The organism is Janibacter indicus (assembly GCF_900176385.1).
Classification (GTDB): Bacteria; Actinomycetota; Actinomycetes; order Actinomycetales; family Dermatophilaceae; genus Janibacter; species Janibacter indicus.
The window spans coordinates 1-57,671 of the sequence record NZ_FWXN01000005.1; the positions used below are offsets into that span (position 1 = coordinate 1).

General features: G+C 71.4%; 47 protein-coding genes, 1 pseudogene and 1 riboswitch (1 of these 49 running past the window's edge). Of the genes and pseudogenes, 12 read left to right on the forward strand and 36 right to left on the reverse strand.

The features are described 5' to 3' along the window. The first annotated feature begins 159 nt into the window (after nucleotides 1-159). Nucleotides 160-2,871, forward strand: coding sequence for an excinuclease ABC subunit UvrA (locus B9B60_RS06705; protein WP_084450426.1), 2,712 nt, complete (start codon nucleotides 160-162; stop codon nucleotides 2,869-2,871). A gap of 152 nt (nucleotides 2,872-3,023) precedes the next feature. Further along, a complete protein-coding gene (locus B9B60_RS06710; protein ID WP_084450427.1) occupies nucleotides 3,024-4,565 on the forward strand; it encodes a helix-turn-helix domain-containing protein in 1,542 nt (513 codons plus the stop codon). Nucleotides 4,566-4,685: 120 nt separating this feature from the next. On the opposite strand, the gene B9B60_RS06715 is transcribed toward B9B60_RS06710, so the two are convergent. From B9B60_RS06715 to B9B60_RS06745, 7 genes are all read right to left on the reverse strand, one after another. Continuing rightward, a complete protein-coding gene (locus B9B60_RS06715; protein WP_200811174.1) occupies nucleotides 4,686-5,177 on the reverse strand; it encodes a GntP family permease in 492 nt (163 codons plus the stop codon). 77 nt (nucleotides 5,178-5,254) lie between these two features. Further along, complete coding sequence (locus B9B60_RS06720) at nucleotides 5,255-7,318, reverse strand: acyltransferase family protein (protein ID WP_084450428.1); 2,064 nt, start codon at nucleotides 7,316-7,318, stop codon at nucleotides 5,255-5,257. A 121-nt stretch (nucleotides 7,319-7,439) separates the two neighbouring features. Then, nucleotides 7,440-9,302 (reverse strand): 1-deoxy-D-xylulose-5-phosphate synthase, encoded by a 1,863-nt coding sequence (gene dxs / locus B9B60_RS06725; protein WP_084450429.1) that lies wholly within the window; start codon nucleotides 9,300-9,302, stop codon nucleotides 7,440-7,442. Between the two features lie 102 nt (nucleotides 9,303-9,404). Continuing rightward, nucleotides 9,405-9,848, reverse strand: a complete 444-nt coding sequence (locus B9B60_RS06730) for a hypothetical protein (protein ID WP_084450430.1) — start codon at nucleotides 9,846-9,848, stop codon at nucleotides 9,405-9,407. A 138-nt stretch (nucleotides 9,849-9,986) separates the two neighbouring features. Beyond that, nucleotides 9,987-12,788: an aconitate hydratase gene (locus B9B60_RS06735; protein WP_084450431.1), complete on the reverse strand. Its 2,802-nt coding sequence runs from the start codon at nucleotides 12,786-12,788 to the stop codon at nucleotides 9,987-9,989. Between the two features lie 114 nt (nucleotides 12,789-12,902). Beyond that, nucleotides 12,903-14,210 carry a class I SAM-dependent RNA methyltransferase gene (locus tag B9B60_RS06740; protein ID WP_084450432.1) on the reverse strand — a complete coding sequence of 436 codons (1,308 nt, stop codon included), beginning with the start codon at nucleotides 14,208-14,210 and terminating at the stop codon, nucleotides 12,903-12,905. Beyond that, entirely contained in the window at nucleotides 14,207-16,168 is a 1,962-nt protein-coding gene (locus B9B60_RS06745) for an APC family permease (protein WP_143445496.1), read from the reverse strand. Before B9B60_RS06745 ends, B9B60_RS06740 begins: the two co-directional genes overlap by 4 nt. Before the next feature lie 88 nt (nucleotides 16,169-16,256). Between B9B60_RS06745 and B9B60_RS06750 the strand changes: the two genes are divergently transcribed. Then, on the forward strand, nucleotides 16,257-16,922 hold the full coding sequence (locus B9B60_RS06750; protein WP_084450434.1) for a potassium channel family protein: 666 nt from the start codon (nucleotides 16,257-16,259) through the stop codon (nucleotides 16,920-16,922). A 3-nt stretch (nucleotides 16,923-16,925) separates the two neighbouring features. Next, complete coding sequence (locus tag B9B60_RS06755; protein ID WP_084450435.1) at nucleotides 16,926-17,609, forward strand: potassium channel family protein; 684 nt, start codon at nucleotides 16,926-16,928, stop codon at nucleotides 17,607-17,609. 22 nt (nucleotides 17,610-17,631) lie between these two features. Here B9B60_RS06755 and B9B60_RS06760 read toward each other — a convergent pair whose 3' ends face one another. From B9B60_RS06760 to B9B60_RS06790, 7 genes are all read right to left on the reverse strand, one after another. Then, nucleotides 17,632-18,345: a DUF3159 domain-containing protein gene (locus B9B60_RS06760; protein ID WP_084450436.1), complete on the reverse strand. Its 714-nt coding sequence runs from the start codon at nucleotides 18,343-18,345 to the stop codon at nucleotides 17,632-17,634. After that, nucleotides 18,335-18,703: an OB-fold nucleic acid binding domain-containing protein gene (locus B9B60_RS06765; protein ID WP_084450437.1), complete on the reverse strand. Its 369-nt coding sequence runs from the start codon at nucleotides 18,701-18,703 to the stop codon at nucleotides 18,335-18,337. Before B9B60_RS06765 ends, B9B60_RS06760 begins: the two co-directional genes overlap by 11 nt. Next, entirely contained in the window at nucleotides 18,703-19,440 is a 738-nt protein-coding gene (locus B9B60_RS06770; RefSeq protein WP_084450438.1) for a DUF3710 domain-containing protein, read from the reverse strand. Before B9B60_RS06770 ends, B9B60_RS06765 begins: the two co-directional genes overlap by 1 nt. After that, the gene (gene dut / locus B9B60_RS06775) at nucleotides 19,440-19,922 is read right to left on the reverse strand and encodes a dUTP diphosphatase (protein WP_084450439.1); all 483 of its coding nucleotides are present in this window, start codon (nucleotides 19,920-19,922) and stop codon (nucleotides 19,440-19,442) included. The genes B9B60_RS06770 and dut overlap by 1 nt, the downstream gene beginning before the upstream one ends. Nucleotides 19,923-19,925: 3 nt before the next feature. Next, the gene (locus tag B9B60_RS06780; RefSeq protein WP_068317285.1) at nucleotides 19,926-20,225 is read right to left on the reverse strand and encodes a DUF4193 domain-containing protein; all 300 of its coding nucleotides are present in this window, start codon (nucleotides 20,223-20,225) and stop codon (nucleotides 19,926-19,928) included. Nucleotides 20,226-20,355: 130 nt separating this feature from the next. Further along, the gene (locus B9B60_RS06785) at nucleotides 20,356-21,231 is read right to left on the reverse strand and encodes an inositol monophosphatase family protein (RefSeq protein ID WP_234993779.1); all 876 of its coding nucleotides are present in this window, start codon (nucleotides 21,229-21,231) and stop codon (nucleotides 20,356-20,358) included. 1 nt (nucleotide 21,232) lies between these two features. Beyond that, entirely contained in the window at nucleotides 21,233-22,342 is a 1,110-nt protein-coding gene (locus B9B60_RS06790; protein WP_084450440.1) for a ferrochelatase, read from the reverse strand. Between the two features lie 91 nt (nucleotides 22,343-22,433). Between B9B60_RS06790 and sepH the strand changes: the two genes are divergently transcribed. Then, complete coding sequence (sepH, locus tag B9B60_RS06795; protein ID WP_159451166.1) at nucleotides 22,434-23,705, forward strand: septation protein SepH; 1,272 nt, start codon at nucleotides 22,434-22,436, stop codon at nucleotides 23,703-23,705. A 12-nt stretch (nucleotides 23,706-23,717) separates the two neighbouring features. On the opposite strand, the gene B9B60_RS06800 is transcribed toward sepH, so the two are convergent. From B9B60_RS06800 to B9B60_RS06815, 4 genes are read right to left on the reverse strand one after another with little or no spacing between them, the layout of a single operon-like run. Further along, nucleotides 23,718-24,398: a thymidine kinase gene (locus B9B60_RS06800; RefSeq protein ID WP_084450442.1), complete on the reverse strand. Its 681-nt coding sequence runs from the start codon at nucleotides 24,396-24,398 to the stop codon at nucleotides 23,718-23,720. A 1-nt stretch (nucleotide 24,399) separates the two neighbouring features. Further along, a complete protein-coding gene (locus B9B60_RS06805; RefSeq protein WP_084450443.1) occupies nucleotides 24,400-25,560 on the reverse strand; it encodes an alkaline phosphatase family protein in 1,161 nt (386 codons plus the stop codon). An 8-nt stretch (nucleotides 25,561-25,568) separates the two neighbouring features. Next, nucleotides 25,569-26,174: a DUF5998 family protein gene (locus B9B60_RS06810; RefSeq protein ID WP_084450444.1), complete on the reverse strand. Its 606-nt coding sequence runs from the start codon at nucleotides 26,172-26,174 to the stop codon at nucleotides 25,569-25,571. 12 nt (nucleotides 26,175-26,186) lie between these two features. After that, nucleotides 26,187-28,871, reverse strand: coding sequence for a bifunctional acetate--CoA ligase family protein/GNAT family N-acetyltransferase (locus B9B60_RS06815; protein WP_084450445.1), 2,685 nt, complete (start codon nucleotides 28,869-28,871; stop codon nucleotides 26,187-26,189). Nucleotides 28,872-29,002: 131 nt separating this feature from the next. On the opposite strand from B9B60_RS06815, the gene B9B60_RS06820 reads away from it, so the two are divergent. Next, complete coding sequence (locus B9B60_RS06820; protein WP_084450446.1) at nucleotides 29,003-31,438, forward strand: DNA gyrase/topoisomerase IV subunit A; 2,436 nt, start codon at nucleotides 29,003-29,005, stop codon at nucleotides 31,436-31,438. A 180-nt stretch (nucleotides 31,439-31,618) separates the two neighbouring features. On the opposite strand, the gene B9B60_RS06825 is transcribed toward B9B60_RS06820, so the two are convergent. Both B9B60_RS06825 and B9B60_RS06830 read right to left on the reverse strand, forming a co-directional pair. Continuing rightward, on the reverse strand, nucleotides 31,619-33,061 hold the full coding sequence (locus tag B9B60_RS06825; protein WP_084450447.1) for an APC family permease: 1,443 nt from the start codon (nucleotides 33,059-33,061) through the stop codon (nucleotides 31,619-31,621). 140 nt (nucleotides 33,062-33,201) lie between these two features. Next, nucleotides 33,202-35,337: a DNA gyrase/topoisomerase IV subunit B gene (locus tag B9B60_RS06830; protein ID WP_084450448.1), complete on the reverse strand. Its 2,136-nt coding sequence runs from the start codon at nucleotides 35,335-35,337 to the stop codon at nucleotides 33,202-33,204. Between the two features lie 207 nt (nucleotides 35,338-35,544). On the opposite strand from B9B60_RS06830, the gene B9B60_RS06835 reads away from it, so the two are divergent. Then, nucleotides 35,545-35,769, forward strand: a complete 225-nt coding sequence (locus B9B60_RS06835; protein WP_223277818.1) for a DUF7455 domain-containing protein — start codon at nucleotides 35,545-35,547, stop codon at nucleotides 35,767-35,769. A 13-nt stretch (nucleotides 35,770-35,782) separates the two neighbouring features. Beyond that, nucleotides 35,783-36,298: a DUF456 domain-containing protein gene (locus B9B60_RS06840; RefSeq protein WP_084450450.1), complete on the forward strand. Its 516-nt coding sequence runs from the start codon at nucleotides 35,783-35,785 to the stop codon at nucleotides 36,296-36,298. A 33-nt stretch (nucleotides 36,299-36,331) separates the two neighbouring features. Here B9B60_RS06840 and B9B60_RS06845 read toward each other — a convergent pair whose 3' ends face one another. The 7 genes from B9B60_RS06845 to B9B60_RS06875 all read right to left on the reverse strand — a co-directional run bounded on the left by B9B60_RS06845 (nucleotide 36,332) and on the right by B9B60_RS06875 (nucleotide 44,237). Beyond that, nucleotides 36,332-36,778: a DUF3040 domain-containing protein gene (locus tag B9B60_RS06845; protein WP_084450451.1), complete on the reverse strand. Its 447-nt coding sequence runs from the start codon at nucleotides 36,776-36,778 to the stop codon at nucleotides 36,332-36,334. Between the two features lie 96 nt (nucleotides 36,779-36,874). Further along, a complete protein-coding gene (dinB, locus tag B9B60_RS06850; protein WP_084450452.1) occupies nucleotides 36,875-38,128 on the reverse strand; it encodes a DNA polymerase IV in 1,254 nt (417 codons plus the stop codon). Between the two features lie 7 nt (nucleotides 38,129-38,135). Next, nucleotides 38,136-38,915: a methyltransferase domain-containing protein gene (locus B9B60_RS06855; protein WP_084450453.1), complete on the reverse strand. Its 780-nt coding sequence runs from the start codon at nucleotides 38,913-38,915 to the stop codon at nucleotides 38,136-38,138. A gap of 107 nt (nucleotides 38,916-39,022) precedes the next feature. Then, the gene (locus B9B60_RS06860) at nucleotides 39,023-39,589 is read right to left on the reverse strand and encodes a GNAT family N-acetyltransferase (RefSeq protein WP_223277817.1); all 567 of its coding nucleotides are present in this window, start codon (nucleotides 39,587-39,589) and stop codon (nucleotides 39,023-39,025) included. A gap of 88 nt (nucleotides 39,590-39,677) precedes the next feature. Continuing rightward, entirely contained in the window at nucleotides 39,678-43,430 is a 3,753-nt protein-coding gene (locus B9B60_RS06865) for a DNA polymerase III subunit alpha (RefSeq protein ID WP_084450454.1), read from the reverse strand. Continuing rightward, on the reverse strand, nucleotides 43,427-43,906 hold the full coding sequence (locus tag B9B60_RS06870; RefSeq protein WP_143445475.1) for an SAV_6107 family HEPN domain-containing protein: 480 nt from the start codon (nucleotides 43,904-43,906) through the stop codon (nucleotides 43,427-43,429). Before B9B60_RS06870 ends, B9B60_RS06865 begins: the two co-directional genes overlap by 4 nt. 13 nt (nucleotides 43,907-43,919) lie before the next feature. Next, on the reverse strand, nucleotides 43,920-44,237 hold the full coding sequence (locus tag B9B60_RS06875) for a DUF6504 family protein (protein WP_200811175.1): 318 nt from the start codon (nucleotides 44,235-44,237) through the stop codon (nucleotides 43,920-43,922). Nucleotides 44,238-44,330: 93 nt separating this feature from the next. Here B9B60_RS06875 and B9B60_RS06880 point away from each other — a divergent pair, with 93 nt between their 5' ends. Beyond that, the gene (locus B9B60_RS06880; protein WP_234993780.1) at nucleotides 44,331-45,470 is read left to right on the forward strand and encodes a polyprenyl synthetase family protein; all 1,140 of its coding nucleotides are present in this window, start codon (nucleotides 44,331-44,333) and stop codon (nucleotides 45,468-45,470) included. Between the two features lie 3 nt (nucleotides 45,471-45,473). Here B9B60_RS06880 and B9B60_RS06885 read toward each other — a convergent pair whose 3' ends face one another. Beyond that, nucleotides 45,474-45,827, reverse strand: coding sequence for an Rv2175c family DNA-binding protein (locus B9B60_RS06885; protein WP_084450456.1), 354 nt, complete (start codon nucleotides 45,825-45,827; stop codon nucleotides 45,474-45,476). A gap of 176 nt (nucleotides 45,828-46,003) precedes the next feature. On the opposite strand from B9B60_RS06885, the gene B9B60_RS06890 reads away from it, so the two are divergent. Both B9B60_RS06890 and pknB read left to right on the forward strand, forming a co-directional pair. Beyond that, nucleotides 46,004-47,152 carry a LysM peptidoglycan-binding domain-containing protein gene (locus tag B9B60_RS06890; protein WP_159451167.1) on the forward strand — a complete coding sequence of 383 codons (1,149 nt, stop codon included), beginning with the start codon at nucleotides 46,004-46,006 and terminating at the stop codon, nucleotides 47,150-47,152. Nucleotides 47,153-47,187: 35 nt separating this feature from the next. After that, a complete protein-coding gene (gene pknB / locus B9B60_RS06895) occupies nucleotides 47,188-49,146 on the forward strand; it encodes a Stk1 family PASTA domain-containing Ser/Thr kinase (protein ID WP_084450458.1) in 1,959 nt (652 codons plus the stop codon). 30 nt (nucleotides 49,147-49,176) lie between these two features. Here pknB and B9B60_RS06900 read toward each other — a convergent pair. The 5 genes and pseudogenes from B9B60_RS06900 to B9B60_RS06920 form a co-directional block, all read right to left on the reverse strand. Continuing rightward, nucleotides 49,177-49,502 (reverse strand): annotated as a pseudogene (locus B9B60_RS06900) (TauD/TfdA dioxygenase family protein); the annotation flags it as partial. A gap of 267 nt (nucleotides 49,503-49,769) precedes the next feature. Then, nucleotides 49,770-49,884, reverse strand: a riboswitch (SAM riboswitch). Nucleotides 49,885-50,270: 386 nt separating this feature from the next. Next, nucleotides 50,271-51,596 (reverse strand): class II 3-deoxy-7-phosphoheptulonate synthase, encoded by a 1,326-nt coding sequence (locus tag B9B60_RS06905; RefSeq protein ID WP_072624422.1) that lies wholly within the window; start codon nucleotides 51,594-51,596, stop codon nucleotides 50,271-50,273. Between the two features lie 88 nt (nucleotides 51,597-51,684). Beyond that, the gene (locus B9B60_RS06910; RefSeq protein WP_084450459.1) at nucleotides 51,685-52,371 is read right to left on the reverse strand and encodes a response regulator; all 687 of its coding nucleotides are present in this window, start codon (nucleotides 52,369-52,371) and stop codon (nucleotides 51,685-51,687) included. Beyond that, a complete protein-coding gene (gene macS, locus B9B60_RS06915) occupies nucleotides 52,368-53,570 on the reverse strand; it encodes a MacS family sensor histidine kinase (protein ID WP_084450460.1) in 1,203 nt (400 codons plus the stop codon). Before macS ends, B9B60_RS06910 begins: the two co-directional genes overlap by 4 nt. Nucleotides 53,571-53,573: 3 nt before the next feature. Next, nucleotides 53,574-54,383 carry a lysophospholipid acyltransferase family protein gene (locus B9B60_RS06920; RefSeq protein ID WP_084450461.1) on the reverse strand — a complete coding sequence of 270 codons (810 nt, stop codon included), beginning with the start codon at nucleotides 54,381-54,383 and terminating at the stop codon, nucleotides 53,574-53,576. A 109-nt stretch (nucleotides 54,384-54,492) separates the two neighbouring features. Here B9B60_RS06920 and B9B60_RS06925 point away from each other — a divergent pair, with 109 nt between their 5' ends. After that, nucleotides 54,493-55,062 carry a hypothetical protein gene (locus tag B9B60_RS06925; protein ID WP_084450462.1) on the forward strand — a complete coding sequence of 190 codons (570 nt, stop codon included), beginning with the start codon at nucleotides 54,493-54,495 and terminating at the stop codon, nucleotides 55,060-55,062. Between the two features lie 36 nt (nucleotides 55,063-55,098). On the opposite strand, the gene B9B60_RS06930 is transcribed toward B9B60_RS06925, so the two are convergent. The 3 genes in view from B9B60_RS06930 to B9B60_RS06940 are tightly spaced (each overlapping or abutting the next) and all read right to left on the reverse strand, a layout consistent with a single transcriptional unit that may run on beyond the window. Further along, nucleotides 55,099-55,803: an endonuclease/exonuclease/phosphatase family protein gene (locus B9B60_RS06930; RefSeq protein ID WP_084450463.1), complete on the reverse strand. Its 705-nt coding sequence runs from the start codon at nucleotides 55,801-55,803 to the stop codon at nucleotides 55,099-55,101. Beyond that, a complete protein-coding gene (locus B9B60_RS06935) occupies nucleotides 55,800-56,774 on the reverse strand; it encodes an ROK family glucokinase (RefSeq protein WP_084450464.1) in 975 nt (324 codons plus the stop codon). Before B9B60_RS06935 ends, B9B60_RS06930 begins: the two co-directional genes overlap by 4 nt. Beyond that, a protein-coding gene (locus tag B9B60_RS06940; protein WP_084450465.1) for an ROK family glucokinase crosses the window boundary here: on the reverse strand, nucleotides 56,771-57,671 show its 3' portion. Its footprint extends 59 nt past the window's final position; 901 of the gene's 960 nt are visible here — the last part of the coding sequence; its start codon lies beyond the right edge, outside the window; its stop codon occupies nucleotides 56,771-56,773. Before B9B60_RS06940 ends, B9B60_RS06935 begins: the two co-directional genes overlap by 4 nt.

Consider the following 57,671-nt stretch of genomic DNA (forward strand, 5'->3'; position numbering starts at 1 on the left):
TGTCGGATGCGGCTTCACCAACATGGACAACTACCGAAGGCGCATCATGGTCCACATCGCCCTCACCCGAGGGCAGAGACCAGCAGCATGAAATCAGCACACGCCCCGCTCAAATGCGGAGAGCCCGTAACTCCCGCCCATGGTTGATAACGTTGGCTCATGACCCCGCCCTCCGCGCAGACTGATGAAAACTCGGCCTTCATTCAACCGGACGTTCGAGTGCGCGGCGCCCGCGAGCACAACCTCAAAAACATCGACCTGTCAATACCGCGTGATGCCATGGTGGTGTTCACCGGCGTCTCTGGCTCGGGCAAGTCCTCGCTGGCCTTCGGCACGCTATATGCGGAGTCCCAGCGACGTTACTTGGAATCGGTTGCACCGTATGCCAGGCGCCTCATCGACCAGGCGGGAGTCCCCGAGGTGGACTCCATCACCGGAATGCCGCCCGCCGTGGCATTGCAGCAACAACACGGCGGGCGCAGCACCCGGTCAACGGTCGGAAGCATCACGACGCTCTCCAGCCTGGTTCGCATGCTGTACTCCCGCGCGGGTACATATCCGGATGGGCAGCCGATGCTCTATGCAGAGGACTTTTCGACCAATACTGTCGAGGGCGCTTGCCCGGAATGCCACGGAATCGGTCGGGTCTACGACGTGCCAGAGGACACGATGGTCCCCGATCCGACACTGACGATCCGAGAGCGCGCCATCGCCTCGTACCCCACGGCGTGGCATGGGCACCAACTGAGAGATGTCCTCGTCGGGCTTGGTTACGACGTCGACGTGCCGTGGAAGGACCTCCCGAAGAAAGACCGCGACTGGATCCTCTACACGGATGAAACGCCTTACGTTCCCGTTTACTCACGACTCACCCTTGCTGAAGCGCGTGAAGCCATGGACGCCGGAGTCGAGCCAAGCTATTCCGGAACCTTCGTAGGAGCGCGTCGCTATGTGCTTGACACATTCGCGAATACGAAGAGCAAATCGATGAAACGCCGTGTTGCTCAGTTCCTCACGTCGGTCCCGTGTCCCGCATGCCATGGCAAACGTTTGAAGCCGGAAGCGCTATCGGTGACTTTTGAGCAGCTCGACATCGCCGACTTCTCACAGCTGCCCTTGCATGAAGTCTTGTCTGTCATCGAAGCCGCAGTCGTCGCGGCGGAAAGCGCAACTGACGGTGCCGGTGACGAGTCTCGCTCGTCGGGTGAGGCCCTGGACGAAGCCCCGCGTCGCGAAGCACACGAAGAGCGCGTGGCAGCCGGAGGGTCAGCCCATTCCGCGGCTTCTGATGTCCGCCGAACCCAGAACCAATCGGTCGAAAAGCTGGCCGCAACCGTCCGCTTGGGGACCGGACTCGTCGATCGGATCCGTCCGATCATCGATCTCGGCCTGGGCTACCTGTCGTTGGATCGCACGTCCCCGACCCTTTCCGGCGGAGAACTTCAGCGTCTGCGTTTGGCAACCCAGCTGACTTCCGAACTTTTCGGCGTCGTCTACGTGTTGGACGAACCTTCCGCCGGGCTCCATCCGCAAGATGTCAGTGCGCTGTTGGACGTCCTCCAGGGGCTCAAGAAGCGCGGTAACAGCCTCTTCATCGTCGAGCACTCCGTCGACGTGATGCGGCGTGCGGATTGGCTTGTGGACATCGGGCCCGCCGCAGGTGAACGCGGAGGGCGTGTCATCTACAGCGGCCCGACCGAAGGACTGGCTGACGTCGAGGAATCCGCCACCCGAGACTACCTCTTCGGCGGCAACGGGCTCCCCCTTCATGAGCCAAGGAAGCCACGCGGGTGGTTGCGTCTCGAGAAGATCTCGCGCAACAACCTGCGGAGCATCTCCGTCGAGATCCCGTTGGGTGCACTCACAGCAGTCACAGGTGTGTCGGGGTCAGGCAAATCCAGTCTCGTCAGCCAAGTTCTCCCGACCTTGGTCAGTGAGCATCTCGGACGCCCCATCACAACTGATGAGCCAGTGCCCGACGGCGATGACATGCTGCTTTCCGATGTTTCCCAGGAGCTCGAGGGTTCTGTCGCGGGTGACCTCACTGGAGTTCGCCGGGTAGTAACCATCGACCAGAAACCGATCGGACGCACACCTCGGTCGAACGTCGCAACCTACACCGGCATGTTTGACCACGTACGTCGCCGATTCGCCGAGACCCCGGAATCTCGTGCACGCGGCTACAAGCCCGGGAGATTCTCATTCAACGTCGCCGGCGGCCGTTGCCCGACCTGCGAGGGAGAGGGATCAGTCATGGTTGAGCTGCTCTTTCTCCCTTCCGTGTACACGGAATGCCCGGAATGTCATGGCACCCGCTACCAGTCGAGCACTCTCGAGATCCTCTGGCACGGACGCAACATCGCGGAGATCCTCGCTATGAGCGTTGAGGATGCGCACGAATTCTTCGAGGGAGAGGCCGACATCATGCGCTCCCTGACCGCGCTCCTCGATGTCGGACTCGGTTACCTACGTCTCGGCCAACCCGCAACCGAGCTCTCTGGTGGTGAGGCCCAGCGAGTCAAGCTGGCCAGCGAGCTGCAGCGGGCTCAAAGCGGCGACACGCTCTACGTCCTCGATGAACCAACTTCCGGATTGCACTGCGCCGATACCGACCGGCTCGTAGCTCACCTGCAAACACTCGTGGACGCCGGGAACACCGTGGTCATGGTCGAGCTCGACATGCGAGTCATCGCACAGGCCGATCACGTCATCGATCTCGGGCCCGGTGCTGGGGGCGACGGCGGACAGGTCGTCGCGGCCGGCACTCCAGCAGAGGTCGCCGGTTCGTCCACGAGCGCTTCATCACGTTATCTGGCCACTGCGCTCGAAGAGGCTGCTGCCGTCTCGAGGGTGGACACAGTCGTTGCCTGAGGCAGTTGCGCGTGTGATGACATCTCGCTCCGGTCTGTCCATGCTCGCGGCACCGCACGTCCTGCACCTCGCGTGCCGATCGCGCTGACCGGCGACACGCGGGGAACGACGACGAGCGACGCCTATCTCGTATATGGGTTACCGTGGTTGGTATGTCTGATGACTACCTCGCCCGAATCGGCACGACGATCAAGGAGGCGCGTCACCGCGCTGGCCTGTCCCAAGCCGACCTCGCCACCAAGCTCGAGACGAGCCAGAGCGCCGTCGCGCGCATCGAGGCCGGGGGGCAGAACCTCACCCTCGACAGCCTCGCGCGGATCAGCGAAGCGCTCGACACCGAGCTCGTCGCCCTCACGCGTACCTCGAGCGGCGGCGCCGTGCACCTGAAGATCGAAGGCGGCCGTCGGCTGTCCGGCGCCATCGACGTCAAGACGAGCAAGAACGCCGCCGTTGCGCTGCTGTGCGCCTCGCTGCTCAACAAGGGGACGACCACCCTGCGCAACCTCGCCCGCATCGAGGAGGTCAACCGGATCCTCGAGGTCCTCGACTCCATCGGCGTCAAGACGCGCTGGCTGCCCGGCAGCTCCGACCTGGAGATCATCTCCCCGGAGCGGATCAACCTCGACGCCATGGACGAGGAGGCCGCGCGACGCACCCGCACGGTCATCATGTTCCTCGGCCCCCTGCTCCACGAGTTCGACAGCTTCCGCCTGCCCTACGCAGGTGGCTGCGACCTCGGCACGCGCACCGTCGAGCCGCACATGACCTCGCTGACCCACTTCGGCCTCGACGTCGAAGCGACCCACGGCTGGTACGAGGCCAAGGTCGTCGGGCAGGGCAGCCAGGACAAAACCTTCGTCCTCACCGAGCGCGGCGACACCGTCACGGAGAATGCGCTCATGGCGGCCGCCCGTCACCCGGGCCGCACGACGATCCGCAATGCCTCGCCCAACTACATGGTCCAGGACCTGTGCTTCTTCCTCGAGAAGCTCGGCGTCCGCGTCGAGGGCATCGGCACGACCACACTCGTGGTCACCGGCGTGAGCGAGATCGACGTCGACGTCGAGTACTCGCCGAGCGAGGACCCGATCGAGGCGATGAGCCTGATCGCGGCCGCCGTGGTCACCAAGTCGGAGATCACCATTTGCCGCTCCCCCATCGAGTTCCTCGAGATCGAGCTGGCGACGCTCACCGGCATGGGCATGCAGTACTCCCTCTCGGAGGAGTACCTCGCCCACAACGGCCGCACCCGCTTGGTCGACATCACGACCCATCCCGGGCCGCTCAAGGCATCGATCGACAAGATCCACCCGATGCCCTTCCCGGGCCTCAACATCGACAACCTGCCCTTCTTTGCGCTCATCGCCAGCTGCGCCGAAGGCACGACGACGATCCACGACTGGGTCTACGACAACCGCGCGATCTATCTCACCGAACTCAACAAAATCGGTGGCCGGGTCACGCTCATGGACCCCCACCGCGTGCTCGTCGAGGGCCCGGTTCGCTGGCGCGCCAACGAGGTCACCTGCCCGCCCGCGCTGCGCCCAGGAGTCGTCGTCCTGCTGGCAATGCTCGCCGCCCCGGGCACGTCCTACCTGCGCAACGTCTACGTCATCAACCGTGGTTACGAGGACCTCGCGGAACGGCTCAACGCACTGGGCGCCAGTGTGCAGCCCTTCCGCGACATCGGCTGACACCCCCGCGGACGACGGTCCACGACGAAGGGGAGGCCCCACCGGGTGATCCGGTGGGGCCTCCCTTCGTGACGGCGCCGGCACGCTTCTCAGGGCGGCGCCTTCGTCACAGGGCCTGCGTCAGAAGCTGCCGAAGAGCGACCCCAGGACGATGATCGTGACCAACGCCAGGACCGGGACCGCGATGGCGACGACCGCGATGTCCTTGTAGGACTGGCGGTGGCTCAGGCCGCAGATGGCGAGCAGCGTGATGACGGCGCCGTTGTGCGGCAGGGCGTCGAAGCCACCCGAGGAGATCGCCGTGACGCGGTGGACGAGCTCGAGCGAGATGCCCTGCTCGACCGCCATCGTCTTGAACTGGTCGCCCAGGGCCTCGAGCGCGATGCTCATGCCGCCGGAGGCCGAACCGGTGATGCCGGCGAGGACGTTGACCGACAGGGCCAGCGAGATGAGCGGGTTGCCCGAGACGCCCAGGACGGCGTCCTTGATCGTCGTGAAGGCCGCGAGCGAGCTGATGACCGCCCCGTAGCCGACCTCGGAGGCGGTGTTGAAGATCGGCAGCAGCGAGCCCATCGTGCCCTCGTTGACCGCACCCTTGATGGCGTGAGTCAACCGGTGGCGGTCATGCCGTGGCGTGGGTTGTCGCACCACACTTGCCCTCAACTCATGGCTGACGACGACAACATGCCTCAATAGCGGTCATAGATCTCGCGCTGGATGAGCGGCGCCAGCGAATTGGCATAGGTGCGTGTCAGGTGGTTGTTGTCCCTGTACACCAACGTCCTGCCCGGGAGCGGCGAGCAGGTCCGCTTCCCGCAGAAGGCATCGTCGATCCGCAGCAGGCGTACTCCGTCGAGACCCTTCAGGGCCTGGGGTTCGGGGCGCGGGATCGAGGACCTGCCGAAGGCGCACTTCCGCGCGTCCTTGGTCTTGAGCAGGCAGTCCGGGATCTGCTGCGGAGCCTTGGGCCAGTCCTGGATAACGACGACGGGGATGTCTCGCGAGGTGAAGTACTCGATGCTCTTGCGGTACCCCGCGATGATCCGCGGACGCGAGGTCCTGGCGTCCAGTCGCTCCCCGGTCGACGGATCGATGACCTCCTTCGCGTCGTTCATCGAGCTGGTGAGGACGACGACGTCGGGGTCGGCCGCAACGGCGCGCTCGAAGACCGCGGCCTTCCACTCCTCGCACGGGGTGTTGCGGGTCCGGCGTCCGGCGTCGTAGTAGGGCACATCGGGTATGGGGCAGGCCGGCTTGGACCAGATGTTCAGCCGCCACCCGGCCCGCTGTGCGGCAGGGTCGAGGGCATGCACGATCGAGCCCGCGTGGCTGTCCCCGAGCAGCACGACACGCTTGTCGCCGTGCGGGTCGCCGCGCAGGCACTCATCGTTGGTCGTGTCGTCGAAGGCCACCGCTGTGCAGCCCGGGGCCCGTGGGTCATCGCGCAGGTCGAAGAGCGGGTCGACGAGCACCCGGCCGAGGTCGACCTCCTCCCCGTCGGCGTTGAGGACCTTGGTCTCGGACGGCGCCACGCGCGGGGCGCCCACGGCGACCGCGGACGACCCGACGACGAGAGCCAGACCGAGGGCGATGGATGTGCGGGCGCTGCGAGCCAGTCGAGGCAGGGAGCGCAGCGGCGTCTCCAGCCAGACGTAGGAGGCCCACGCCGCGACCACGGCCACGGCCACGAGTGCGCTGCGGACGGTCCAGCCGGCGGGGTCGAGGTAGGCGGCACCGATGATCAGGACGGGGAAGTGCCACAGGTAGAGCGAGTAGGACAGGTCACCCAGCCACTGCAGCGGTCGCAGCGCGAGGACCGGCCCGAGGAGGTGGCTCCCTCCGGTGCCGGCGGCGACGAGTGCGCCTGCCCCGAGAGTCGGCACCAGGGCCGCGGTCCCCGGGTAGCTCGATGATCCACCCGTCTCCTCGAGGGAGAGCACCGCCCACGCGAAGGCTGCCAGCCCGGTGACGGCGAGCAGGTGGCGAACGATGCCGGGCAACCGGCGCACGAGCGGCACTCCTGACGCCAGCAGTGCGCCCACCGCCAGCTGCCACGCCCGGCTGAAGGTCCCGAAGTAGGCGAGGGGTTGGTTGTCACCCGTCAGCCGGATCGAGTAGAGACACGAGGCCACGACGACCACCGCGGCCACGGCGCCGAAGACCCACCGGATGCCCTCCCCCGGGTCGCGCTGCGGTGCGACTCGCCTGACCAGTGAGGCCCCGGCCACGCCGCATGCGACGGCGAGGAAGGGCCAGATGACGTAGAACTGCTCCTCCACGGCCAGCGACCAGAAGTGCTGCACGGGACTGACGGCACGATCGGCGGCGAAGTAGTCGGTCCCTTGGTCGGCGAAGCGCCAGTTTGCCGCGAAGAGCGCCGACCAGACGATGTCGACGGACACCGGCCGGCGCTGGGCGGCTGGCAGGAGGAAGGCCGAGGCGATGGCCGTCACCACCAGCACGAGGGCCGAGGCGGGCAGGAGCCGCCGGACGCGGCGCGCCCAGAAGTTCGGCAGGGAGACCCGCCCGTGGCGCTGCCACTCCCGGATGAGCAGCTCGGTGATGAGGAAGCCGGAGAGGACGAAGAAGAGGTCGACCCCGACGAACCCACCGCCCAGCCAGGACACCCCTGCGTGCGCCAGAACGACCGCGGCGACGGCAAGCGCCCGCAGCCCCTGGATGTCCGTCCGGTGGTGCGAGCCGGCGGTCGACAGACCTGCAGTCCGCGGGGCCTTCAGGTCGTTGCGCTTCACCGCTCGTGCTCTCGGTCAGTTGTCGGGTCGTGTGCATGCTGGCACAGCAACGCCGATGCGTACCGGAGCCACTCCGCACCACGTCGAAGGGAAGGTTCGCCCCCTTCGCCTCGTGCTCGGGTCAGGGGTGCGCGCGCAGCCGCTCGACGATCGGCTCGGGGGTCAGGCCGACGCTCTCGAGCACCTGGGCCCGTGAAGCGTGGTCGATGAACTCCTTGGGCAGGCCGAAGCGGTGCACCGGCGCGGCGACCCCCGCCTCGTCGAGGACCCGGGAGACCTCGGCACCGACGCCACCGGAGACGTTGTTGTCCTCGATGACCGCGACCCGACCGGACCGACGGGCGAGGTCGACGAGCGCCGCCGGCACCGGGAGCACCCAGCGCGGGTCGACGACGAGAGCCGAGTGGCCCTCTGCCGCAAGCTTTTCGGCGACGGTCGTGGCGGTGCCGGCCATGGAGCCCACGGCGACGAGGAGGATCTCGGGGTCGACCTCCGGGTCGCCGGCGAGCACGTCGAGCCCGTCGACGACGGCACGCGCCTCGATCGGGTCGGCGACGCTGCCCTTGGGGAAGCGGATGAGCGTCGGGCCGTCCTCGACGTCGACGGCCTCACGCAGCGCCACCCGGATCTGGTGGCCGTCGCGGGGGGCCGCGAGGCGCAGCCCGGGCACGAGGGAAGCGAGCGACATGTCCCACATGCCGTGGTGGCTCGCCCCGTCGGGGCCGGTGACCCCGGAGCGGTCGAGGACGAAGGTCACCCCGGCCTTGTGCATGGCGCAGTCCATGAGCAGCTGGTCGAAGGCGCGATTCAAGAAGGTCGCGTAGATCGCGACGACCGGGTGCATCCCGGCGAAGGCCAGGCCCGCGGCCATGGTCGTCGCGTGCTGCTCGGCGATGCCGACGTCGAAGATCCGGTCGGGGTGGGCCTGGGCGAAGGGCTGCAGGCCCACGGGCATCATCATCGCGGCGGTGATCGCCACGACGTCGGGGCGCTGCGCCCCCAGGGCGAGCATCTCGTCGCCGAACTCGTCGGTCCACGAACGACCCGCGATCTCCAGCGGCAGCCCGGTCTCGGGGTTGATCTTGCCGACGGCGTGGAACTGGTCGGCCTCGTCGCCGACCGCGTGCTCGTAGCCGCGCCCCTTCTGCGTGATGACGTGCACGAGGACCGGCCCGCCGAAGGCCTTGGCGCGGCGCAGCGCCTGCTCGACGCTCGCCTCGTCGTGCCCGTCGACGGGGCCGAGGTACTTGATGCCGAGGTCCTCGAACATCCCCTGCGGGGCCCAGAAGTCCTTGGCACCCTTCTTCATCGAGTGGAAGGCCTGGTAGGCGGCCCGCCCGACGACCGGCGTGCGGTTGAGCTTGTCCTTGCCCCAGTCGAGCACCTGCTCGTACTGACGGTTGGTGCGCAGCATCGCGAGGTGGTCGGCGAGCCCGCCGATCGTCGGCGCGTAGGAGCGCTCGTTGTCGTTGACGACGATGACCAGCGGCAGGTCCTTGTCGGCGGCGATGTTGTTGAGCGCCTCCCAGGCCATGCCGCCGGTGAGCGCTCCGTCGCCGATGACGGCGACGGCGTGACGCTCCTCGCCGCGCAGCCGGTAGCCCTTGGCGATGCCCTCGGCCCACGACAGCGACGTCGACGCGTGGCTGTTCTCCACGACGTCATGCTCGGACTCGGCGCGGCTCGGGTAGCCCGACAGGCCGCCGCGGGTGCGCAGCGCGCTGAAGTCCTGACGCCCGGTGAGCAGCTTGTGCACGTAGGACTGGTGACCGGTGTCGAAGACGACCGTGTCGTCGGGCGAGTCGAAGACCCGGTGCAGGGCGATGGTCAGCTCGACGACCCCGAGGTTGGGCCCGAGGTGCCCGCCACTGCGGGAGACCTCGGCGACGAGGAAGCTGCGGATCTCCTGCGCGAGGGTGTCGAGCAGCTCCTCCGGGAGCCGCTTGAGGTCGGCGGGAGAGGTGATCGTCTCGAGGACTGCCACGCTGGGCTTCCTTCCGGTGTCGGGGACCGCCCGAGTCTACGTCTCGCAGGCTGGGTAGTGGCTGTGACCTGCCCAGCCTGTCACCGCATCGGACGAAGGGGGTCACAACCGGTCGACGAAGACGCTCCCGTCGAGTGCCTCCCGGATGAGCAGGATGCTCCGCTGCGCCGAGCGCAGCCGCAGCCCCTCGTGCTCGAGGCAGACGAGCAGTGCGTCGACGGTCCCCTCGGGCAGGGCCTCGGCGAGGTCGACCCGCACCGTGCGATAGGCCTGCCGCATCGCCTCGACCTGGGCGGCGACGTGCTGCTCGGCGAGCCAGGCCAGTGCCGCCGGGTGCCGCCTCAGGACCGCGTGCCCGCGGTAGTCCGGCGGGCACAGGTCGAGCAGCCACGAGACCGCAGCCGGCTGCCACCCGCGCACCCCGGGCGGCGGGACCCGGTCCGGCCAGCCCGGCGGTCCCCCCTTCGCCCCGGCCGCGGCCGTGCGCGCACCCGGCGACCCGGGCAGCGCCGTGCGCACCGGCGGACGCGCGGACTGATCGAACACGTGTTCGAGTGTACGTCGTCGAGGTGACGACGCACCACCCTGCGCATTGCCCGACGGCAATGCAGGAAGACCGGACGGCACGACGAAGGGGGTGGCCACCCGTAGGTGCGGCCACCCCCTTCAGCGGTGCGTCGGAGATCAGCCGACGAGCGAACGCAGCACGTACTGCAGGATGCCGCCGTTGCGGTAGTAGTCCGCCTCACCGGGCGTGTCGATGCGCACGACCGCGTCGAACTCCACGGTCTCCCCGCCGTCCTTGGTGGCCGTCACCTTGACCGTCTTGGGCGTCGAGCCGTTGTTGAGCTCGGTGATGCCCGCGATGTCGAAGGTCTCGGTGCCGTCCAGGCCGAGGGAGTCGGCGCTCTGCCCCTCGGGGAACTGGAGCGGGATGACGCCCATGCCGATGAGGTTGGAGCGGTGGATGCGCTCGTAGGACTGGGCGATGACGGCGCGGACGCCGAGCAGGCGCGTGCCCTTGGCCGCCCAGTCACGCGACGAGCCCGAGCCGTACTCCTTGCCCGCGAGGACGACGAGCGGGACGCCGGCCTCGATGTACTTCTCCGAGGCCTCGAAGATCGTCGTCTGCCCGCCGTCGCCGAGGAAGTCGCGGGTGAAGCCACCCTCGACGCCGTCGAGCAGCTGGTTCTTCAGGCGGATGTTGGCGAAGGTGCCGCGGATCATGACCTCGTGGTTGCCGCGGCGCGAGCCGTAGGAGTTGAAGTCCTTGCGCTCGACGCCGTGCTCGGCGAGGTAGACGCCCGCCGGGCTGTCGGCCTTGATCGCACCGGCCGGGCTGATGTGGTCGGTCGTGACCGAGTCACCGAGCTTGGCCAGGACGCGCGCACCGGAGATGTCCTCGACGGCGTCGAGGTCCATCTTCATGCCCTCGAAGTACGGGGGCTTGCGCACGTAGGTCGACTCGTCGGCCCACTCGAAGGTGTTGCCCTCGGGGGTCTCGAGCGAGGTCCAGCGCTCGTCACCGGCGAAGACGTCCGCGTACTTCTCGGTGAACATCTCCTGCGTGACCGCGGTGTCGATCGTGCTCTGGACGTCGGCCGGGTTGGGCCAGATGTCCTTGAGGAAGACGTCGTTGCCGTCGGCGTCCTGGCCGAGGGCCTCGGTCTCGAAGTCGAAGTCCATCGTGCCGGCGAGCGCGTAGGCGATGACCAGCGGCGGCGACGCGAGGTAGTTCATCTTCACGTCGGGGTTGATGCGCCCCTCGAAGTTGCGGTTGCCGGAGAGCACCGACGTGACGGCGAGGTCGTTGGCGTTGACCGCCTGCGAGACCTCCTCGATGATCGGGCCCGAGTTGCCGATGCAGGTCGTGCAGCCGTAGCCGACGAGGTGGTAGCCGAGCTTCTCGAGGTAGGGCCACATGCCGGCCTTCTCGTAGTACTCCGTGACGACCTTGGAGCCGGGCGCCATCGACGTCTTGACCCAGGGCTTGACCTGCAGGCCGCGCTCGACGGCGTTCTTGGCGAGCATCGCGGCGGCCATCATGACCGACGGGTTGGACGTGTTGGTGCAGCTGGTGATCGAGGCGATGACGACGTGGCCGTGGTCGATCTCGACCTCGGCACCGTCGATGACGGCCTTGGCCGGGTTGGAGGCCCGGTCACCGTCGGCGCGCGGCTCGGAGTGCGACGGCCGACCGGCGCTCTCGGACGCCTCGAGCGCTTCGTGGCTCGGGGCGTCGGAGGCCGGGAAGGTGCCGGCGAGCTCGGTGTCGACCGAGGACTTCTCGATGCCGTTGCCGTCGACGACGTAGTTCTTCAGGTCGCCGCGGAACTGCTCCTTGGCCTTGCTGACCTCGATGCGGTCCTGCGGGCGCTTCGGGCCGGCGATCGAGGGGACGACCGTCGACAGGTCGAGCTCGAGGTACTCGGAGAAGCGGGGCTCGACGGCCGGGTCGAGCCACATGCCCTGCGTCTTGGCGTAGGCCTCGACGAGCGCGACCTGCTGCTCGGAGCGGCCGGTGAGGCGCAGGTAGTCGAGGGTGACGTCGTCGATGGGGAACATCGCGGCGGTCGAGCCGAACTCGGGGCTCATGTTGCCGATGGTGGCGCGGTTGGCCAGCGGCACCTGGGCGACACCCTCGCCGTAGAACTCGACGAACTTGCCGACGACGCCGTGGTCGCGCAGCATCTCGGTGATCGTCAGGACGACGTCGGTCGCGGTGGCGCCGGCCGGGATCGAGCCGGAGAGCTTGAAGCCGACGACGCGCGGGATGAGCATGGAGACGGGCTGGCCGAGCATGGCCGCCTCGGCCTCGATGCCGCCGACGCCCCAGCCCAGGACGCCCAGGCCGTTTTCCATCGTCGTGTGCGAGTCGGTGCCGACGCAGGTGTCGGGGTAGGCGACGCCGTCGCGGGTCATCGTGACGCGGGCCAGGTGCTCGATGTTGACCTGGTGGACGATGCCGGTGCCCGGGGGGACGACCTTGAAGTCGTCGAAGGCCGTCTGGCCCCAGCGCAGGAACTGGTAGCGCTCGTTGTTGCGCTCGTACTCGAAGTCGACGTTGCGGGCGAAGGCGTCCGCGGTGCCGAAGGCGTCGATCTGGACCGAGTGGTCGATGACCAGCTCGGCGGGCGCGAGCGGGTTGATCTTCGTCGGGTCGCCCCCGAGCTCGGCGACGGCCTCGCGCATGGTGGCCAGGTCGACGACGCACGGCACGCCGGTGAAGTCCTGCATGATCACGCGGGCGGGCGTGAACTGGATCTCGGTGTCAGGCTGGGCGTTCTCGTCCCAGGAGCCGAGCGCGTTGATGTGGTCGGCGGTGACGTTCTCGCCGTCCTCGGTGCGCAGCTGGTTCTCCAGCAGGACCTTGAGGCTGTAGGGCAGGTTCTTCGAGCCCTCGACCTTGTCGATCCGGTAGATCTCGTAGGACTCGTCACCGACGGTGAGCGTGTCCTTGGCGTTGAAGGTGTTCGAGCTGGCCACAGTCGACTCCTCTGTCGTGGTTATCTTGACGTCAAGATAAAACTATCACAGCGCCCGCGGACGCGAACCCACGGGCACGCTCACCGTCACTCTTCCCCACGGCCCCCTCCCCTGTCACGGGGTGGGCGGCGCCCCCTTCGCCTCGAAGGTCGCCACGCACTCGACGTGGTGGGTCATCGGGAAGGCATCGAAGGCTCGCAGGTCGGCCATCTCGTAGCCGAGCTCCGCGAGGTAGGCCGTGTCGCGCCCCAGCGCCGCCGGGTCGCAGGCCACGTAGACGAGGCGCCGCGGGCGAAGGGAGATCAGCGCCTCGACCACCTGGCGGCCGGCCCCGGTGCGCGGCGGGTCGAGGACGACGACATCGGCGCTCGGCGGCAGCAGGTCGGAGCGCGCCGGGCGGCGCGGCCCCCGGCGACGCCCCTTGCGGGGCACGCCGAGCAGGTCGTCGACCCGACCCGGGACGACGAGCGCCCACGGCTGGCCGGCGAGGTTGTCGCGCAGGTGCTCCGTCGCCCGACGGTCGGACTCGACCGCGATGAGCTGTCCCTGCGGACCGACCGCCTCGGCGAGCGGCAGGGACAGCAGGCCGACGCCGCTGTAGAGGTCGAGGACCCGCTCCCCCGGGCGCACGTCGGCCGCGTCGAGGACGGCGGCGACGAAGCTGCGGGGAGCATCGCGGTGCACCTGCCAGAAGCCACGCGCGTCGACGTGCAGCGCGCGCTCCCCCGCCGGCGTCACGACGGTCTCGGTCAGGGTGATCGGTGGCGTCGGCGCGTCCTGCGGGACCTCGACGACGACGGTGTCCGCCTCGCCGGAGGGCACGACGACATCGAGCGCGCCGATGCCCTCGAGTGCGGCCGGGGCGCCGCCGGTCTCGGCGAGGGTGTCGGCGAGCGCCGTGTCGATCTCGGCCACGGCGATCGGGCAGCCGGTCACGGGGACGACGTCGTGGCTGCGGTGGCGCCGCAGCCCGACCCGCTCGTCGGCCACGGCGAACTCGACCCGGGTGCGGTAGCGCAGCCCGTCGTCGTCGGCGAGCGGCTCGACGACGACCTCCCGCTCGACTCCCCCGAGCCGACTCAGCTGCTCGGCGACGACCGTCGCCTTGAGCTCGCGCTGGTGGGCGGTCTCGACGTGCTGGAAGTCGCAGCCGCCGCACCCTCCGGGCCCGGACACCGGGCAGCGGGGCGCGACCCGGTGCGCGGAGGCGTCGAGGACCTCGATGGCATCGGCCCGCAGGAAGCGGTCACCGGGACCCCCTTCGGTGATGCGGGCACGCACCCGCTCACCCGGGAGGCTGTGCCGCACGAAGAGCACCCGCCCCTCGTGACGGGCCACGCAGTGCCCGCCGTGCGCTACGGGGCCCACCTCGACGTCGACCTCGTGCCCCACGGTCAGCTCGTCTGCGCTCGGCCTCGTCATGCTCCACCTCGTCGTACGTCGCCCGCGACCGGGCCGTCCATGCGTTCCTCGGCGCCCTCGGAGCTCGCGAGCTGCCAGGGCACCGAGGACACCATGACACCCGGGGTGAAGAGGAGGCGACTGCGCAGCCGCAGCGCCGACTGGTTGTGCAGGGCCTGCTCCCACCAGTGACCCAGGACGTACTGCGGGATGTAGACGACGACGAGGTCCCGGGGGTTGCCCGAGCGGATCGACTTGACGTAGTCGACGACCGGGCGGGTGATCTCGCGATAGGGCGAGTCCAGGGCCTTGAGCGGGATCGGGATGCCCCGACGGTCCCACTCGCCCTGCAGCGCACGGGTCGCGTCGTGGTCGACCTCGACGGTGATCGCCTCGAGCCGGGAGGGACGGGTCGCGGAGGCATAGGCCAGGGCCCGCAGGGTCGGTCGGTGGATCGTGCTGACGAGGACGATCGCGTGCACGCGCGAAGGGAGCATCTGGTGCTTGGTGTCCCCCTCCGGGACAGCGAGCTCCTGGCTCACGTGCCGGTAGTGCCGACTGATCGCCCCCATGAGGAGGAAGAGCCCGGCCATCGCGGCCATGGCGAACCCTGCCCCGTGGGTGAACTTCGTCAGCACGACGACGACGAGGACGGTCCCGGACATCGCCGCGCCGACGGCGTTGATCGCCCGGCGGCGCATCATCCGCCGCTGCTCCGGGACGTCCTTCTCCACCGCCAAGTGACGGTTCCAGTGCCGGACCATGCCGATCTGGCTCAGCGTGAAGGAGACGAAGACGCCGACGATGTACAGCTGGATGAGCTTGGTCACCTGGGCGTCGTAGATGACGATGAGCAGCGCCGCCGAGGCGGCGAGCAGGATGATGCCGTTGCTGAAGGCGAGCCGGTCGCCACGGGTGTGCAGCTGGCGCGGCAGGTAGCCGTCGCGGGCGAGGATCGAGCCGAGGACGGGGAAGCCGTTGAAGGCCGTGTTGGCCGCGAGCACGAGGATCAGGCCGGTGACGACCGAGACGAGGACGACCCCCGCGGGGAACCCGTCGAAGACCGACATCGCCACCTGGGCCATGACCGTGTGCTGGACGTAGCCGTCGCCGACCGGCACGCCGTCGCGCAGCAGCTGCTGGCCCGGGTCCTCGGCGACCTTGACCCCGGTCCACGTCGCCAGCGCGATCATCGACAGGAGCATCGTCACCGCGATCGCGCCCATGAGGAGCAGGGTCGTCGCCGCATTGGCGCTCTTGGGCTTGCGGAAGGCGGGCACGCCGTTGCTGATCGCCTCGACACCGGTCAGGGCGGCACAGCCGGAGCTGAAGGCCCGCAGGAGCAGGAAGGCCATCGCGAGGGTGCCCAGCTGCTCCATGCCCGGCTCGGGGGCGAGCGTCAGGTCGGCGCTCTCGGCCGGCGGCAGCGTCCCGGCCGTGCGGCGGACCAGCCCGACGAGGGCCATGCCCACGACCGAGAGCATGAAGAGGTAGGTGGGGATGGCGAAGGCCTTGCCGGACTCCCGCACACCGCGCAGGTTCATGCCGGTGAGGGCGGCGATCAGGACGAGCGCCGCGAGGACCTCGTGCCCGCGGATCCACGAGAAGGCCGCCGCGGCGTTCTGCACCCCCGAGGAGATCGACACCGCCACCGTCAGGACGTAGTCGACGAGGAGCGCGCTCGCGACCGTGAGCCCGGCCTTGGGGCCCAGGTTGGTGCTCGCGACCTCGTAGTCCCCTCCGCCGGAGGGATAGGCGTGGACGTTCTGCCGGTAGCTGGCGACGACGACGACCATGACGGCGACGACGGCGAGCGCGACCGGCCACGACTGGGTGACCGCGAGGGCACCACCGGCGAGACCGAGCGTCAGCAGGATCTCGTCCGGGGCATAGGCGACCGAGCTGAGCGCATCGCTCGCGAAGACCGGGAGAGCGAGCTTCTTGGGAAGGAGGGTCTCGCCGAGCCGATCGCTGCGCATCGCGCGACCGACGAGGAGACGCTTGATGAGTCGTCCTGATGACACCACGCGAGTGTAGGCCCGCCTCGGGAGGGGTACCGTTCGAGCCGTGCACTTCGTCATCATGGGCTGCGGCCGTGTCGGCGCCTCGCTCGCTCGTTCCCTCGAGCGCATCGGCCACGACGTCGCCGTCGTCGACCAGGACCCCAGCGCCTTCCGCCGCCTCGGCAGCGACTTCAACGGACGCCGGGTCGCCGGGGTCGGCTTCGACCGCGACACCCTGCTGCAGGCGGGGATCGAGGACGCCTACGCCCTCGCGGCCGTCTCGAGCGGCGACAACTCCAACATCCTCGCCGCGCGGGTGGCGCGTGAGACCTTCGGCGTCGAGCACGTCGTCGCGCGCATCTACGACCCCGACCGGGCGCAGGTCTACCAGCGCCTCGGCATCCCGACGGTCGCGACGGTCCGCTGGACCGCCGACCAGGTCCTGCGGCGGATGCTGCCCCAGGGTCAGGCCACCGAGATGACCGATGCCTCCGGCCGACTCGTCGTCGCCGAGATCCAGGTCTCGTCGGCCTGGGTGGGCCGCCGGCTGACCAGCCTCGAGGAGGCCACCGGCGCCCGCATCGCCTACATCACCAGGCTCGGCGAGGGCATCCTGCCGCGACCCCACACCGTCCACCAGGAGGGCGACCTGGTCCACCTGGTCATCCCCCGCGACCGGGTGCCCGACGTCGAGCGGATCCTCGACGGCCAGCCCCCGCAGGAGGTCTGAGTCATGCGCGTCGTCATCGTCGGAGCCGGGTCGGTCGGCCGGTCCATCGGCCAGGAGCTCCTGCAGAACGGCCACAGCGTCCTGCTCATCGACAAGGACGCCAACGAGAGCCGGGTCGCCAAGCTCGCCGAGGCCAGCTGGCTCTCGGGCGACGCCTGCGAGATCTCCACGCTCCAGGAGGCCGAGGTCCACACCAGCGACGTCGTCGTGTGCGCGACCGGTGACGACAAGGCCAACCTTGTCGTCTCCCTGCTCGCCAAGACCGAGTTCGGCGTGCCCCGCACCGTCGCCCGCGTCAACAACCCCAAGAACGAGTGGATGTTCGACGAGTCCTGGGGCGTCGACGTCGCGGTGTCCACGCCGCGCCTGATGACCGCCCTCGTCGAGGAGGCGGTGAGTGTCGGCGACCTCGTGCGCATCTTCGACTTCCAGCAGGGCAGCGCCGCGATGGCCGAGATCACCCTGCCGGCCGACAACCCCAATGTCGGTCGCCGCGTCGGCGACATCGACTTCCCCGTCGACACCCTGCTCGTCGGCATCATCCGCGACGGTCGCCCGATCGGTCCGACGGCCGACGACGCCCTCGAGGCGCACGACGAGCTCCTCCTGCTCACCACCGCCGAGGCCGAGCCCCAGCTCGAGGCGATGATGCGGCCCGGCTCGGCACCGCGGCGCCGCTCCTCCTGACGTCCCGGAGGGCGAAGGGGGATCAGGCGCGGCCGACGTCGACCGGCTGGACGAGCTCGTCGTCGGGGTCGATCGGGGTGTGCCCCTTGAGCAGCATCGCGCCCATCACGGCGACGGCACCCACCCACAGCGGCCAGCCGAGCACGACCTTGGAGATGGTCAGCCCGGCGACGTTGCCCGCGAGGTAGAGCGGACCCATGATCCCGACCCGGATGGCGTAGACGGCCACGAGCACGAGGGTCAGGCGGCTGCACACCCGCACGGCCGCCGCATTGCGGCGCCAGCGGAAGGGATCGCCGGCGGCCACCGCGGCCTGGTCGGCGACCCCGACCATGAGCCCGACGACCGGCCAGCGCACCAGCACCGACACCAGCGACCCGATGAGGTACGCGAGCGAGGTGAGGATCCCGGGTAGGAAGGCGTCCTCGGCATTGCCCGAACGGAGCGCGAAGAAGGCCGCGAGCGCGGTCGCGAAGACCCCGCCGAGGACGTACTGGAGGGTCTGCCGCTGCACCAGACGGACCACCGCGAAAGTCACGGTGAGCACGGCGGCCGCGCCGATCGCGAGGTTGCGCTCGCGGGTCGCCGACCAGACGATGACGAAGGCCAGCATGGGCATGGCCGCCTCGAGCGAACCCCGCAGCCCGCCGAGCGCCTCGCCGAGTCGGTGGCGGATCAGGGCCTCGACCGTGGGGTGGATCGGTGCGGCGATCGGCTCCGGGCCCTCAGCCGCCATGGCCGGGCAGGATCTCGTAGGCGGGGTTGTACATGACCGGCGTGCCCTTGGGACGGCACACGAGCCCGGTCGCCTTGACGTAGACACCCGGGTTGATCCCGCCGATGCTGCGCCGGCCGAGCCAGACGAGCTGCACCGTGCCGGACCCGTCGAAGACGTCGGCGACGAGCGCCGGGACGGTGACCTTGGGGCGGAGGGTGACGGCGGTGACCGTGCCCGCGACGGTGACGACCTCGCGGTCGGTCTCGTCGGTGATCGGCCGACACCCGTGGGCGCTGGCGGCGTCGCGCAGCTCGTCGGCCGCGACCTCGTCGTCGGAACGCCCCAGGTCGACCAGACGCCGCAGCAGCGTGGCCATCAGCGCACCTCGGTGATCTCGGGACCGCGCTCGAAGGGCTTGAGGTCGTCGACCGGGGCCTCGGCCTCCGGCTCGGCGGCAGCGGGTCGCTGCTGAGCCGCCGGCATCTGCAGGGGCAGCATCTCGCGCGGTGCCCGCGGGTCGTCACCGCGTACGACGACCGCCGTGCGCACGACCTCGTCGAAGCGGGTGCGCTCGCCCTCGTCGACGGCAGCGGAGCCGGAGTAGACCGCGCGCAGGAACCAGCGCGGGCCGTCGACGCCGGCGAAGACGGCGGGGGCGAAGACGGTGCGGCCCTGCGGGCCGGGCTGGGCCAGACGGCTGCGCAGCTCGTCGCCGAAGGGGCCGGGGACGCTCTCGACCGTGCCGCCACTGCCGGAGATCATCTCGGCGATCTCCTCACGGATCTCGTCCCAGATGCCCGCCGAACGCGGGGCGGCGAAGACCTGCAACTGGACGGCGCCGTGGTCGTCGGCGACCTGCACGGCCGTGACCTCGTCACTCTGCTGGTCGACCTCGAGACGCACCTCGGTGCCGGGCGTGGGGGCGAGCAGGAGCGCGCCCAGGTCGAGCAGCGCGCTGACGTCGGTGACGTCGTTGGAGTCGCGCGGGCCGGTAGCGGCGTCGGCGACGGTCTCGTCGGCCGGTGCGGCAGGGTCGACGGCGTCGGTCGTCGGGTCCGGGGCGGTGCTCGCCTCGTCCGCTGCGGCAGCGGCCTTCTTCTTGCGCCCGAACATCACTCACGTCCTGTCGTCGACTCCGGGCCGAAGCCCCCAGTGGATCCGTGCCCAGTCTCTCCCCGTGGGCTGGGTGGAAGCGAATCGGAGAGCTCGAAGAGCCCCTCGGCGACCTCCTGGAGCACCAGCTGGGCGATCCGGTCCCCCACGCGGACGGTGAAGGACTCCCGCGGGTCGAGGTTGACGAGGTTGACGAGGACCTCGCCGCGATAGCCGGAGTCGACGGTGCCGGGGGCATTGACCACGGAGATGCCGTGGCTGGCCGCGAGCCCCGAGCGCGGGTGCACCAGCCCGACCCAGCCGTGCGGGATCGCGAGGCTGACGCCGGTGGGCACGAGCGCCCGCTCCCCCGGTGCGAGGGTCACCTCCGCGACGGAGGTGAGGTCCGCGCCCGCGTCGCCGTGCTGGGCATAGGCGGGCGCGACGGCGTCCCGGTGCACGAGGCGCACCGGGACGGTGATCTGACGGGCTCCGTCAGTCACGGGTCAGGCAGCGCACTCGGTGCAGACCGGACCGTTCTTGCCGTCGCTGGCCAGCTGACTGCGGTGGTGGACGAGGAAGCAGCTCGTGCAGGTGAACTCGTCCGCCTGGCGCGGGACGACCCGCACCGACATCTCCTCGCCGGAGAGGTCGGCGCCGGGCAGCTCGAAGCCCTCGGCCATCTCGGTCTCGTCGACGTCGACATTGGCGGAGGTCGCGTCACCGCGACGGGACTTGAGCTCCTCGATGGAGTCCTCTGACAGGTCGTCGTCGGTCTTGCGAGGGGCGTCGTAATCGGTCGCCATCTCTCCTGATTCCTTGGGGGTTAGCAGGGCTGAAAACGTGATGCGCCGTCATCAACGCAGCAAGTGCTGAATTTGTGCCCGGCGCGCCGGATTGTGCCCCATCGGCGGGGCGAACGCCACCTCTTTGGGGTCAGCGCCCGGATTCTGGTCCGACGGCGGTGACGGCCGCGGCCAGCACGCCACTCATCTCGGCGTGCACGCCGGGAGCCCCGGCGAGGGTCATCCGCTCCCGCGGGGCCCCGCCGGCGAGGTCGGTGACCACGGCTCCGGCCTCGGTCGCGACGAGCCACCCGGCCGCCATGTCCCAGGGGTTGAGGCCGCGCTCGTGGTAGACGTCGAGACTCCCTTCGGCGATGCGGCACAGGTCGAGGGCCGCGCTGCCGAGCCGCCGGATGTCGCGCACCCGCGGCAGGACGTGGGTGAGGACCGCCGCCTGCCAGGCCCGACGGTCGGCGTCGTAGCCGAAGCCGGTGCCGCACAGCGCGAGCTCGAGCGGGGTCTCGCCCACCTGCAGGCGGCGCGGCTCCTCGTCACCGACGCCGCGCCACGACCCGCCGCCGAGCCAGGCGCGATAGCGCTCCCCCGTCACCGGGTTGACGACCGCACCGGCCACCGGTCGCCAGCCGCCGTCGACCGTCGGGTCACCGACGACCGCGGCCACCGACACCGCATAGGCAGGGATCTCGTAGAGGTAGTTGACGGTGCCGTCGATCGGGTCGACGACCCACGTGATGCCCGAGGTACCGGCGCGTCCGCCGCGCTCCTCCCCCGCGAAGCCGTCGTCCGGCCGCAGCTGCCCGAGCCGGGCGAGCAGGTGGTCCTGGCTGCGCTGGTCCATGACGGTGACGACATCGGTGCGCGAGGTCTTGGTCTCGGCGACACCCAGGTCACGGGGGCGCTCGACGGTGATGAGCTCGCCCGCCTCGACCGCGACCGTCAGGGCGATCTCGGCGAGCTCGGCCGGGTCGACGCCGGCAGGCAGGGTCGGCGCGGGTGTGGCGGTCACGTCAGTCCGATCCGCACGACGCCGGCAGGGCCTCGCGCAGGTTGGGGCAGCAGCCGGCCGGGCAGACCGCAGGGTGGGAGTCGAGGTCGCGCCACGTGGCGCGCACCGGCTGCTCGCCGCGCGCCTGCGCAGCCCGCTCGAGCATGAGGTCGACGAGTCCGCGGACGAAGTCGCCGTCAGCCCCCGGGGTCGGCACACGGGTCATCCCCAGACCGACCTCCGCGGCCGTTGCCGCGGCCTCGACGTCGAGGTCGTGGACGACCTCCATGTGGTCGGAGACGAAGCCGATCGGCACGACGACGACGTGGCGCACTCCTTCGTCGGCCAGCTCGCGGATCCGGTCGTTGACGTCCGGCTCCAGCCAGGGTGTGCGCGGCGAGCCCGAGCGGGAGCAGAAGGTCAGCCCCGCTGGCAGGTCGGTGGCGAGGACCGCGTCGACCTCGGCGGTGATCGCCGCGGCGAGCTCGGCCTGGTCCGCGGAGTAGGCCCGCCCGTCGCCGTCGCCGGGCCCGGAGGTCTCGTCCATCGCGTCGGGGATCGAGTGGGTGACGTAGAGCAGCGCGACGGCATCGGCACCGACCGCCTCCACGGCGGCCCGCACACCGGCAAGGGTGTCGCGTGCCAGGGTCGCGGCGAAGCCGGGGTGCTCCCCGAAGGGCCGGACCTTGTCGACGACGAGACCCGGTCTCCCTTCGACCGCCTCGGCCAGGCCCTCGCGGTACTGACGGCACGAGGAGTAGCTGCGCCAGGCGCTCGTCGGCACCACGAGCACGTGCCGTGCCCCGCCCGCCTCCAGCTCGTCGAGCGCCTCCGGGACGAAGGGGGTGGAGTTGCGGTTGCCCAGGGCCACCGGCAGGGGGCACTCACGGGCCGTGAGCTCGGCGGTCAGGTCGGCGACGAGCCGCCGGTTGAGCGCGGGCAGCGGGCTGACGCCGCCGACCCGCTCGTAGTGCGCGCCCACCTCGACCAGTCGCTCGTCGGGCACGCCGCGGCCGGCCGTCACCCGGCGCAGGAAGGGCAGGACCTCGTCAGGCCCCTCGGGGCCGCCGAAGGACTGCACGAGGACCGCGTCGTACGGGCGAAGGGGGTGGTCGTTCACCGAGTCGGGCATGGACACAAGGTATCCCGCGGCGTGTGCGTCCACGGATCGGGCCGAGCAGGTGGCAGAGTCGTGCCAGGACGATGGACGAGAGGGATTGTTGATGCGCGACCTGCGACTCATCGGGGTGCATGACGACGGCGAGCACCTCGTGGTGACCGACGATGCCGGCGAGGAGTACCGCCTGCGCATCGACGAGCCCCTACGCGCCGCGGCACGACGGGACCGACCCCGCCTGGGCCAGCTGCAGATCGCCATCGACAACAACGTGCGACCCCGCGAGGTCCAGGCGATGATCCGAGCCGGCGCCAGCGCCGACGAGGTCGCCGCCCGCACCGGCTGGGACCTCGACAAGATCGCCCGCTTCGAGGGACCCGTCCTCGCCGAGCGCGAGCACGTGGCGACCCGGGCGCAGGCCGTGCGCTTGCGCGGCACCAACCAGGCCGGCTCCCCCGAGACCCTCGCCCAGCGCGCGGCGACCCGCCTCACCGGGCGCGGTGTCGAGCCCTCCTCGGTCGAGTGGGACGCCTTCCGCGACGCCGAGGGCCAGTGGACCGTCTCCGCGGTCTTCGCCGCGGGCGGTCGCGACCGCACGGCCACGTGGTGGTTCGACCTCGCCGGCATGAGCGTCGTGGCCAAGAACGACGAGGCCAAGTGGCTCTCCGAGGCCGACACCCCGCAGGCGGGCCCGGTCCCGACCCCCGTGCACCGGCCGACCGCGGTCTTCGACGTCGAGGTCGAGGAGACCAAGGCCGAGCGGGCGACCCGGGCCAACACCGACGACCTGATCAACTCCATGCGCGAGCACTCCGGCGCCAAGAGCCGTCGCCGTGGCGGCGGTCGCCGCAAGCGCGCGAGCGAGGCCGCCGCCGCGCCGGCGCACGACGACGCCCTGCCTCTCGAGGAGCTGCCGCCCCCGGCGCGCGGCACCCACCCGCGTGACGAGCAGCCGGCCGAGCCGACGCAGACCCAGCCCACCCCCGAGCAGGCGCCCGGGCAGTCCTCGGCCGGCTCCGAGCCGACTCAGGCACAGGCCGAGGCGCAGCCGGCTCCGGCCACCGACGGGCCCACTCCGGCGTCCTCGACACCGGCCGAGTCCAAGGACGACACGCCTGTCGAGCCCGAGGACGTCACGCCCGACGAGGTATCTGGCCCCGCGGGCGACGCGGCCGACTCGGAGTCCACCGACACCGAGTCCGGCTCCGACACCGAGTCGGACGACCTGGCCGCGTCCGAGGGCACGGCACCGCAGGCTGAGGCAGAGACCGAGGCGGCGCCGCAGCCCCAGGAGTCCTCGGCCAAGGGTCGTGGCCGCAAGGGCCGCAAGGGCGTGCCGAGCTGGGACGACGTGATGTTCGGGACGACCCGGGACTGACCGCCCCGGGCGTCACCCGGGCGGCGGGACCGGGCAGGCGTCAAGGTCGAAGGGCAGGACGTCCGCCGACTGGGCCGCGGTCTGGGCCGCACGCGAGTTCATCCGCCGCATGTGGTGGCGGCGGCAGAGCACCTCGTACTCCACGTGGCTCTCCCGGGCGGGCTCCGCGGTGTCCCCGACGACGACCTGCTCGCCCTCGACGACCATGACCCCGTCGACCACGCGGGCATTGTGCGTCGCCCGACGGCCGCACCAGCACAGCGCCGACACCTGCAGCACCTGGGTGCGGTCGGCGAGCTCGATGAGCCGCTGGCTCCCCGGGAAGAGCTCGGTGCGGAAGTCGCTCGTGATCCCGAAGGCGAAGACCTCGATGTCGAGCTCGTCGACGATCCGCGCGAGCTGGTCGACCTGCTCACGCGTGTAGAACTGCGCCTCGTCGCAGATGAGGTAGTCGACCCGCGCACCGGCAGTGAGCGAGGCGACGACCGTCTCCCAGAAGTCGAGCTCCTCGGCGACTTCGACCGCGCTCGTCGACAGACCCAGGCGCGAGGAGAGCACTGCCTCGCCCGAGCGGTCGAGGCGGGTGAAGATGATGCCGACCCGGCCCCTGGCCCGGTGGTTGTGGTCCATCTGCAACGCGAGGGTGGACTTGCCGCAGTCCATCGTGCCGGCGAAGAAGATCAGCTCGGCCACGTCAGTGCTCCCGGGGGTCGAGGACGAGCCACGGGATCGCAACCTCGTCGGTGGTGATCGACCCGTGCACACCGAGTAGGGCCCGCAGCTCCGGACGGTGGCGACGCGAGTCGACGACCGCCACCGGCCCGGTCATCGCGGCGATGACATCGCCGATGCGGGGCCGGACGAGGTCGCTGACCGGACCGAACCACCCGCGGGCGATGGCGTCGTCGGCGTCGAGGACGACGGCGTCGTCGCCGAGGCGTCCGCGCCAGACCGCGAGGACGTCCTCGCGAGCCCCGGGCACGACGTGCAGCTGCAGGCAGCGGGGCTCCCCCGCGACGTGCCGCACGCCGGCGTCGAGCTCGGCGTCGTGCGCCATGTCGGGTCGCGCGTCCAGCGGGACGTCGACCATGCCGTGGTCGGCCGTGATGTGCAGGGTGGTGTCGGGCGGCATCAGCCCGGCGAGGCGGGCCAGCTCGGCGTCGACGGCCTCGAGCTCGTCGCCCCACTCCAGCGACCCGACGCCGTGCACGTGACCGACCTTGTCGAGGTCACCCCAGTAGAGGTAGACGAGGGAGCGAGACTGTGCCCGAAGGGCGCTCACCGTCGCGTCGACCCGAGCCGCCAGGCTGGAGGCGGCGGTGAAGCGGCCGCCTCGCAAGGCGGCCTCGGTGAGACCGGAGCCGTCGAAGAACCCCGGCCCGACCCGGGTCACCGAGACCCCGGCGTCGTGGGCGGCCTCGAAGACCGTGGGAGCCGGTTGCCAGCGCCGCGGCTCGGGGCCCTCCTCCCAGGACAGCTCGTTGAAGACGGTGTCGCTCTGGGGGTCGTAGGCCTCGTAGCCGACGAGCCCGTGCGCCCCGGCGAGCGATCCGGTGCCGAAGGTGCCCATCGAGGTGGCCGTCGTCGACGGGAAGCCGCAGTCGAGGGTCACCGCAGCCTGCGGGTCCTGCAGCAGGCGGCGCAGGAAGGGGGCGTGGCCACCGCGACGGGCGAGCAGTGCCGCGCCGAGACCGTCGACGAGGACGACGACGGCCCGACGGGTGGGACGAAGGGGGCGGTCCCCCGGCCCGGCGAGTCCGGGCACCCCGAGGCTCGTCGCGACGGCGGGCAGCAGCCGGTCCAGTCGCGGCGTGGCCGGCAACAGCGACGAGTGCTGGTGGTCGTGGAGGGTCATGCGGCGGGTCAGTGCCCGATGCTCGCCGACAGGTCGCGGGCGAACTCGATGGCGCGGTCGAGCGCCTCACGGCCTTCGGCCTCCGCGCTGATCCGCAGGGCGATGTCGTCGCTCGTGATGGTGCCGTCGTAGCCGTGGTCGCCGCCCTCGCAGTCCGGGTCGTTGCACTGCGCGGGCAGCAGGTCGACGCGGCTGACCGCGCCCCAGCCGATGGTGAGCGTGACCGCGCTGCCGAGGGACCCGGGCACATAGCTCGAGGGGTCACCGACGACGTGGGTCAGCATGACGCCGCGCACCGAGGCGAGCGGGATGCACTCGGTCGTGGCCGTGGCGATCTCGTGGGCCCCGGAGAAGTGGTCCGGGAAGTCGTCGGCGTGGGCGACGACGAGCCGGGTGCCGGTGCGGGCGAAGACCGTGATGTGCCGCCGCACGGCGTCCTGGTCGAAGGTCGTCTCCTGGTGCACGAGGTGACCGTGCACGTCCTCGGACCCGACCGCGGCCTTGATGACGTCGGCGACGAGGGCCGGGTAGTAGCCCGCGCGCTCGATGTCGGCCATGAGGGCGTCCGGGAGCGAGATCGCCGTGAGATCAGCAGGTGCGGGCATGTGGGCCATTGTGCCCCAGCGTCAGGTGAGGCTCCGCGCGCCGGTGTCGATCCGGCGACGGGTCACCGGCGCGATCATGACGTCGGCGCCGAGCACCGTGGCGCCCTCGGGATGGGCGACGACGGGGTTGAGCTCGACGGACGACAGCTCGAGGAAGTCGTCGGACATGATCGACAGCCGCCCGAGGATGTCCTCGAGCGCCGCCCGGTCGACCGGCGCCGCGCCGTCGTGCCCCATGAGCAGTGGGGCGAGCTTGAGGTCCTCGACGAGCTCGCGCACGTCGACGTCGGTGAGCGGCGGGATCCGGTAGGCGATGTCGTCGAGCAGGGTCGTCGGCGCGCCCGCGATGCTGAAGGAGACGACCGGCCCGAAGAGGGGGTCCTCCAGCGTCGAGAGCACCGTCGAGACCCCCGGCCGGGCCATCCGCTGCACGACGAAGTAGTTGGCGTCCATCGGCGCCAGCCGCCGGTCCAGAGCCTCGAAGGCCGAGCGCACCGCGTGCGCGTCGTGCAGGTCGACGCGGATGCCCTCGAGGAGGGCCTGCCCACGCACCAGCGGGGAGAGTGACTTGACGACGACCGGGTAGCCGACCTCCTCCGCGATGGCGACGGCCTCGTCGGCGTCAGCCGCCTCGAACCGGGGCCACACGTCGATGCCGTAGGCGGCGAGCAGCTCACGGGACTCGTCGCTCGTCAGGGCCCGGCCCTCCGGGTCCTCCTCGAGCACCCGGTCGAGCAGCGCCCGCGCAGCCCACCGGTCGATGCCGTCGCGCACGACGGTCTCGCCCTTGTCCTTGTCGCGCCACTGCCCGTAGTCCGTCGCCAGGGCCAGGGCCCGGATGGCCTCCTCGGGCATCGGGTAGAGCGGCACGGCCTGGCGCGGGGTGTCGTCGGCGACCTCACCGGTCTCGTGGAGGAAGGCGGCGTCACCCCCTTCGTCGACGCCGCGCAGACCGAGCAGCGTCGCCACGCACGGCTTGTCGGATCGGGAGGCGGCGTGCCGCAGGGCCTCGACGACCTCCTGGTCCAGGGCACCGACGGGCGGGATGAAGCAGACGATGACGGAGTCGACGTCGGGGTCACCGAAGGCGGCGTCGACCGCTCTCTGGAACTCGCGCGCCGAGGCCTCGGTCGGGATGGCGACCGGACCGTGCACGACCTCGAGGCCGCGCTCGGTGGCGTTGTCGGCGCACAGCGCGGCCAGCTGGCTGGAGTTGCCGACGATGGCCACGCGGCGCCCCGCCGGCAGCGGCTGGTGGACGAGCAGTTGCGCGACGTCAAACATCTGGTGGACGTTTTCGCAGTGGATGACCCCGGCCTGCTGCAGCATCGAGCCGAAGACGTGCGGCTGGACCTTGGGCTTGCGGACCTTGTGCCCGGGGGGCGCGCCGTAGGTCGCCGACGCCGGCTTGACGACGATGACCGGCTTGTTGGAGGCGAGGTGGCGGGCGACACGGGAAAACTTGCGCGGGTTGCCCATCGACTCGAGATAGAGCCCCACCGCGTGGGTGCGCTCGTCGTCGACCCAGTACTGCATGAGGTCGTTGCCGGAGACGTCGACCCGGTTGCCCGCGGAGGCGAAGACCGAGATGCCGAGGTTGCGTCGCGCCGCCGAGTCGAGGTTGGCGATCGCGAGCGCGCCACTCTGCGAAAACAGGCCGAGGTGGCCCGGGCGCGGGATGACCGGGGTCAGGGTCGCGTTGAGACTCACCGCGGGGTCGTTGTTGATCAGGCCGAAGGAGTTGGGTCCGAGCACCCGCATGCCGTGGGTCCGGGCGAGCCGGAGCACCTCCTGCTGCCGCGCGGCCCCGGCCTCGTCGACCTCGGCGAAGCCCGAGGAGATGATGAGCAGGGTCTTGACCCCCGCCGCGGCGCACTCGAGGACGACCTGGGTCACCCGCTCGGCGGGCACCGCGATGACGGCGAGCTCGACTCCCCCGTCGATCTCGCCGACCGTGCGCACGGCCGTCAGGCCGAGGATCTCCCCCGCGTCCGGGTTGACGGCGTGGACCTGACCGGTGAAGCCGCCGTCGAGGACCTGCTTGAGCACCTGGTGGCCGATGGCCCGCTCACGCCGGCTGGCGCCGATGACCGCCACCGAGGTCGGATGGAGCATGGCCCGCACGCTCTGCGACTCGGCGCGGTGCTCGCGGGCGAAGCGCACCGACAGCGACTCGGCGGTGGGCTCGATGGCGAAGTGGAGGGTGACGACCCCGTCCTCGAGGCGGCGGCTCACCTGGTAGCCGGCCTCGGAGAAGACGGAGAGCATCTTGCGGTTGTGCGGCAACACCTCCGCCTCGAACTCGGTGATGTCGCCGGCGTGGGCGATGGCCGCGAGGTGCTCGAGCAGCACCGACCCGATGCCCTTGCCGTGGTAGTCGTCGGAGATGTTGAACGCGACCTCGGCAGTGTGCGGGCCCACCCGGTCGTAGCGCCCGATGCCGATGATGTCGTCGCCGATCGTCGCGACGAGCGCCATCCGGTCGTGGTAGTCGACCTCGGTGAAGCGCTTGATGTCGCGGTCGCTCAGGGTGCGCATCGGCGCGAAGAAGCGCAGATAGATCGACTCGTCGGACTGGCGCGAGTGGAAGTGCCGGATGCCGTCGGCATCGGACGGCTTGATCGGCCGCAGTCTGCAGACCGAGCCGTCCCGCAGGACGACGTCGGCCTCCGCCAGCACCGGGTACCCCGGTGGGAGCTCCGTCATGTCCCCAATCCTGCCACGGGCCCCCGTGCCGCCCCCGCGGCAGGTCACGTGTGTCGGTCCCGGCCCGACAGCGGCGAAGGGGGAAGATGGGTGGGCTCATCAGCACCAGCCCACGAGGAGTCACCGCCCGCATGGCCCGCCGTCCCGCAGCCTCTCCCCCCGCCGACGTCCCGGAGCGGATCGTCGACATCGACGTCGCGGACGAGATGCGCAATGCCTTCCTCGAGTACAGCTACTCGGTGATCCACGCGCGCGCCCTGCCCGACGCCCGTGACGGCCTCAAGCCGGTGCACCGCCGCATCCTCTACTCGATGAGCGAGATGGGCCTGCGCCCCGAGCGCGGTCACGTCAAGTCCTCCCGCGTCGTCGGAGAGGTCATGGGCAAGTACCACCCGCACGGCGACTCGGCGATCTACGACGCCCTCGTGCGCATGGCCCAGCCCTTCTCCATGCGCCTGCCCCTCGTCGACGGCCACGGCAACTTCGGCTCGCTCGACGACGGCCCGGCCGCCAGCCGCTACACCGAGGCCCGGATGGCCCCCGCGGCGCTGCTCATGGTGACCGGGCTCGACGAGGACACCGTCCCCTTCGTCCCCAACTACGACGACCAGCTGCTGCAGCCCGAGGTGCTGCCCGCGGCCTACCCCAACCTCCTCGTCAACGGCACCACCGGCATCGCCGTCGGCATGGCGACCAACATGCCGCCGCACAACCTCGTCGAGGTCATCGGCGCGGCCCGGCACCTGCTGACCCACCCCGACGCCAGCCTCGACGACCTGATGAAGTTCGTCCCCGGCCCGGACCTGCCCGGTGGCGGGCGGATCATCGGCCTCGACGGGATCCGCGACGCCTACCTCACCGGGCGCGGCAGCTTCCGTACCCGCGCGACGACGCGCATCGACAAGGTCTCGCCGCGCCGCCAGGGCATCATCGTCACCGAGCTGCCCTACCTCGTCGGCCCCGAAAAGGTCATCGAGAAGATCAAGGACGCCGTCCAGGCGAAGAAGCTGCAGGGCATCGCCGACGTCAAGGACCTCACCGACCGCGAGTCCGGGCTGCAGCTGGTCATCGAGATCAAAAACGGCTTCAACCCCGAGGCGGTCCTTGAGCAGCTGTACAAGCTGACCCCGATGGAGGACTCCTTCTCCATCAACAACGTCGCGCTCGTCGACGGGCAGCCCCGGACCATGGGGCTGAAGGAGCTGCTCACCGTCTACGTCGACTTCCGTCGGGACGTCGTGCGGCGCCGCAGCGAGTACCGCCTGGCCAAGCGCCGCGAGCGGCTGCACCTCGTCGAGGGCCTGCTCATCGCGATCCTCGACATCGACGAGGTCATCCAGGTCATCCGCAGCAGCGACGACGCGTCGATCGCGCGCACCCGCCTGCAGGAGGTCTTCGACCTCTCCGAGGTCCAGGCGACCTTCATCCTCGACCTGCAGCTGCGCCGCCTGACGAAGTTCTCCAAGCTCGAGCTCGAGCGTGAGCAGAGCGAGCTGCTCGAGCAGATCGCCGCGCTCGAGGAGATCCTCGGCGACGACAAGGTGATGACCCGGCTGATCTCCGGCGAGCTCGCCGACGTCGCCAAGAAGCACGGCGACCCCCGCCGCACGGTCCTGCTCGAGTCGGCCGGGCAGCCGGCCGCGGCCTCCACGCCGCTCGAGGTCGCCGACGACCCGTGCTGGGTGCTGCTGTCGAGCACCGGTCTGCTCGCCCGCACCAGCGACGCCGAGCCCCTGTCCACCGAGGGCGGGCGGTCCAAGCACGACGCGATCGTCGCGGCGGTGCGCACCACGGCCCGTGGCGAGGTGGCCGTGGTCACCTCGGCCGGGCGGATGGTCCGGCTCGGGGCCCTCGAGCTGCCCACCCTGCCCCCGTCCAACGGCGCCCCCACCCTCTCCGGCGGCGCGCCGCTCGCGGCCTACGTCGACCTGCCGGGTGACGAGACCCCGCTGACGCTGATGAGCCTGTCGAGCGACTCGCCCGGCCTGGCCCTGGGCACCGCCCGGGGCGTGGTCAAGCGGGTGACGACCGACTACCCCAAGGGCCACTCCTGGGAGGCCATCTCGCTCAAGGACGGCGACCGCGTCGTCGGCGCCGTCGAGCTCAAGACCGGCGAGGAGGAGCTCGTCTTCGTCACCAGCCAGGCCAGCCTGCTGCACTTCTCCGCCGCCGACGTCCGCCCGCAGGGCCGCTCCGGGGGCGGCGTCGCCGGCATCCGGCTCACCGACGACGCCCAGGTCGTCTTCTTCGGCGCCGTCGACCTCAACCACGACAACATCGTCGTCACGGTGTCGGGCTCCTCCGACGCGCTGCCGGGCACCGACGCCGGCTCGTGGAAGGTCACCTCCTTCGACGAGTACCCCGGCAAGGGTCGCGCCACCGCCGGTGTGCGCGCCCACCGCTTCCTCAAGGGCGAGGACGTGCTGATCACCGCCTGGGTGGGCCGCGCCGGCGCCCGTGCCGCGCAACCCAACGGCGTGGCGATCACCCTGCCCGACGCCGACGCCCGCCGCGACGGCTCCGGCACCCCCGCCTCCGCCGTGATCGGTGGCATCGGCTCCCTCTGAGCCCCCTGTCCCGCATTGCCCTACGGCAATGCAACCTCTCGACATCAAGACTCTGCATTGCCCTACGGCAATGCGGGATCGACCCTGCATTGCCGTAGGGCAATGCACCGTCACGGCGTCCACGCAGAGCGAAGGGGGCGGCACCGGATCACCGGTGCCGCCCCCTTCTCCTCGTGGAGCTCAGTCGTGGTCGATGTGTTCGGGGTCGCGCATGTAGGTCTTCTTGGCGTAGACCGCGCGGTTGATGAACCACGTGACCACCCACAGCAGGATACCGAGACCGAGCAGGATGCCGGCGATCTCGTACTGCTGCTGCTGCTCCTCGCTGCGGGCCCAGGGCCCGACGAGGAAGGCGCAGGTGAGCGCGGCGATGATCGGCAGGAAGGTCGGGGTCTTGAAGTGGTCGCGACCGACGTCGTCACGACGCAGCACGAGGACCGCGATGTTGACGACGGTGAAGACGGCCAGCAGGAGGAGCGAGGTCGTGCCACCCAGGAGCGCGACGACGGGGCTGTCGCTGCGCAGCACCACGTAGCTGATCAGGCCGTAGGCGATGAGCGTGGTGAAGAGGATGGCCACCCACGGCGTCTGGCGGGTCTTGTGGACGACGCCCAGACCGGGGGGCAGCACCTCTTGTCGCGCCATGCCGTAGACGAGTCGCGAGGCCATGAGCATGTTGATCAGCGCGGAGTTGGCGACGGCGAACATCCCGATGAAGGGGAAGATCTTGTCGAAGGGCAGGTCGGGCGCACCAGCGGCGACGACCTGGGTCAGTGCCGACTGCTCCCCGCTCACCAGCTCGCCGACGGGCACGAGCGCGACCGCGGTGATCGAGACGAGGACGTAGATGACTCCGGTGATGCCCAGACCGGTGAGCATGACCTTGGGGAAGATCTTCGACGGCTCGTGGGTCTCCTCGGCCATGTTGACCGAGTCCTCGAAGCCCACCATGGCGAAGAAGGCCAGCGCGGTCGCCATGGAGATGGAGATGAAGACGCTCTTGTCACTCGGGCTCTCGAAGACCACGGTGCGCGAGAAGTCCGCGCGACCCTGGGTCACGGCGTAGAGGCCGATGAAGATGATGAGCAGCAGGCCGGAGAGCTCGACGAGGGTGAGCACGACATTGGCCTTGACCGACTCCCCCACGCCACGCAGGTTGATCAGCGCGATGATCGTCATGAAGGCCAGGGCGATGACCAGCAGCGGGGTCGACCCGTTTTCCCAGTCCTGACCGAAGCCGTCCCGCAGGAAGCCGGCGAAGGCGTTGGAGGCGGTCGAGGCCGAGGTGATGCCGGAGCACATGACGGCGAAGGCGACGATGAAGGTCAGGAAGTGGATCCCGAAGGCCTTGTGGATGAAGGTCGCGGCGCCACCGGCCTTCGGGTATTTCGTCACGAGCTCGAGGTAGGAGAAGGCCGTCATCGTCGCGACGATGAAGGCCGCGAGGAAGGGAGCCCACGCGGCACCGCCGACCTCCGCGGCGACGTCGCCGGTCAGCGCATAGACACCCGTACCGAGGATGTCTCCCACGATGAAGAGGAGCAGGAGCTTGGGGCCCATGACCCTCTTGAGCTCGGTCTTCTCCTCACCGGCTTCGTGGTCCGAGGTGGCGACGTCGGACATGGGTCCTCCCTGGGTCGGGGTGCGCGGGGGGCGCACCGATCCCCTAACCGTGACCCAGAGCACGTCCACGTGCAACCACCGACGCGGCGACGCGCCGAGATCGTGTCCAAACGGGCCCCGTCGTGCCGGCCCGCCCGGCCTCAGGCGTCGATCCGCTCCCGGTCGAGCTGATCGGCCGAGGAGACGATGAAGTCGCGCCGCGGGTCGACGTCCTTGCCCATGAGCAGCTCGAAGACCTCCTCGGCGATCTCGAGGTCCTCGGTCGTCACTCGTCGCAGCATGCGGTGCCGCGGGTCCATCGTCGTCTCGGCGAGCTGGTCGGCGTCCATCTCGCCCAGACCCTTGTAGCGCTGGATCGGCTGCTTGATGTTCTTGCCCCGGGAGTTGAGCGACGACAGCCGTTTGCGCATCTCGGCCTCGGAGTAGGTGTAGATCAGCTCGTTCTTCTTCGAACCGGGGTTGACCACCTCGATGCGGTGCAGCGGCGGAACCGCGGCAAAGACCTTGCCGGCCTCGACGAGCGGGCGCATGTAGCGGAAGAAGAGGGTGAGCAGCAGGGTGCGGATGTGGGCGCCGTCGACGTCGGCGTCGGTCATGATGATGACCTTGCCGTAGCGGGCCGCGTCGAGGTCGAAGCTGCGCCCGGACCCAGCACCGATGACCTGGATGATCGAGGCGCACTCGGCGTTCTTGAGCATGTCGCCGACCGCGGCCTTTTGCACGTTGAGGATCTTGCCGCGGATGGGCAGCAGCGCCTGGAACTCGCTGTTGCGCGCCTCCTTGGCCGTGCCCATGGCCGAGTCACCCTCGACGATGAAGAGCTCGGTGGCCTCGACGTCGCTGCTGCGGCAGTCGCGCAGCTTCGGCGGCAACGACGAGGTCTCCAGCGCGTTCTTGCGGCGCTGGGTCTCCTTGTGCAGCCGCGCGGAGATGCGCGACTTCATCTCGGCGACGACCTTTTCGAGGAGCTGGGTCGCCATCTGCTTGTCGCCGCGCTTGGTCGACGTCAGCTGCGAGGTCAGCTCGGTCTCGACGACCTTGGAGACGATCTGGCGCACGGCGTTGGTGCCGAGCACCTCCTTGGTCTGGCCCTCGAACTGGGGCTCGGCCAAGCGCACGGTGACCACGGCGGTCATCCCGGCGAGGACGTCGTCCTTGTCGACCTTGTCGTTGCCGACCTTGAGCTTGCGGGCGTTGACCTCGAGCTGCTTGCGGAAGACCTTGAGCAGGGCCTGCTCGAAGCCGGCCACGTGGGTGCCGCCCTTGGGCGTGGCGATGATGTTGACGAAGGAGGAGAGCTTGGCGTCGTAACCGGTCCCCCAGCGCAGCGCGATGTCGACACCGCACTCGCGCTCGACCTCCGTCGGGGTCATGTGGCCCTTGTCGTCGAGGACCGGCACCGTCTCGGTGAAGGTGCCGGTGCCCTCCAGCCGCCAGACGTCGGTCACCGCCGCGTCCGGCGCGAGGAAGTCGACGAACTCGCTGATGCCGCCGTCGTGGTGGAAGACCTCCTCGAGCGACTCGTCGCCCCGCTCGTCGCGCACGACGAGGGTCAGGCCGGGCACGAGGAAGGAGGTCTGACGGGCCCGGGCCGCGAGCGCCTCGCGGTCGATCGCCGCACCCTTGAGGAAGATCTGCGGGTCGGCCCAGTAGCGCACCCGGGTGCCGGTGACACCGCGCTTGGCCTTGCCGACGACCTCGAGCTCGCTGCCCTTGTCGTACGGGACGAAGTCGTGGTCCGGCGACTTCGCCCCCTTCGCCCCGGCGTTGTCGGAGAAGGTGCCGGGCTCGCCGCGGCGGAAGCTCATGGCATAGGTCTTGCCGCCGCGGTCGACCTCGACGTCCAGGCGCGAGGAGAGGGCGTTGACCACGGAGGCGCCGACACCGTGGAGACCACCCGAGGCGGTGTAGGAGCCACCGCCGAACTTCCCGCCGGCGTGCAGCTTGGTGTAGACGACCTCGACGCCCGTCAGGCCCGTGCGCGGCTCGATGTCGACCGGGATGCCGCGGCCGTTGTCGCGGACCTCGACCGACCCGTCGGCGTGCAGCACGATCTCGATCCGGTCGCCGTGGCCACCCAGCGCCTCGTCGACGGCGTTGTCGATGATCTCCCACATGCAGTGCATGAGGCCGCGCTGGTCGGTGGACCCGATGTACATGCCGGGCCGCTTGCGCACGGCCTCGAGGCCCTCGAGCACCTGCAGGTGGTGCGCGGTGTAGTCCTGGGCGGACTTGCTGCTCGCGGTCTTCTTCGCGGTGGTGGCTGCCGGAGGCACGAAGGGGGCCTGTCCTTGCGTCGTCGGGTGGTGGGCTCCTCGCAGGGTAGACCGCCCCACCGACGACCCCCGGGAGGCAGCGCCGGTGTCCCCGCAGCGGTGTGCGCTCGGTCACGGCACGCGGAAAGGGTGCAGCGCGGGAAGGCTTTGGCGTGTTTGACTGTTGACTCGGACGTCCACGGAACGACGCATGAAATGAGGCACCACGTGAACGCGACTCTGGCCAGCCCCCTGACCGCAGCCGACCGCTGCGACCGTTGCGGAGCCAAGGCCTACGTGCGCGCTCGGCTCCACGCCGGGGGCGAGCTGCTCTTCTGCGCCCACCACGGGCGTGAGCACATCCCCGCGCTGAAGGACCTCGCCGAGATCGACGACGACTCCGCCCGGCTCGACGAGAGCACCCCCGCCTCGGCCCCGGTCGAGGAGCGCTGAGCGGGCTCCCGCCGTGCTGACCCTCGCTGCCGAGGCCACCCACGACCCGACGTCGATCGCCCTGGCGGTCGGCATCGTCATCTTCGTCGTCGGTGTCCTCGGCATCGTCATCCCGGTCCTGCCGGGTCTCCTGCTCTGCGTCGCCGCCGTCCTCGTGTGGGCCGGCTTCACGGGCGGCACGACGGCCTGGGTGACCTTCGGCATCGTCGCGGTGATCTACGCCGTGACCCTGCTGCTGCAGTTCCTCATCCCGGGACGCCGGATGAAGCGCGAGGGCGTCGGCGGCATGACCCTGGCCCTCGGCGTCGTCGGCGCGATCATCGGGCTCTTCGTCATCCCCGGCATCGGCCTGCCCATCGGCTTCGTCGTGGGGATCTTCGCGGCGGAGTACGTGCGCTTCCGCGACCTCGACCGCGCCTGGCAGGCGACGAAGTCGGCCCTGCGCGGGGTGCTGCACAGCATGGGGATCGAGCTGTCGGCCGCCGCGCTCATCGCCGTCGTGTGGGTCGGCGGGATCCTCGTCCACTGACCCGTCGCTGCTCGAGGTGGCCTTCGGCGGGACCTACCAGCCCTGACCCTGCTGGCGCCGCTCCTCCCAGCGCGCCTCCATGCGCTGCATGAAGCTGCCCTGGTGCTTGCTCCTGGGCGAGCGCCCCTTGCCCGGGCGGGATGCTCCCTTCGACCGCGGGGTGCGGGCGCTGCGGACGGACCCGTCGGAGCCGACGACCCCCAGACCCGCACCGTCACCGGAACGACCCGGGGTCAGGGCAAGGGCCACCGAGGCGACGATGAGGGCGAAGCCGGCGACGCCGACCCAGATGCTCGTGTTGATGCCGAGCAGGACCAGCCCGAGGCCCGCGAGGGCACCGACGATGCCCAGGGCCATGCGGCGGCGGTCTCCCCCGGGGCCACGCACGCCGTTCATCTGCGAGGCGAAGCGAGGGTCCTCGGCCCGGATGGCCTCTTCCATCTCCTCGAGCATCTGCCGCTCGCGCTCCGACAGCGCCACGGTGACCTCCTGACCAAGCCTGTTGTCGGGCGGGCTCTCTGCCCGCGGGGTGCACACGGCGGGCTCGCCGCCGTGGTCTCCTCATGATAGGTCGCCTCAGCGCCCTGCGGTAGGTGGGCGCTCCCGTCGACCTCGATCGGAGATCAGGCTCGCCGGGCGGACACTGCCCGCACCGAAGCGGGCGCTCGCCCGGTCGACCGCCCGATCGGCGTCGCGCCACCCGTGCTCCGGCTCGTCGAGCGCCACCTGGACCGGCGTCGACGAGGCCTCGGAGAGCTGCTCGACGCGCACCCCGACCAGACGGACGCGGGCGCGCTGCAGGCCGAGGGCGTCGTAGAGCTCACGGGCCAGCGCCGCGATGTCGCGGGAGACGTCGGTGGCATCGCGAAGGGAGCGTGACCGCGAGATCGTCGTGAAGTCGGCGAAGCGCACCTTGATGCTCACCGTGCGTCCGACGAGATCGGCGGACCGCAGCCGCGAGGCGACCTTGTCGCTCAGGGCCAGCAGGGTGCGGTGGACGACGTCGGGGTCGTCGACGTCGTGGTCGAAGGTGCGTTCGTTGCCGATGGAGCGCTCGCGGCGGACCGGCTCGACGGACCGCGGGTCGCGGCCCCAGGCGAGGTCGTGCAGGTGGCTGCCGGTGGCCTCGCCGAGGGCTCGGACCAGGGTCTGTCGCGGGGTGTGCGCGATGTCGGCAACGGTGCGCAGGCCGAGGCGGGAGAGCGCCTCCTCGGTCTTGTCCCCGACACCCCAGAGGGCTCCGACGGGCAGCTGCTGGACGAAGGTGACGACCTCGTCGGCCGGGATGACGAGCAGCCCGTCGGGCTTGGCCAGGCCGGAGGCGAGCTTCGCGACGAACTTCGTGCTCGCGACACCCACCGAGCAGGTGATGCCCTGCTCGTCGGCGACGGTGTCGCGGATGCGCTGGGCGATCGTCGCGGGCGAGCCCATGAGGCGCACGGCACCGGCGACGTCGAGGAAGGCCTCGTCGCTGCTCAACGGCTCGACGAAGGGGGTGATGTCGGCGAAGGTCGCCATGACCGCCGAGGAGATGCGCGAGTAGAGCTCGTGCTCGGGCGGCAGGACGGTCGCCTGCGGGCACAGCCTCCGGGCGCGGCCCATCGGCATCGCCGAGGTGACCCCGAAGGCGCGCGCCTCGTAGGTCGCCGAGAGGACGACCCCGCGGTTGCCCCCACCGATGATCACCGGGGTGCCGACGAGCTCGGGGTGGGCGATCAGGGAGGCGGACGCGAAGAAGGCGTCCATGTCGACGTGCAGGATCGTGCACCCGGTGTCGTCCGGGGGGCCGTGGCCGACCCGCGGTGGGGGCCGGTACTGACGCCGGCTCATCGCGGCCTCAGTCGCGGCGGGCGACGAGGTGGACCGCCGCGCCCAGCCCGGACAGCCCGGTGCGGCCCTCGTCGGCGGCAGCGATCTCCTCGAGCTCGAGCAGGGCCGCCCGCTCGGCGTCGGAGTCGACGAAGGCGCTCGGGACGAGGTCGCTGAAGAGCCGCACGCCCCGGGCCTCGAGGGTGCTGAAGCCGGCGCGGGTGAGCATCTCGGCGAGCTCGTCGCGGTCGAAGCGGCGCGGGATCGGGTCGTCGTCGCCCCAGCGGCCGTCGGCGCTGGTGAGGGCGGCCTTGGCCTGGTCGAAGCGCCCGGCGATGGCGCGCGCGAGGACGGCGGCGACGCGCTGGGCGGTCACGAGGGAGAGGTGGCCCCCGGGGGCGAGGACCTCGGCGATGCGTGCCAGCGTGGCGGTGGGGTCCTCGACGTACTCGAGGGTGCCGTGGCAGCACAGCAGGTCGATGCTGCCGGGCTCGACCGTGCCGGCGAGGGTGTCGGCATCGCCCTGGACGGCGCTGATGCGGGAGGCGGCGTCGGACTCGGCGACCCGGCGGCTCAGCGAGGCGAGGGCGTCGGGGCTCGGGTCGACGACGGTGACGGTGTGCCCCTGCTCGGCGAGCGCGACGGCCAGGCCGCCGGTGCCGCCGCCGAGGTCGAGGACGCGCAGGGGCCGCGAGAGCTCACGCTGGCGCGACTCGCTCAGGGCACGGACCTGGGACCACACGGCTGCCGTACGGACATTGCCCTCGACCCCGCTGCCTCCACGGCGCCATGCTCGCTCGTCGCTCATGGCCCCAACCCTAATGGGGACGAGTGACACCCCTCGGGTGGATGTGTCCGGGTGGGGTGGGTTCACCCGGGTACATCCACCCTTGGGCAGCGCGAAGAGAGCGAACGTCAGGATGCTGGCGACGACCGGATGATGCTCCAGACGTCGAGGTCCTTGCGCACGTCGCCGATCCACTGCCAGGAGCGCAGCCCCCCTTCGCGTTGGTACCCGCACGCCGCGGCCGCGCGCCACGAACCGTCATTCCATGGCTCGACGTGCAGCTCGATTCGGTGGACCTCATCGTGACCCAGGGCCCATTCTGTGAGCCCGGCGAGGGCCGCGGTGAGATAGCCGCGGCGACGAAACGGCGGCGCCACCCAGTAGCCGGTCGTGGTCCGGCCGGCGTCGATGTCACGGGTCCACAGCCCGATCTGGCCCACGGCGTGGCCGTCGGCGGCATCAGCGATCGCGAAGGAGTATCCCTGCCCCTCGGGCAGCCGGTCGTGCTGCCGGCCGATGTAGGCCAGCGCATCCTCTCGCGTACCACTCGTCGTGACTGTCGTGATGAGCGGGATGAGCGGGATGAGCGGGTCGTCGGCGACCGAACGGACGAGATCGACGTCGCCGTCCTCGAAGGGGCGCAGCAGCACCGGCGGGCAGACGAGCCGGGTCATGGCGGTGGGCAGCGAGGTCATCTCGTCATTGAAATACAGATCGCGAGTCCCGACACGCGATCTGTATTTCAATCGGGGCGAAGGGGGCTGACCCGGCCGGTCTGCACCCTCAGTGCCCGGAGCTGCCGGGCGAGGAGTGCCACAGCTTGCGCGGGGGCTCGACGCCGGTGCCGGCGGGACGGGTGTCGGCCCACGGCGACTGCCGGAAGCCCGAGGCGTGGACGAGCACCCGGTGCCCCTCGGGCTGCTGGTGCGCGGCGTCGCGGGCTCGGGCGAGGTCGTCGGCCTCGTCGAGCGCGGCGTGCACGGCGGTGATGCCGCCGCGCTGCCAGGCCTCCCACAGCGTCGACAGCTCCCACGCGCCGGAGGCGAGCACCGAGACCCCCCGCGGCCCGGCCCGGCGGATCGTGCCGCGCACGAGGAGCAGCCAGGAGTGGAAGATCGTCGCCGCGTAGGGCCCCTGGACGTCCTCGAAGAAGGTCGCGTCGACCGGCCCGGTCGCGTCGTCGACGGTGAGGAAGACGACCCGGCGCCCGGAGCGGATCGGTGGGGTCTGGGTCGCGACCTTGACCCCCGCGGCGAGGATCTGGGCACCACTGCGCACCGAGAGCAGGTCGGCGCTGCGGGTCACCCCGAGCGCCTCGAGCATCGGCGCGTAGAAGTCCATGACGTGCCGCGAGGCGTCAAGCCCGAGGATCTCCAGCTCGGCACCCACCTGGTCGGGCACGCTCATCTCGGGCAGGCCGACGCCCTCGCCGAGCACCGGGGAGTCGCCGAGGTCGAGGGTCAGCTGGCTCGCGACCGGGGTCGGCGTCGTGCTCGTACGCACCTGCTGCGCCCCGGGTCGCCCCGCGGCCCAGGCCGGCGCCTCGACCGCCCGGGTCCGGGTGCCCCGGCCACCAGCACCCCGCCCCCGCGAGCGCCCGGTCGCCGCCCGGGACCAGCGGTCGAGCTCGGCGACGTGGAGCAGCAGGTCGCGTCGGGTCAGCCGCCCCCGGTGGCCGAGCCCCGGCCCACCGCGGTCGGCGCCGGTGCCGTGGACGGAGTCGAAGGCCCCGACGAGGACGAGCCGCTCGACGACCGGCCGGCTCACCCGGGCCCGCTGCCAGAAGTCGGTGAGCGAGTCGAAGGGGGCCCCGGCGACGACGCGGGCGATCTCCCCTTCGCTCATGCCCTTGACGTCGGCCAGCGAGAGCCGGATCGCCCACGTCGACCCGTCGGGCAGGTCGGGGTCGTCCGGTCGGGGGCCGGGGACGGGGGCGCGCTCGACGCGGTACTCCCCCGTGCTCGCGTTGACGTCGACGCCGAGGATCGTCACGCCGAGCGAGCGGGCCTCCTCGAGGAGCAGCCGCTTGGGGTACATGCCCGGGTCGTGGGTGAGCACGCCGGCGAGGAAGGCCGCCGGGTGGTGCGCCTTGAGCCAGGCCGACTGGTAGGTCGGCATGGCGAAGGCCGCCGCGTGCGCCTTGCAGAAGCCGAAGGACGCGAAGGCCGCGAGCACCGCCCAGATGCGGTCGACGTCCTCCGGCGGGTACCCGCGCGCGGCCGCCGCCGGGCGCCACCACGCCTCGATGCGTGCCTGCCCGTCGGGACTGCCCATCGTGCGCCGCACCTCGTCGGCCTGGGCGAGGGTCGCCCCGGTCGTCTCGGCGATGATCCGCAGCATCTGCTCGTGGAAGACGACGACCCCCTCGGTCTTGGCGAGCGCGGGCACGAGCCGGTCGTGGAGGAACTGCGGCCGGCTCCACCCGTGCCGGGCCTCGAGGAAGGGTCGGATCATGTCGGACTTCACCGGGCCGGGGCGGAAGAGCGAGATGTCGATGATCAGGTCGTCGAAGACGGTCGGCGCGAGCTTGCCGATGAGCTCGCGCTGCCCCGGGCTCTCGATCTGGAAGCACCCGAGCGTGCGGGTCGTGCGGATCATCGCGAAGGTCGCCGGGTCGTCGAGCGGCACGTCGGACCGGCCGTCGAGGTCGACCCGCTCCCCCGTGACCCGCTCGACCTCACCGACGGCATGCGCCATCGCCGACTGCATACGGATGCCGAGGACGTCGAGCTTGAGCAGCCCGAGCGCCTCGACGTCGTCCTTGTCGAACTGGCTCATCGGGAAGCCCAGCCAGCTCGACTCGACCGGGGTGCGGTCGAGCAGCCCGCCGTCGGAGAGCACCACCCCGCACGGGTGCAGGGCGATGTGTCTCGGCAGCCCGTCGAGCCGCTCGACGAGGTCGAAGAGCGTCGTGAGCCGCCCCCCGTCGAGGCTGCGGGTGCGCAGCTCGGGCAGCTCGGCCATCGCCGAGCGCACGTCGCGGGCCCGGATGTGCGGGAAGGCCTTGGCGATCTCGTCGACCTCGGCCGGTGGCACCCCGAGCGCGGCGCCGACGTCGCGGATCGCGTGCCGCGCCTTGTAGGTGTCCATCATCGACACGCACGTCACCCGGTCGCGGCCGAAGCGCTGCAGGACCAGCTCGTACATCTCGGTGCGGCGGGCCGACTCGACGTCGATGTCGATGTCGGGCAGCTCGGCCCGCAACGGCGAGCAGAAGCGCTCCATGAGCAGGTCGTGCCGGATCGGGTCGATCGCACTGATGCCGAGCAGGTGGTTGACCAGGCTGCCGGCCCCGGAACCACGGGCGGCGACCCGCACCCCCGCGCCGGTGATGATGTCGACGACCTCGGCGACGGTGAGGAAGTAGGTCGGGTAGCCCAGGGCCTCGACGACGTCGAGCTCGTCGGCCAGCCGCTCCTCGACCTGCCGCAGCACCGACGGCGGCGCGTCGGGGTAGCGCGCGCCGATCGCCGCCCGGCAGCGCTGCGCGAGCACCGCCTGCGGGTCCTCGTCGGGGCGCAGCCCGAGCACGTGCGCCTCGGGCAGGTGGACCCGGCCGATGCCGAGGTCCTTGCGGTCGTCGAGCGCGCACCCCATCGCCGTGCGCGCCGTCTCGTCGAGCAGCGCCGCGGCCCGTTGCCGGGGGCTGGCGCAGGCAAAGCCCCCGGCACCCCCGCCGAGAACCGCCGCGACCCGCTCGGCGCGCGCGGCCATCGTCGCGTCGTCGGCGAGGTGCCCGGCGGTCGTCACCCGGTCGAGGTGGCGGGTGTCGAGGACGACGAGGCGGCGGGTCGCGTCGAGGACGTCGGCGGTCGCCGCGTCATGCGGGTGCAGGTGCCGCACGGCGGCGGTGAGCACGGCCGGCACGTCGCAGGCATCGGCGAGCCCGAGCAGGTGGGCGGCGTGGCCGGTCGACGCGGGCGTGCCCGGCGGGCCGCCGTGGTCGACGACCTCGATGGCCACGGCCCCCGGCGGCAGCAGCCGCTGCCAGGCCCGCAGCCGCTCACGGGCGACGTCGGGCCGGCGGGCGAGCAGCGCGGCACCGACGTCGGAGGTCGGGCCGAGCAGGAGCAGCAGCGGGGCCGGCTCGTCGGGCCCCGGCGCCGCCGCGTGCCGGGCGAGCATCGCCGCGGTCGCGACGGCCTCGCCGCGCTCACCCGTGAGGTGCACCTCGCTGACGAGCCGGCACAGCCGTGCCCAGCCGACCCCGTGCGGCACCCCGGCACCCGCCCCGCGGGCGAGGACGGTGACGCGCGGGTGCCTCGGGTCGACCTCGGCTCCCCCGCGCACCGGGGTCCGCCGCCGGTCCGGGGCGCGCCCGCCACCGTCGACGGCGAGATCGACCCCGAGCACCGGGGCGATGCCCGCGGCGGTCGCGGCCCGGACGAAGCGCACCGCCCCGTAGAGCCCGTCGCGGTCGGTGAGGGCGAGCGCCGGCTGCCCGAGCTCCGCGGCCCGGGCCACGAGGTCCTCCGGTGTCGTCGTGCCGTGCCGAAGGGAGAATCCCGACGCCACGTGCAGGTGGGCGAAGCTCACCCGGCCTCCCCCCTTCGCCGCATGTCCTCGAGGTCGTGCGAAGGGGGGATGGCGACGAGGTCGGCGGTGACCCGGACCGGGGGCAGGCCGAGCACGCCGGAGACGATCCGCACGAAGTCCTCCCCCTGGCGGAGCAGGTCGTCGACCTCCCGGACCGACATCGGCCCGGACGCCCCGTGGCCGGGGCGGGAGCCCCCTTCGGGCAGGACGGTCGCGAAGAAGTCCGCCCACTCGGTCAGCTCGGGCGCGACCCGCGGCAGCAGGCGCCACACGTCGACCGGGCCGTGACCCCGCGGGCCGGCCAGGTCACGGACGGTGAGGACCGCCGCGGCAGCACGCAGCACCGCGACCCGGGTGCCGGCGCTGCGGGCGGCGACCGAGCGAGCCATGTGCGCGCCGGACAGACTCTCGCCGGCGGCGGTGAGCAGGTCGAGCGCGGCGTCGAGCCGCTCGGGATGCAGGACGGGGACGGCCACCACGACGACCGCCTCAGTCCTGGGTCCGCAGGAGCTGCCACCCGGCGGACCCGCCCGACGCGACCTCGCCGTCGACACCGAGGTCGTAGACCCCCGGCGCACCGGCCCGGCCGCGCTGCGCGCTCACCCGCCACACCTCGCGGGCGAGCGGCACCTGCGCCAGCGCGCCCTCGCTCGAGCGCCACCACGCGTGCCGCTCCTGCCAGTGGTCGACGACCTCCGTCACCCGGTAGAGCCGCCCCCTCCAGAGGAACTGCTCGGGGACCGCACCACCGACCGGTCGCGGGTCGCCCACCCGCACCTCGATGGCCTCCTCGACGAGCCTGACCATGACCACTCCCTTCGCTCGAACACCTGTTCGAACACAGTACGCCGGGGGGCCGACACCCCGTCAACCCGGTCGACGTAGGCTGGTCACGACCCGGTGATCCGACCACGGAGCACCGACACCACCGCCCCCTTCGTCACTGGAGCCCACGTGCCGCACCCGTTGGACCGGGCCGACCTGCGCTCGCGGGTCCAGACCCGCATCGACGTCGAGCTCGACCGCTGGGCCGACGAACTCGCCGAGATCGGGCCCGACGTCGTCGACCTCACCGACCCCGTCCGGGCCCTGCTGCAGGGCGGCAAGCGGCTGCGGGCCGGCTTCGCCTACTGGGGCTGGCGGGCCGCCGGCCGCGACGACCACGAGGGCGCGATCGCGCTGGCGGCGGCGATGGAGCTCTTCCAGGCCGCCGCTCTGGTCCACGACGACGTCATGGACGACAGCGAGACCCGCCGCGGGGCCCCGGCGATGCACCGGGCCCTCGCCCGCGCGCACTCCGAGCGCGCCTGGCACGGCGACCCCGAGCGCTTCGGCACCGCCGGCGCGATCCTCGCCGGCAACCTCTGCCTCGGCTGGTGCGACGACCTCTTCGCCGACTCCGGCCTGCCACCCGAGTCGCTCACCGCGGCCCGACCGGTCTTCGAGCGGATGCGCGGCCAGCTCATGGGCGGCCAGTTCCTCGACATCGTCACCTCGATGCGACCGTGGCACGACCTCGCCGACGACGAGCGCATCGAGTGGGCCCGCAAGGTGATCCGCTACAAGAGCGCGAAGTACTCCATCGAGCACCCGCTGCTCATCGGCGCGACCGCCGGCGGCGCCTCCGCCGCCGACCTCGACGCGCTCTCCCGCTACGGCCTGGCGCTCGGCGAGGCCTTCCAGCTGCGCGACGACGTGCTCGGCGTCTTCGGCGACCCCGAGGTCACCGGCAAGCCCGCGGGCGACGACCTGCGCGAGGGCAAGCGCACCGTGCTCATCGCCCGGGCCCTCGCCGGCGCCGACGACGTGACGACAACCCGCATCGACCAGTGGCTCGGCGCTCCCGACCTGGGCACCGACGAGGTCGAGGCCTTCCGTGAGCTGCTCGTGGCCACCGGCGCGCTCGAGGGTGTCGAGCAGGACATCGCCGCGGGGGCACAGGTCGCCCGCGAGGCCCTCGCCGCGGCGGTCGGCGTCGGCGGCGAGGCCCGTGAGGTGCTCACCGAGCTCATCGACGCGACGACGGCCCGCAGCACCTGAGGCCTACGCCTCCTCCATCGCCCGGCGGCGCACCTCGGTCTTGAAGCCGGCACGGATCGCCGCGATCGGCGTCGGCCCGCCGGGCAGGGTCTCGTCGTGGGCAAACATCCACTCGACGATCTCCTCGTCGTCGAAGGCATTGTCCGACAGCACGGTGAAGGTCCCCGCGAGCTCGGGCAGCGGCCCGTCCTCGCCGAGGAAGTCCACCGGCACCGACAGCACCTTGCGCTCCCCGCGGCGCACCGCGACGAGCTGGCGCTCGTCGAGCATCCGGCGCACGTCGCTCAGACGCACGTCGAGCCTCTCGGCCACGTCGGGGAGGGTCAGCCAGTCGATCTGCGCAGGGGTCTCGTCCACGCCCGACAGTGTGTCAGCCGCTCCCCGAGATCCCGCGCGAAGGGGGCGCGTCGCCGTTCATCCGGCCTCCTGAGGAGATCTTCGGTACCGTCGGTGCCGAATCAACATACGTCACACCAGTCACACGCACCCCATGCCACCGGGCGTCCCCTGCGCCCCGTACATCGGAGTCCCCCTTGGTCCTTCCGCTCATCGTCACCGTCCCGGCCACTCCCGTGTCCCCGGCGATCGACCTGACCGCCGAGACCACCACGCACGTCACCTCCTCCGCCGGGTCGCGCCACCACACCGTGCGCTCCGGCGAGACGGTCTACGACATCGCCGCGCGCTACCGCGTCTCCCCCGCCGCCCTGCTCTCCCGCAACGGCCTGTCCTCGAGCGACTTCATCCACCCCGGCCAGAAGCTCACGGTGCCCGGCCGCGCATCGGGCGGGTCCTCCCCTTCGTCCTCGGCCAAGCCCGCCCGCTCCGGGGCGACCCGCGGCTACACCGTCCGCAGCGGTGACACCCTCTCCGGCATCGCCGCCCGCCACGGCATGAGCGTCGACCGGCTGCGCAGCCTCAACAACCTGGACCGGGGCTTCATCCACCCCGGCCAGCAGCTGCGCGTCACCGGCACCGCCGCCAAGCCCGCCAAGCGGGCCACGAGCCGACCCGCCGCGACGGGGTCGTACACCGTGCGCTCCGGCGAGACGCTCTCCGGCATCGCCGCCCGCCACGACATGAGCGTCACCCGCCTGGCCAAGCTCAACGACCTGAGCACCCGCGACCTCATCCACCCGGGCAGCACGCTCAAGGTCACCGGCTCCTCGAGCCCGGCGAAGAAGGCATCGCGACCGGCGAAGAAGAACAACACCTTCGCCGGTCGCACCTACGCCGACCACATCGTCGACGCCGCCGACCGCAACCGCTCGACCCTGGCCGCCCGCTCGGTGCCCAGCCGCGACGCGACCAAGGACAAGATCACCCGGATCTCCCGCCAGCACGGCGTCGACCCCTCCCTGGCCCTGGCGATCTCCTACCAGGAGTCCGGCTGGGACCAGCGTCGGGTCTCCGTCGCCAACGCCGTCGGCGCGATGCAGGTCATCCCGAGCTCCGGCGAGTGGGCCTCGCAGATGGCCGGGCGCGACCTCGACCTGCTCGACACCGACGACAACATCACCGCCGGCGTCCTGCTCCTCAAGGTCCTCACCCAGCAGGCCGACACGACCTCCGAGGCCATCGCCGGCTACTACCAGGGCCTCGCCTCGGTGGAGAGCAACGGCATGTACGGCGACACCCAGCAGTACGTCGCCAACGTCAAGGCACTCCGAAGCCGGATGTGACGGGCTGACGCAGGGGGCGAACCTAGACTTTGGGCGTGACCACCGCATCCACGCACCCGCTCGTCGGCGATCTCGTCGACGGTCGCTACCGCGTGCTGCGCCACCTCGCCGACGGCGGGATGGCCACGGTGCTGCTCGCCACCGACACCCGGCTCGACCGGGAGGTCGCGCTCAAGGTCATGCGCCCAGACCTCGCGGCCGACGAGACCTTCGTCTCCCGCTTCCGCCGCGAGGCCCGCTCCGCCGCGCGGCTGAGCCACCCCAACGTCGTGCCCGTCTTCGACCAGGGCGAGGACGGCGGCCAGGTCTTCCTCGCGATGGAGTACGTCGAGGGACGCACCGCGCGTGCGGTGGTCGACACCGAGGGCGCGCTCACCGTCCGCGCCGCGCTCGACGTCCTCGAGCCGGTGCTCACCGGTCTGGCGGCCGCCCACGAGGCCGGCTACATCCACCGCGACGTCAAGCCCGAAAACATCCTCATCCCCGAGCGGGGCGCGATCAAGGTCGCCGACTTCGGCCTGGCCCGGGCCGTCACCTCGCAGACGACCACCGCCGAGGACGGGGTGCTCTTCGGCACGGTCGCCTACCTCTCCCCCGAGCAGGTCGAGCGCGGCATCGCCGACGCCCGCAGCGACGTCTACGCCGCCGGGCTGATCCTCTTCGAGCTGCTCACCGGGCAGCGGGCGATCGACGGCGAGTCGCCGATCCACGTCGCCTTCCAGCACGTCCACGGCTCGGTGCCGCGCCCCTCCGAGCGGGTCGAGGACCTGCCGGGCGAGCTCGACGACCTCGTCGCCCTGGCCACCGCGCGCGACCCCGACGAGCGCCCGCGTGACGCGGGTGCCTACCTCGCCGAGCTGCAGCGGGTGCGCGCCGGCCTGACACCCCAGGAGCTCGACCGTCGGCCGCACGTCGTCGCCGCAGGAGCCGCGGCCACTGCCTCCCCGCAGTGGCGGTCGGCGGGTGGCGCAGCGGCCACCGTCGCCCACCCACGCCCCGAGCGCACGCGCGCGATCGACACCGGTGCCGCGAGTGCCGCGAGTGCCGCGGGTGGCACCGGCGCAGCGGGTGGCGCCTCGACAGCTGCAGCGGAGCCCCCTTCGTCCCGGCGGGGGTGGCGCCGCGCGCTCGTCGCACTCCTGCTCGTCGTGGCGCTCGCCGCCGGCGGTGGCTGGTGGTGGACCCAGGAGGGCCCGGGCAGCACGGTTGTCGTGCCCGACGTCACCGGCCTCTCCCGCGCCGACGCGGAAGCCAGCCTCACGCAGGACGGCGACCTGGGCTACGTCGAGTCCTCGGCCTTCGACGAGCAGGTGCCCAAGGGCGAGGTCATCACGTCCAACCCGCCGACCGGCACCGAGCTGTCGAAGGGGTCCGACGTCACCGTCGTCGTGTCCAAGGGGCCCGAGCGCTACGAGGTCCCTGACCTCACCGGCCGCACCGCCGCCCAGGCCAGGACCACGCTCGAGCGACGCACCCTGACGGTCGGTGCGACGACGCAGGCCTGGGACGACGACGTCGCCAAGGGCCGCATCGTCTCGACGACGCCCGCCCCCGGCACCGAGGTCAAGCGCGACGCCAAGGTCGCCCTCGTCGTCTCCAAGGGACCCGAGCCGGTGGCCGTGCCGACGGTGACCGGTCAGGGCGCCGAGGCGGCGACCGGCGCGATCGAGGAGGCCGGGCTCGAGGTCACCCGCGCCGACGACGCCTACTCGACGAGCGTGCCCAAGGGCTCGGTCATCAGCCAGTCCCCGAGCAGCGGCACGCTCCTGCCCGGCGAGACCGTGACGATCACCGTCTCCAAGGGCCCGGAGATGGTGGCCGTCCCGTCGGTCGAGGGGCTGAGCCGCTCTGCGGCGACGACCAAGCTGGAGGCCGCGGGCTTCAAGGTCGCAGTCCAGACCTTCCTCGGTGGGCCGCTCGACGAGGTGCGCGCCTCACGCCCGAGCGGCGGCACCGCCCCCAAGGGCTCGACGGTCACGATCCTCGTCGTCTGACGCACTCAGGTGGTCGCCCGACGAAGGGAGTCAGACCGCCGGCGCGTAGTGCGAGGCGTCCCCCGTGATCGAGCGGCTGCGCTCGCCGTCGATGCCGACGGGCACCTCACGGCGACGGTGACCCGCTCGAGACGGCGGGGCAGCCCGTCGTAGTTGTCCGGCGCGTAGTGCTGGGTGATCTGGTGGTCGAAGATGACGAGCTGGTCGGGCTCCCAGACGACCCGGACGACATTTTCCGGGCGGGTGACATAGCTCTGGAGCAGGCGCAGAATGTCCCGGCTCTCGGTCTTCGACAGCCCGACGAATCGGGAGACGAAGCCACCGAGGTAGAGGCCCCGCTCCCCCGTGCGGGGTGGTTGGCGGATCGACGGTCGACGAAGGGAGGCTCGTCGCCGGTGGTGGGAGTGCTGGGTCGCCGGGGGTCTGCATTGCCGTAGGGCAATGCAGGTTCAGGTCGGCCGGGCTTCGCATTGCCGTAGGGCAATGCGGATTCAGGTCAGCGACAGAGGGCGCTGTTGACCCGCAGCAGGTCGACGTGGCGCCGCAGCGCCGGACGCAGCGACCGCGGTGCGGTCGTGACGGTGGTGCTCATGGGTGTCCGTCCTGTCATGAGGCCGGTGAGTGCCTCGCGCTTGCTCCGGCCACGACGACCGGAGCCAGGTCCTCACCCGGAGCACCCCACCGCGAGTGGAGGGTTGCCGCCCAGCAAGCCGGGGCTTGACGCTGGATCTCGTGACCTGCACAAGAACCTACGCGGTTCCATCTCCTACTGCAAAGGAAGGAGTTAACTGTCTCGCCATCCGGACCTCTCGAGTCCCCTTGCCCGGCAACGGGACCCGGCTGACTCGACAGGTGGTTGTGTGGTCAACCGGTAGCGCCGGGTGCCGGCAGCGCCCCGTGAGCGTCGCCGGTGCCCAGGGCTACCGGTTCAACACACAACCATCAGCACCACGAAGGGAGTGCCGCAGCGAGCGCGACGAAGGGTGGGGTCGACGCGAATCAAGGAAAAGTCCGGACTGCCTGGGCCCCCATGAGGGGCAGACCACGCGGTCCGGACTTTTCCCCAGCGTCGACCCCACCCTTCGGCGGGCACCCCGGTCTTCGGCAGGACGGGCGAGAGGGACTCAGCCCTCGCTGAGCATCTCCGCGGTGAGGAAGGCCAGCTCCAGACTCTGCTGGTGGTTCAGGCGCGGGTCGCAGACGCTCTCGTAGCGCTTGTTGAGGTCCTCGTCGAGGATGCGCTCGGCGCCGCCGAGGCACTCGGTGACGTCGTTGCCGGTGAGCTCGACGTGCAGGCCACCCGGGACGGTGCCCAGAGAGCGGTGCACCTCGAAGAAGCCACGGACCTCGTCGACGACGTCCTCGAAGTCGCGCGTCTTGAAGCCGGACGCGGACTCGAAGGTGTTGCCGTGCATCGGGTCGCAGATCCAGGTGACCATCGCCCCGGAGTCACGGACCTTTTCGACGATGGCCGGCATGGCCTCGCGGATCCGGCCGGCCCCCATGCGGGTGATGAAGGTCAGGCGGCCGGGCTCACGCTGCGGGTCGAGCAGGTCGATGATCCGCAGCAGCTCGTCGGGGTCGGCCTTGTCGGAGACCTTCATGCCGATGGGGTTGCGGATCCGGCTGACGAAGTCGAGGTGCGCGTGGTCGATCTGCCGGGTGCGCTCGCCGATCCACAGGAAGTGCCCCGAGGTGTCGTAGAGGTTGCCGGTGCGCGAGTCGACGCGCGTCATCGGCCGCTCGTAGTCGAGCAGCAGCGCCTCGTGGGCGGACCAGAACTCGGTGGCCCGCATGGCCTCGAAGTCGACACCGCAGGCGGCCATGAAGCGCATCGCCTTGTCGATCTCGCGGGCCAGGCCCTCGTAGCGCCGGTTGGCGGCGTTGGAGACGAAGCCGACGTTCCAGTCGTGGACGCGCCGCAGGTCGGCGAAGCCGCCCTGGGTGAAGGCGCGCACGAGGTTCAGCGTCGCGGCGCTCGTGTGGTAGCCGCGCAGCAGGCGCTGCGGGTCGGGCTCGCGCGACTCGGGGGTGAAGGCGAAGTCGTTGACCATGTCGCCGCGGTAGGCGGGCAGGGTCACGCCGTCACGGGTCTCGGTGTCCTTGCTCCGCGGCTTGGCGAACTGCCCCGCCATGCGGCCCATCTTGACGACCGGCATGCCGGCGCCGTAGGTGAGGACGGCGGCCATCTGGAGCACGGTCTTGATCCGGTCGCGGATGTTGTCGGCGGTGGCGTGGACGAAGGTCTCGGCGCAGTCACCGCCCTGCAGGACGAAGGCCTCGCCGACCGACGCCGCGGCCATCCGGTCGCGCAGGTCGTCGCACTCGCCGGCGAAGACGAGCGGCGGATAGGTCGCCAGGCTCGCCACGGTCTCGTCGAGGGCGGCGCGGTCGGGCCAGCTCGGCTGCTGGGCGGCCGGCAGGTCGCTGTCGATGGTTGCGGCGGTCATGGGCGCGGGGACTGCAGTGGTCACCCGTCAAGGATAGGCCGCGACCCCCTTCGCCCCGGCACCCGTCCAGCCACAGGACGAAGGGAGGTCACTCCGGCTGGTCGAGGCCGCGGCTGATGGCGAAGCGGGTCAGCTCGACGCGGTTGTGCAGGTGGAGCTTGCCGAGGATGTTCTGCACGTGGTTTTGCACGGTGCGGTGGGAGATGACGAGGTCGGCGGCGATCTCCTTGGCCGTCATGCCCATGGCGACGTAGCGCAGGATCTCGGTCTCGCGCTCGGTGAGCTCGGGCACCGGCGAGGCCGACTCCTCCTCGGCCACGGCAGGTGCGGTGCGGGCCCGGCTGCTCATCTCGCGGAACTCGCCGAGCACCAGGCCGGCGAGCCCCGGGGTGAAGACGGCCTCTCCCTCCCCGGTGGCCGTCACGGCGTCGCGGATCTCCTGCGGCGAGGCGGACTTGACGAGGTAGCCGCTGGCGCCGGCCTTGACCGCGGCGAGGACGTCGTGCTCCTCGCCGCTCGCGGAGAGGATGAGCACCTTGGTCGTCAGGTCGTTGATCGCCGTGCACACCTCGTCGCCGCGCAGTTGCGGCAGGTTGAGGTCGAGCACGAGCACGTCGGGGGTGGTCGCCCGGGTGCGCCGGACGGTCGACGGGCCGTCGGCCGCGGTGCCGACGACCTCGAAGCCGGCGTCCTCGAGGTCGCGCACGAGGGCGTCCCGCCACAGCGGGTGGTCGTCGGCGACGAGGACCTTCAGGGGGGCGGTGGGCTCGCTCATGGGGCCGAGCCTGCCATGTCGCCCGTCGGCACGGTGAGCGTGACGGTCGTGCCGCCGGTGCCCGGCGAGCGCCAACTCGCGTCGCCGCCGAGGTCGAGCATGCGGCCGCGGATCGAGCTGCTCGCCCCGAGCCGCCCCTGCTCGGCCGCCTCGACGAGTCGGTCGGGGGCCATCCCCACGCCGTTGTCGCGGACGACGACCTCGAGACCGGTCTCGTCGGCGTCGAGCAGCACCCAGGCCTTGGCTCCCGCGCCTGCGTGCCGCTCGACGTTGTCGAGTGCCGCGGCGACGGCGGCCTCGACCTCACGGGCGGTCGCGGCCGGCACGGTGACCGGCCCGGCGGGCAGCACGACGTCGACCCGCGCCGAGCGAAGGGAGGCCAGCCCCGCAGCGAGGTCACGCACCTGCGAGCCGGAGTCCGCGGACGTGGAGGGCGACGAGGCGTCGATGGCCGCCGCCGGCTCGACGCGGGTGATGAGCGTGCGCAGCGAACGTTCCTGGTCCGCGGCAAGGTCGGCCAGGGCCTCCCCTTCGCCCCCGAGCTGACGACCGCGACGGTTGATCATCGCCAGCGCCTGCAGCACGCCGTCGTGGACCTCGCGCCCGATGCGCTCCCGCTCGGCCAGCCGCTCACTGGCCGCGAGAGCCTGCTCGAGACGCTTCTGGCTCTCGCGGGCCAGCTGCACGGCCAGGCCGACGAGGATCCCGAGGATGTAGAGCAGGAAGATGTTGTGCCAGGTCAGCTGGCCGGGATGCTCAGCCTGGATGAGGTTGGCCGTGGCGATGACGGTGGCCGCCAGGACGCCGCCGCGGATCCCGCTGAGCAGAGCGCCGGCCATCACCGAGGCCGCGCTCCACACCCCCGGGACCGTGGAGATGCCGGCGCTCACCTCGACGGGGTCGTAGACCTCGCTGGTCAGGAAGATGCCGATGCAGGCGATGGCCAGCTCGACGGCGATGGCCACCCACGTCGGTCGCGGCAGCAGCGGCGCGGCGACCGACCACGCGAGCGCGACGACGAAGAAGACGACGATCGGCCACCACAGGATGACGTGCTCGCGGTGGACGCCCACGAGGATGCCGGCGTAGACGAGCGCGACGAAGCGGTAGAGCGCCAGTCCCCGGCCCCCGGCGCTGTCGATGAGCGGCGACGGGTTGTAGTGCCGCCGCAGCGCGCTCGACCCGGGGTCGATGACCACGGCCTACAGACCGTCCTTGCCGTCGGCGGACCAGGGGTCGTTGCCGTCGGCGCGCTCGAGCGCGTCCTCGAGCTCGGGCACGGCCCGCCCGGGCCGGGCGGCCTCCTGCAGCTCGCGTGCGCGACGACGAGCCTTGGTGAGCAGCTTTTCCTTCATCGACGTCGCGTACATGTCGACGTACTCCTGGTCGGACAGCTGCATCAGCTCGTACATGATCTCGTCGGTGACGGAGCGCAGGACGAAGCGATCGCCCTCCATGCCCTCGTAGCGGGAGAAGTCGAGCGGTGCACCGATCTTGACGCCGATGCGTCGGATGTTGGGGATGATCTGGCCGGTCGGCTGCGCCTTGTCGGTGTCGATCATCGCCACGGGGATCACCGGGACGCCGGCCGTCAGGGCCATGCGGGCGACGCCGGTGCGGCCGCGGTAGAGGCGCGAGTCGGGCGAGCGGGTGCCCTCGGGGTAGAGACCGAGCAGGTCGCCGGTGTCGAGCACGCGCAGGCCGGCGTTGAGTGCCGCCTCGCTCGCCTTGCCGCCGCTGCGGTCGATCGGCAGCTGCCCGACGCCGCGGAAGAAGGCCGCGGTGAGCCAGCCCTTGATGCCGGGGCCGGTGAAGTAGTCGCTCTTGGCGAGGAAGGTGACTCGGCGGTCGACGACCAGCGGCAGGAAGATCGAGTCCGAGAAGGACAGGTGGTTGCTGGCCAGGATCGCCGGCCCCTCCTTGGGAATGTGCTCGATCCCCTCGACCCACGGCCGGAAGAGCACCCTGAGCACGGGCCCGATGAAGACCCTCTTGAGCATCCAGTACAGCACTGCCGCATCACCTCCAGATCGCTGCGAACTCTACGGTAACGAGCGGGTGGATGGCGCGTGCGAGACTGTCCACGAGCGAGCACCCCGAGACACGGCGACGGAGCACGAGATGGTCGAGCGTCAGCACCCCGACGAGGAGGACGTCGACGCGGCCTTCGCCTCGATCGTCGCCCGCTGGGACGACGAGCTGCCGACCGAGGACCTGCCCGACCACGAGCACCCGGGGCCCCCGGTCGACCCCACCCCGACCGCGCGCCGGCAGAGCACCGGCGACGTCCGCGGCGCACTGCGTCCCCGCGACCCCCGGCCCGACACCGACGAGCCCCGCTCCCCTGCCGCCGACGAGCCGGCCGTCCCGTGGCGGGTCGACCCGACCCACTCCGTCGCCGACGCCCTGCTGTCCTCCGACGACGACCCGGGTCAGGCCGACGACGGTGAGGGCTTCACCCCGTCTCCCCCGGCCCCGTTGCCGCCGCGCACCGACCGCCTCTTCTGGGGGGCGCTGCTCGGCCTCGTCCTGGGGCCCCTCCTCCTCGTCTGGCTGGTCGCCACCCGCCCCGACTCCGGAGGATGGCTCACCGCCGTCGCGATCGCGCTCGTCGTGGGCGGCTTCGCCTGCCTGGTCCTGCGCCAGCCGAGCAACCGCGACGACGACCCGACCAACGGCGCCCGGGTCTGACGCACCCGCTGCGCTCCCGGCTCGCCGGCTCGTCCGTCAGCCGGTGACCGTGACCCGCGGCCCGGTCAGCTCCGTGGTCTCGACATCAACCCACACCGGTCGGTGGTCGGTGCCGGCCGTGAGGTCCTCCGCCACCCACGGCACGTCGCGGTGCGGCAGCACCCGCACGTCGGGCGTGGCGAAGACGACGTCGAGCACGTGCTCGGGCCGCCTGGAGGGGAAGGTCGGCTCGAGCGGGCTCACCGGCCGCATCGCCCCGCCGAAGAGCTGCCAGGCGGCCCCGTCGTCCTGCTCGTTGAGGTCACCGGCGAGCAGCGCCGGACCGGGCTGGGCGGCGAGGTGCGCCATGATCTCGCGGGCGTGCTCGAGGCGCTCGTCGCCGTCGAGCCCGAGGTGGACGCTGGCGACGGACACCGCCGTGCGGCCGAAGGGAGCCACCCGCGTCACCGCGAAGCCGCGCCGGTCGCGCCGGGTCCGGTACGGCAGTCGGTGGTGAGTCACGGAGACGACATTGGTGCGCAGGTGGGTCAGCACGCTCGTCTGCCCGGCGCGCTGGTCGCGCCCGGACCACACGAGCCCGCAGCGGCGGGCGAAGTCCGCGATCCGGTGGTCGACCGGCCCGATCCACGGCACCTCCTGCAGGCACAGCACGTCGGGGTCGATGGCCCGGACCGTGCGGGCGAGCGCCGCGACGTCGTCCTGCAGCGCACGCACGTTGTAGGAGGCGACGCGCAGGGTCACACCTGCTCCTCGGCCCCCAGTGACGCCGCCCCGATGAGCCCCGCGTCCGGACCGAACCGCGCCGCGACGATGCTCGCCGCCGGGCGGTAGCCGCGACCGGTCAGCTGGCGCGCGAAGGTGTCGCGGGCCGGGTCGAGCAGCAGGTCGCCGGCGGCACTCACGCCACCACCGATGACGAAGATCTCCGGGTCCAGCGCCGCCGCGAGGTTGGCGATGCCGACCCCGAGCCAGTGCCCGATCTCGGCGAGCAGCTCCACCGCCGTGGCGTCGCCGGCCTTTGCCGCCTCGGTGATCATCGGTCCGGTGAGTGAGGCCGGGTCGCCCCCGACGTGGGCGAGCAGGTCGGTGGCCATCGGGGAGTTGGCCATCGCCAGGCCACGGGCCTCGCGCACCAGGGCATTGCCCGAGGAGTACTGCTCCCAGCAGCCACGGTTGCCGCACTCGCAGCGCTGTCCACCCGGCACGACCTGCATGTGGCCGAACTCGCCGGCGATGCCGTAGCGACCGCGCACCAGGTGGCCCCCGACGATGATGGCGCCGCCGATGCCGGTGCCGAGGGTGATCATCACGGCGTGCGTCGCCCCGCGGGCGGCCCCGAAGCGGTGCTCGGCCCACAGGGCGGCGTTGGCGTCGTTGTCGATGGAGATCGGCAGGTCCAGCCGCGTGCCGAGGGCCTCGCGCAGGGGCTCGTTGCGCCACGAGAGGTGGGGCGCGAAAACGACCGTCGAGCGGTCGGCGGCGACGAAACCGGCGGCGCCGACCCCCACGGTGCTCGGCGCCTCGACCTCGGCCTCGTCGGCGAGGCGGCGCAGCTCCTCGATGACCTCGACGATGGTGTCCTCGACGACGCGCGGCGCGTTGGACCGGTCGGGGGTGTCGCGTCGGGTGCGCACGAGGATGCGCCCGTCCGCGTCGAGGACACCGCCGGACACCTTGGTGCCGCCGATGTCGATGCCGATGCTCGTGGTCATGCGTGGGCCTCCCGGGCCAGGGTCGCGGCCCCGACGATGCCGGCGTCGTTGCCGAGGGTCGCCGGGACGATCTGCGGCGCGGGGCGGTGGCCCCGTCCGATGAGGTGTCGCGCGAAGGACGCGCGCGCCGGATCGATGAGCAGGTCCCCCGCGTCAGCGACGCCGCCGCCGACGACGACCAGACGTGGGTCGAGGACCGCGCAGATCGAGGCCAGGCCCTGCCCGAGCCGGGCACCGAGGTCCTCGAGCAGCTCGATGCTCGCCCCGTCGCCCTGCTGCGCCAGCTCGGTGACGTCCTGACCGGTGAGGGCCTCGGGGTCGCCGCCGCACCGCTCGCGCAGCGCGGCCCCGATGGGCGAAGGGGAGGTCACCAACTCGCGCGCGGAGCGCACCAGGGCGGTGCCGGAGGCGAAGACCTCGAGGCAGCCGGAGTTGCCGCAGCCGCACCGCGGGCCGCTGGGGTCGAGGGCGACGTGGCCGATCTCGCCACCGATGCCGAAGGCCCCCTGCAGGAGCCGGTCGTCGACGATGCAGCCGCCGCCGACCCCGGTGCCGACGGTGACGAGCACCATGTCGTCGCAGTCGCGGCCGGCGCCGTGGCGGTACTCGCCCCAGGCGGCGGCGTTGGCGTCGTTGTCGACGACGACGTCACGCTCGACGAGCGCGCCGACCTCCTCAGCCAGGTCGAGGTCGCGCCAGGGCAGGTTGGGGGCGAACCACACGTGTCCGCGCCGGGAGTCGACGAAGGCGGCACAGGCCATGCCGACCCCGACGACCTCGTCGGGGGCCTCCTGCTCGAGGGACCGCACGAGCCCGGCGGTCGCCTCGATGATCGCCGCGGTGTCGTCCGCGGGGGTGGCGACCTGCTGCCGCTGGGTGATCCGCCCGCGCTCGTCG

Coding starts and splice junctions, on each gene's coding strand:
- B9B60_RS06705 (WP_084450426.1), top strand. CDS start 160: ATGACCCCGCCCTCCGCGCAGACTGATGAAAACTCGGCCTTCATTCAA.
- B9B60_RS06710 (WP_084450427.1), top strand. CDS start 3,024: ATGTCTGATGACTACCTCGCCCGAATCGGCACGACGATCAAGGAGGCG.
- B9B60_RS06740 (WP_084450432.1), bottom strand. CDS start 14,210: ATGACGAGGCCGAGCGCAGACGAGCTGACCGTGGGGCACGAGGTCGAC.
- B9B60_RS06745 (WP_143445496.1), bottom strand. CDS start 16,168: ATGCGCAGCGATCGGCTCGGCGAGACCCTCCTTCCCAAGAAGCTCGCT.
- B9B60_RS06755 (WP_084450435.1), top strand. CDS start 16,926: ATGCGCGTCGTCATCGTCGGAGCCGGGTCGGTCGGCCGGTCCATCGGC.
- B9B60_RS06760 (WP_084450436.1), bottom strand. CDS start 18,345: ATGGCGGCTGAGGGCCCGGAGCCGATCGCCGCACCGATCCACCCCACG.
- B9B60_RS06765 (WP_084450437.1), bottom strand. CDS start 18,703: ATGGCCACGCTGCTGCGGCGTCTGGTCGACCTGGGGCGTTCCGACGAC.
- B9B60_RS06770 (WP_084450438.1), bottom strand. CDS start 19,440: ATGTTCGGGCGCAAGAAGAAGGCCGCTGCCGCAGCGGACGAGGCGAGC.
- B9B60_RS06780 (WP_068317285.1), bottom strand. CDS start 20,225: ATGGCGACCGATTACGACGCCCCTCGCAAGACCGACGACGACCTGTCA.
- B9B60_RS06790 (WP_084450440.1), bottom strand. CDS start 22,342: ATGCCCGACTCGGTGAACGACCACCCCCTTCGCCCGTACGACGCGGTC.
- sepH (WP_159451166.1), top strand. CDS start 22,434: ATGCGCGACCTGCGACTCATCGGGGTGCATGACGACGGCGAGCACCTC.
- B9B60_RS06805 (WP_084450443.1), bottom strand. CDS start 25,560: ATGACCCTCCACGACCACCAGCACTCGTCGCTGTTGCCGGCCACGCCG.
- B9B60_RS06810 (WP_084450444.1), bottom strand. CDS start 26,174: ATGGCCCACATGCCCGCACCTGCTGATCTCACGGCGATCTCGCTCCCG.
- B9B60_RS06815 (WP_084450445.1), bottom strand. CDS start 28,871: ATGACGGAGCTCCCACCGGGGTACCCGGTGCTGGCGGAGGCCGACGTC.
- B9B60_RS06820 (WP_084450446.1), top strand. CDS start 29,003: ATGGCCCGCCGTCCCGCAGCCTCTCCCCCCGCCGACGTCCCGGAGCGG.
- B9B60_RS06825 (WP_084450447.1), bottom strand. CDS start 33,061: ATGTCCGACGTCGCCACCTCGGACCACGAAGCCGGTGAGGAGAAGACC.
- dinB (WP_084450452.1), bottom strand. CDS start 38,128: ATGAGCCGGCGTCAGTACCGGCCCCCACCGCGGGTCGGCCACGGCCCC.
- B9B60_RS06855 (WP_084450453.1), bottom strand. CDS start 38,915: ATGAGCGACGAGCGAGCATGGCGCCGTGGAGGCAGCGGGGTCGAGGGC.
- B9B60_RS06860 (WP_223277817.1), bottom strand. CDS start 39,589: ATGACCTCGCTGCCCACCGCCATGACCCGGCTCGTCTGCCCGCCGGTG.
- B9B60_RS06875 (WP_200811175.1), bottom strand. CDS start 44,237: ATGGTCAGGCTCGTCGAGGAGGCCATCGAGGTGCGGGTGGGCGACCCG.
- B9B60_RS06905 (WP_072624422.1), bottom strand. CDS start 51,596: ATGACCGCCGCAACCATCGACAGCGACCTGCCGGCCGCCCAGCAGCCG.
- B9B60_RS06910 (WP_084450459.1), bottom strand. CDS start 52,371: ATGAGCGAGCCCACCGCCCCCCTGAAGGTCCTCGTCGCCGACGACCAC.
- B9B60_RS06925 (WP_084450462.1), top strand. CDS start 54,493: ATGGTCGAGCGTCAGCACCCCGACGAGGAGGACGTCGACGCGGCCTTC.
- B9B60_RS06935 (WP_084450464.1), bottom strand. CDS start 56,774: ATGACCACGAGCATCGGCATCGACATCGGCGGCACCAAGGTGTCCGGC.